Here is a 57671-nt window from a genome sequence, read left to right as displayed (position 1 = left end):
GGGCGGGCGCGCAGAGGCGCGGTGTCGAACGGAGTGTCTTTCGAAACGACCTTGTCTGTCTGACGTTCGAGCAACCGCTCGCGCAGGGCTTCTACGTTCTGCGTCTCGAGCGCGAGAAACGCTTCTAGCCGAGAACGCGCTTGGAAGGGAATGTCTTTCGCCGTCGCGATATCGAGAATGCCGAAATCCTGCATGGCGTGTCGCGGATCTGGCGCGAGATCTCCCGTCGTGAGCCGCTCGGCCAGCATGACGCAGCCGAGCCACTCGTCCAGCGACATGCCAACCAGCGATTCGAAGCGAGAAAGCCAGAGTGGATTGCGCGAAAAAAACGCGTCGCAAAGCAGCATCGCGGAACGGCCGAGGACTTGTGCATCCTTGCGGAGAAAGCCTTCTTGCATTTGAAACATTTGAGCGAATATCGGAAGGCTGTAGCTCGCCTCTGTCTCGGTCGTCCTCTCCTTATCGAGCGCCGGCCCGCTTTGCGCTTTGGCGATGCGTTCGAACGCCGCCATCCTCGCGCAGTATGACGCCCTCATCAACACCATTGGGTCCGAAAGCATCAATTCTGATTGCTCCGTATCGCGATCGTCGCCGAGCATTGCCGCCAATCTGAACAATTCGAGCAGGTCCGGCCTCTGAAAGCACGAAAGGAAGACTCCGCGTGGTCGGCCCGCGCGTTTCAGCACCGCGCGCATTCGGCGGATTTGCTCGCCAGAGAAAAAGTAAGGAGAGAGCAGGGAGTCGAACTCGTCGCGCAGGTCGCCGCAGATCGAACGCAGAAGATTCAATCGCGCGCACCAGACAAGCAAAGCCGACTGATCGACAGTGGATATGCTTTCGATGATTTCCTGGTGAGGATCGCTGCCTGGTTCGGGGAAAAACAAGAGGAATGGCGCTTTCGCCAATTGAGCCAGAGGGATATCTTTTTTTGCTTCCATATCGGCCGTCTCTGCCTTGGAGCCATTTCGAATGCAGGCTGAAATTCGATGATTTATTATGAGCGCGTGCACATAGCTCGCCTACTGTGTCGTCGGGGCGAGACGAGGTCGATCGAGACGTACGCCTGACGATAATATATTTTTGGTCTCGATACTATTTCTTCTTTCTATCGTCTCGAAGACGAGGTTCGCGTCATACAATGGGCGGCAGGGTAGGCCGACGAGCGACATGCCGCTCATCTGAGCTTGAGGCCGGGCGTTCGCTGGGGTACTCAGTGGCCGCGATCCGCCAATCCGATCGTCTTCGCGCGTCGAGGCTCGTCATGGCTCGTCCTATCGCATCGGCTCTCGTCCTGCTTCTGCAGATTTCCGTCGCTCATGCGCTGGATCGGCCGAGCGCGCCCGCGCGTGCGGCGGCTCCGGCGAAGGCGCCCGCGGCGGCTCCGGCGGGAGAGGCGCCGCGCGTGTTCGGCGATTGGCAGCTGCGTTGTCTCGCGGCCGGCGGCGCGCAGGCGGCGCATCGCAGCTGCGAGATTTTGCAATCCGTGCTGGTCAAGGACAAGAGCGCGACCATCGCGGAGATCGCCTTCGGCAAGCCGGATGCGGCGCAGGCCCTCGCTATGACGATCGTCGTGCCGGTCGACGTCGCCTTTCACGCGGCGCCTCGCGTGACGGTGAGCGACGCCGATCCGCAGCCGCTCGATCTCGTCTGGCGGCGCTGCGCCGCGGCGGGATGCTTCGCCAGCGTTCCGCTCGGAGAGCCGATCCTCGCCCGCTGGCGGGCCTATGACGGAATGGGGCGCATCGCCTTCAAGAGCGCCGCCGGGCAGGATGCGGCGTTGCCAATATCGTTTCGCGGGCTCGCGCAGGCGCTGGATGCGCTGGCGCGGGAGCATTGACGATCTGTGGCATAATTGCCACAGCCATCGAAATTCGCCGAGCGCCAGACAAAAAACAGAAATTCATAGAAACACTTAAGTAATTCACTTAGTGGGCGTTTCCGCCCGCTGCGCAGCCGCGCCGCGCGCTAGACGCGCAGCTGTGGCCTTGCCGCTCTCGCCGATCGAAAATAGAAATCGCAGAACTGGAAATGCGCGAGTCGGCCCATGTCGGCCTCGCTCGACGTGATTTTGTCGTTTGAATTTCGACGAGTTTTGGAGACTAGCGAATGACCCGTTCGTCCGGCCGTCGCGGCGATGCCGTGCGCTCCTCTTTTTCGAGCCTTTCGATCGGCAATTCTCACAGGGGTGGGCTTCTGCTCGGCGTGTCGGCGCTCAGCATCGCGCTTTCCATGGGCCTGTCACCAGCGCAAGCGCAGCAGGCCGGTGGCGCGGGCGGCAATCCAGGCGGCGGAACGGCGGGAACGACCAACGCCGCGGGCGTCGGGACGGCGGGCGGCAATGCGACCAACGCCGCGGGCGGCGGCGGTGGCGGTGGCGTCAACGCCAAAGGCGGCGCGGGCGGCGGCGGCGCGGCGGGCGGCGTGGCCCCGGGCGGCGCCGGAGCGAATGGCGCGGCCAATCAAGGCGGCGGCGGCGGCGCGGGCGCCGCGACGCTCTTGACGACCGGCGCCAGCGGGACCGTCGTCGGCAACGCGGCGGGCAACCCAGGCGGCGCTGGCGGGGCCAGCGGCGCTGGAACGGGCTCCGGCGGCGGCGGCGGCGCGGGCGGCAATCTTCTCAATTTGACGGGCGGTCCCGGCGTGGCCGACGGTATCGCCATCGGCGCGACGGCGACCGGCGGGGCCGGCGGGGCGGGTGGCTCCGCGACCGGGACCTCCGGCAATGGCGGCGCGGGCGGCGGCGGCGGCTCGGCCTTTCTGTTCACTGGCTCCGGAGCCAGTGGAAACGTCATTGGCGCGGCTGTCGGCGGCGCGGGCGGCGCGGGCGGCAACAGCGGCTCTCTCTTCGGCAATGGCGGGGCCGGCGGCGCTGGCGGAACGGCGATTTCCGCTACGGGCGCGCTGACGAGTCTGATCAACGCCGGCTCGATCACCGGCGGCGCCGGCGGCGGCGGCGGAACCACGGTGAGCGGCGTCGGCGGAGCGGGCGGCGCCGGGGGCGCCGGCGTCTCGGCCATCGCCGGTGGGGCCATCATCAATTCGGGAACCATCACGGGCGGCGCGGGCGGGACCGGAGCCAATGGCGCGAGCGCGGGCGATGGCGGCGCCGGTCTCGCCGGCTCTGGCCTGACGATCGCCAATTCCGGCTCGATCGCCGGTGGCGCGGGGAAATCGGTCGGCCCCGCGCTCGATCTGTCGAAAACCAATCGCCTCACCACTCTGGGCGCGGGCAGCCTCACCGGCGATATTCGCGCCAATGGCGGAACGTTGACGCTCGACCAGACGGTCGCCGGCGCCGGCAACGCCGCTTATGCGAATAAGATCGTCGATACGGGCGGCAGCCTCAATGTCGTCGTCGACGCCGGCGCCCATGCGGTCACGCTGAGCAACGCCGGCAATAATCAGTTCCAGACGCAGGTGAAGAGCGGAACGCTCTCGGTCGCCAATGTGGGGGCGCTCGGCGGCGGCAATCTCTCGCTGGTCATCGGTGGCCAGACCTCGCCGGCTTTCGAGCTCGCGGCGGGCGCGGGCGCGCAGACGCTCACTCAGACCGTCTCGATCAACGCCGGTGTCGCCGGAACCTTCGGAGCCGGCGCAGGCTCGACTTTGACCATCGCGCCCGGCGCGGGCAAGCAGCTGAATTTGACAGGCGGCGCCGGGACGGCGCTGCATTTCGGATCGGCGGTCGACACGGGAACCGTGGTTCTCGCGCCTGCGGCGGCGTCGATCGACGTCAACAGCGCCGCCTCGGTGGACGGTGGGACGCTACGGCTCGGCAGCGCGTCCGGCGGCGGCGCGGCGATCTCGCTCCTCAAAGGCGGTCTCAACGTCGGCAAGGATGCGGCCACCACGGCGACGCTGGACGCCAATGGCGTCGATTTCACCGCGAATAATCTGACCGGCTCGTCCAAGGGCGTCATCACCAGCAATGGCGCCGGCCTCGCCACGGTCACGACCCGCAACACCGCGGCCACCACCTATTCCGGCGTGATCCAGGACGGCGCAGGCCAAGTTGCGCTCAATGTGCAGGGTTCGGGCGGCACGACATTGACGCTCGTCGGAAACAACACTTACACCGGCGCGACCAATGTCGCGGCCGGTCAGACGCTGAAGGCCGGGGTCGCTAACGCCTTCAGCCAAGGGAGCGCGACGACTGTCGCGGGAACGCTGGACCTCGGCGGGGCCGGCGTCACGCAGAATATCGACACCGTCAATCTAAATGGCGGCCGCATTCGCAATGGGGGCTTGACGAGCGCCAATGGCATTTCTTCTGCGGGCGGCTTCGTCGAGAGTGTCTCCGGCTCCACCGGTCTGACGACGATTGCGGGCGTCACCAATCTCGAAGGCGCCAACGCTTATTCCGGCGCCACCTCGGTCAACGCCGGAACGTTGCGGCTGAACAGCGCTACTGGCCTCAGCGCCAATAGCGCGCTCACCGTCAATGCGGCTGGGACCTTCGATCTCAACGGATTCAACGCCACTGTTTCCGGCGTCGGCGGGCAGGGAACCGTCACCACCAATGGCGGCGCCTCGAAGCTGACCTTCGGCCTCGGCGCGGATTCGACCTTCGCGGGCCAGTTGCGCGACGGCTCCGGTCAATTGTCGACACAGGTCTCCGGCGGCAAGACGCTGACGGTCACGGGGCAGAATATCTATTCGGGAACGACTCAGATCGACGGCGGCTCCGGCCTCACGGTCGCGGCGGGCGGCGCCCTCGGCACGGCCGCCAATCATGCGGGCGGGATCAATGTCGATGGAACGTTGCTGATCAAGACCGGCGGCGCGGTCGATACGGGAGCCAATAATCTCACCAATCAGGGGACCGTCACCATAGAGGCGGGCGGCCGCCTCACCGATGATCTCGTCAATAGCGGCGTCGTCAATAATTCGGGCCTGACGACGGCCAATCTCCAGAACAATGCGACCGGCGTCGTGACCAACAAGGCTCCGACCGGCGTTTGGCAGGGCAATGTCGTCGCCAATAGCGGCGCGATCGTCAATGAGGCGGGCGCCAATTGGATCGGCAATGTCAACGCCGGCGCCAATACGGGCTCCATCGATAATCGTGGCGTCTGGACCGGCAATGTCGCCAATAATCTCGGCCAGCTGACGAATAGCGGAACGATCAGCGGGACGGTCGCGAATTCCGGGACCTTCTCCAATCTCGTCGGCGGCGTCGTCGCGGGCCAGCTGACCCAGTCGGCGGGAACGGCGACCAACGCCGCCGGCGCGACGATCAGCGGCGGCGTCAATGTGACGGGCGGAACATTCGCGACGCAAGGCGTCGTCAATGGCGGGCTGACCAATTCGGGAACGACCAATGCGCAGGGGACGATCAATGGAATCGTCAACAATCTCGCTGGAGCGTTCAATGTCACCGGCGATCTGAAGACCGACTCGGTGCAGAATTCGGCCGGCGCGACGGTCGATATAAAGGCGGGAACGACGAGCGGCGCCGCGGGCGTCTTGTCGGTCAATAACGCCGGCAATCTCTTCGTGCGCAATGGCGCGACGCTCACGGCGCTCGGCGGTGTGACCAATTCCGGCGCGCTCACCGTCGATCAGGGCGGCAAGGTCAATGACGCGCTCACCAATACGGGCGTCGTCAACAATTCCGGCGCCTATAATGGCGATCTCATCAACTCCGGCGCCGCGGCGGTCGTGACCAACAAGTCCACGGGCGTTTGGACCGGCAATGTCCTGTCCAACACGACCGGCGCGCAGATCGTCAATCAAGGCTCCTGGGTCGGCGACGCCGCCAACGCCAGCGGGACGATCGACAATCAGGCGACATGGACCGGCGCCGTCACCAATGGCGCCGGCGGAACCTTCAAAAATTCCACCGCGGCTTCCAAGCTCAGCGGCCCGCTGACCACATCGGGGACGGCGACCAACGCCGGCGCGCTCAATGGCGGCGCGCTGGTTCTCGCCGGAACGCTGAATTCGACGGGAACGATCAATAATGGCGCGACCGTCACGGGCGGAACGCTGACGACGAGCGGAACCGTCAATGGCGGCCTCGTCAATGGCGTCGCCGGCACGGTGTTCGCCGCGGGCGCGATCAATGGACAGATCGACAATAGCGGCAAATTCACGCTGACGGGCGCGCTCGCCAATAATGGCTCGACCGTCAACAACAACGCCGGCGCGACGCTCGACGTCAATTCGAACAGCTTCACCAACATAGGCGCGCTGAACAATAATGGCGCGATCACCATCGCCGGCGGCAGCCTCGCGGTGAATGGAACGCTCACGCAGGTTGCGGGCACGATTCAGAACGCCGGCGGCGCGATCGCCGCCAATGCGATCGCCGAGACCGGCGGCCTCATCGCCAATAGCGGGACCATCGGCGCGACGACGAATTTCGCGGTCAATGGCGGCGTTCTGACGAATAACGCCGGCGGCGTGGTGACGGCCGCTGCGCTCACCGTGGGCGCCGGTGGAACGATCAATAATAATGCGACGATCACCTCGGCCGCCGCGATTCAGAACGCCGGCCTCGTCAACAACAACAATGGCGGAACGCTGAATGGCGGCCTCGTCAATACGGGGACGCTCAACAATAACGCCGGCGCCATCCTCAATGGCGGGCTGACCAATAGCGTGACGGCGACCAATGGCGGAACCGTCAATGGCGGCGTCGCCAATAGCGGCTCCTTCACCACGACGGGCGCCGTCAATGGCGGGCTGACCAACGCCGCGGCGGGCGTCACGAAAGCGGCCGGCTCCATCGCCGGCGGCGTGACCAATACAGGTTCCTTTACCGTCACCGGCGCGCTCGCCAATGGCGCGGGCAATTTCGCCAATAATGGCGCGGGAACGCTCGTCGTCTCCGGCGGCGATTACACGGGCGTCGGCGCGCTGACCAACAGCTCGACCGCCGCGACCGGCGTTTCTGTGTCGGCGGGCCGCACGCTTTCGGCGGCGAGCGTGACCAACGCCGCTGGCGCGACCATCGCCAATCTCGGAACTCTCGGCTCCGGCGCGACGATTCAGAACGCTGGAACCTTCAACAATTCCGGCGCCGTCACCGGCGGCTTGAACAATGCGGGCGCCTTCAATCAGCTCGCCGGCTCGCTCACCGGCGGACTGACGAATAGCGGAACGGCCAATGTCGCCGGCTCGCTCGCCGGCGGCGTGGCCAATACGGGCTCCTTCACCGTGACGGGCGCGCTCGTCAATGGCGCAGGGAGCTTCGCCAATAATGGCGCCGGGACGCTGTTCGTCACCAGCGGCGACTACACGAATATCGGCGCCTTCGTGAACAGCTCCACGGCGGCCACGGGCGTTTCCATCGCGGTCGGCCGCACGCTGAGCGCGACTGGCGTGACCAACAATGCCGGCGCGACGATCGTCAACGCCGGAACGCTGGCGTCCACTGGGGCGGCGATCCAGAACGCGGGAACGCTGACCTCGACGGGCGCGCTCACCGGCGGGTTGAGCAATACGAACATCGCCAATGCGGCCGGCTCGATCGCCGGCGGCGTCGCCAATACGGGAACATTCACCGTGACCGGCGCGCTCGCCAATGGCGGCGGCGATTTCGCCAATAGCGGCGCGGGGACGCTCGCCGTCTCCGGCGGCGATTACACGGGCGTCGGCGCGCTGACCAACAGCTCCGCCGCCGCGACCGGCGTGACGATCGCCTCCGGCCGCACGCTCTCGGCGACCAGCGCGACGAACAGCGCCGGCTCGACCATCGCCATCAACGGCGGCGCGCTGCTGACGACCAATGGCTTCGTCAATCAGGGCAAGGTCAACGCCGCGGGAGCCATCGGCGGCGGCGTGACCAATACGGGAACATTCAATGTCACCGCCGCGCTCGCCAATAATGGCGGCAAATTCGACAATAACGGCAATGGCGCGCTGATCGTCGGAGCGGGCGACTACACGAATATCGGAACGCTGACCAACAGCTCCGCCGGCGACGCCACGGCCGGCGCGCAATTCCAGGGCATTGGCGTGTCGCTCGGCCATGGCCGCACACTCGGCGCGACCAGCGTCGTCAATAATGCGACCATCGCGCTCGGCGACCGCACGACCAATACGACGGTCAATTCCGTCATCGCCGGCAATCTCACCAATAATGGAACGCTCGATCTCGCGGCCGCCAATCAGGTGGTCGCCAATGGCGCGACGGCGGCCGCGCTCGCCAACAGCCTCACCGTCAACGGCGGTTATGTCGGCGGCGGCGTGCTGAATGTGGCGGCGCGCTTCAACGATCTCGGCGGACAGCGGGCCGGCGAGCTGCTCGTCAATGGCGCGGGCTCCGGCAATGTGACGACGGTGATCGTCAATCCGTTCCTGAACAGCACCGGCTTCTTCGCCAGCCCGATTTTGATCGCCAAGACCAATCCGGGCTCGACATCGACCTTCCAGCTCGGCAACGCCACCACGCCGATCGGCGCTGCGCAGGCGCTCAACACGGGTCTGGTGAGCTTCAACCTGCAGCAGCTCAGCCCCGGCCAATGGTATCTCGTCCCCAATCTCGACACTGGAGCGCTGTCGGCGATCGGCGGCAGCGTCGCCTCCGCGATCAGCTCGGCGACGACGGGCTTTTTCCAGAGCGCCTCGGCCTTCGTGCAGTCGCGGCCGGACGCCAAGCCCAACGCCGTCGATTTCGGAATTTGGACGCGCGCCGCGGTCGGCCGGTCCGATCTCGCGAGCTCCTCGAGCGCGCCGACGGCCGCGGGCGGGACGGCCATCACCAATGAGAAGACGCGCACGCTCTACAGCGGCTATCAGGTCGGCCTCGACGCCTCGCTCTCCAATATCGAGAACACGCAGATCAACCTCCACACCGGCGTGATGGCGGGCCAATATCTCTCCAATTCCTACGATCTCCTCGGCTCCGGCACGAGGACGCGGTTCGACGTGCCTTTCGTGGGCGTCTATGCGGTGGCGACCGGCTTCGGCTTCTTCGCCGATGTGCAGTTCCGTCACGACTTCTGGAACGCGGACATCACCAATTATCGCGCCGGCCTCAACGAGACGCCGCTGCAGGGCCGCGGCTGGGCGGGCTCCGCCTCGCTCGGCTATCATTGGGATCTGCCCAATGATTGGTTCATCGAGCCCTCGGCCGCGATCAATGTCACCAGCGTCGATTTCGATCGGCTGCAGGTGGCGGCGGGCACGACGCCGGCCTATCTCGCGCTCGACACGGTGCGCTCGACCCTCGGCCGCGTCGGCCTGCGGGCGGGAACCTCCTTCGTCATCGACAATAAATACGCCTTCCAGCCCTTCGCCTCGGTCAGCGGCTGGAACGAGTTCGAGACCAGCCTGAAGGAGACGTTCCAGCAGAACGTCACTTATGTGCCGATCACCGTGTCGCGCTCCGGCGCTTTCGCGCAATTCGGCCTCGGCGTCTCGGCGCAGATCATCGACACGGGCTGGGTCGGCTTCCTGCGTGGCGATTATCGCACCGGCGAGAAGCTGACCGGCGCGGCGCTCAATGGCGGCGTGTCCTATCGCTTCTGAGCGGCCGCGCCGTTTCTCGCGCGCGGCGGAAGGACGGCCTTCTGCCGCGGGACGCTTTCTCGCGACAGCTCGGCTGTGACAGGGCTGTTTGCTTTCCGTCCCCGCTTACGCCACTCTTTGCCCATGGATCGCAAAAGCAGCGGCAAGCGGCGGACGCTTCTCACCGGTCTCCTGATTTTCGCGCTCTGCGCGCCCGCGCGCGCGGAGGATGACGGTCCGCATGTGTCGATCATCCGCGACGCGGAGATCGAGCAATTATTGCGGGACTACACCGCCCCCGTGCTGAAGGCGGCGGGGATTCACAGCGAGGCGGCCAAGATCATTCTGGTCGGCGACCGCTCCTTCAACGCCTTCGTCGCCGACGGACAAAAGATCTTCATCAACACCGGCGCGCTGATGGAGGCGAAGACGCCCAATGAGATCATCGGCGTCCTCGCGCATGAGACCGGCCATATCGCCGGCGGCCATTTGGCGCGCGGGCGGCAGGAGCTCGCCAAGGCAACCATCCTCTCCGTCGCCGGAATGCTGGCCAGCGCCGGCGCCATGGTCGCCGCGCGCGGCGCGTTCAATCGTCGCGACGGGCAGGTGGGCATGGATTCGGCCGGCGCCGCCGGAGTTTTGCTCGGCCCGCAGGAGGCGGTGAAGCGCTCGCTGCTCGCCTATCAGCGCGGCGAGGAGCAGGCCGCCGATCGCATGGCGGTGCGCTTCCTCACGGCGACGCATCAATCCGCCAAGGGCATGCTGGAAGTGTTCAACCGTTTCGCCAGCGAATCCTTGTTCAAGACGACGGCGATCGACCCATATCTGCAATCGCATCCGCTGCCCAATGAGCGCATCTCCAATCTCGATTGGGCGGCCAAGCAGTCGCCCTATTTCGATGTCCCGGATTCGCCGGCGCTGCAGGCGCGTCACGATCTGATGCGCGCCAAGCTCGTCGGCTTCATGGGCAATTCCGGCGAGGCGGCGCGGCGCTATCCGATCTCCGATCTTTCGCTGCCGGCGCGCTACGCCCGCGTCATCGCCGACAATCGCTTCGGCCGGCTGGAGGATGCTTTGCGCGGCGCCGACGCGCTCGTCGCGGCCGATCCGAAGAACCCGTACTTCTGGGAGCTGAAAGGGCAGATTTTGCTGGAGGCCGGCCGCGCCAATCAGGCCATCGCGCCTTTGCGCAAGGCGGCGGCCATCGCCGGGCCGGCGGCGACGCCGATCCGCGTGCTGCTCGGCCATGCGCTGGTCTCGGCCGACGATCCCAAGCTGCTGAACGAGGCGGTGAGCGTGCTCGCCAACGCCACGCAGCGCGACGAGGACAGCGCCGACGCCTGGGAGTTTCTGTCCATGGCCTATTTCCGCAAGGGCGAGAACGCCAAGGCGCAGCTCGCGGCGGCCGAGGGCCTCTTCGTCGCCGGCAAATATGTCGAGGCGCGCACGCAAGCGACGCGCGCCCAGGCGCAGTTCAAGGAAGGCACGCAGGGCTGGCTGAAGGCGGACGATATATTGACCTATCGCCCGCCGGGGAGCGAGTGAGGCGATCGACGCAGGATTTTTTCGACCGGGACATCGGCATGCCGAGGGCGGATAGCGGGTCGATTTGAATTTCGCCAATGCGTCAGAAGCAGCCCTTTCAACAGCGCCACTCGATAGCTATCTTGCCAAGCGCCGACGGCGCTGGCTGGTACGAAACTCGAGAACTCTAAACTTGGCACAGCGCGCGCCGACGTGTGTCAGTTCCGGGTAGATGATGGACGGCGATCCAGCAGGACAGAAGGCCAGACGCTTCTTAGAGTTTCTAACGCACGACGATCATGTGCGCGGCGTTGTCAGATTCGTGTTCGGCGCCGTGGGCTTGGTCGTCTTCAACGCGCTTATCGGTCTGTTCGATCCATATCGAACCATTGACGCTCGCATCACGAAAGCGGAACAGCTGTGCGACTACTACCGCCCAAAAATTAAGAATGGCTGGCCAGAAGAGCGGTATCACAAACCCGTGCCGCCGGGCTCGATCCCCTGCGACTCGGCCAGTGAGCGCGAACTTGATCGAACATCCGAATTTCCGGTCAAGAGACATTTTGTAATGTTCGTCGAGTACGTGTCGCCCGCCGACGGAAAAAACTATTCGCAGCGCATTCAGATTCCAGCGGAACGACTGTCGCCGAATTTTAAACCTGGCATGACGATTCGGGTGTCTGCCTCGACGACCGATCCGTATTCGGTGCGTGGCCAGTAACAGGTCCTTTTCCGAGTCAATTTTGAATGTGAGATGGTCGTTCTGCCTTCGTTGATCTCGTTGTCGCTCGTCTGGCTTGGGCGAAACTTCTCGTCGATGTGGCGGTGGAGGAGGCCGCGGCCGGCGGAGCAACGACGCTGGACGAGCATCTCTCGCAACTCGACGCTTTGGTCCGCGCCGAGGCGTGCTGAAGGCGCGTCTCTTTGTCGCGTGAAAGGCCCGAGGTCGCGCGAAAGAGCCATGTCGATCTGGCGAGAGTTCTCGCTTATCTCGACGGCGTCGCCGAACCTCCGACTGTCGGCAAACACCGCAGCGTCTTTGAACCCTCTACCGGCGGCTCGCCGATCATCCCGCGACGCGGAACCGCATTGAGCGGATAGGGGTGGTTTCGCCTTTCGTCGTGATCTATCGGTATCTCGAAGGCCAGGACTTCGTGACCGCGGGAAGGTTTCGCCCGCGCAAGACTCGGGACGACGATAAAGTGACCACGCTTCCCCTCGCGCTCACCCAGGGCGACCCTTCCGGCATCGGCCCGGAGCTGACGTTGAAGGCTTATGCCGCGCGCGCGGCGCGGGCTCTGCCGCCCTTCTTCGTGCTCGCCGATCCGGCGCAGCTCGCGCGGACGGCGGCGGCGCTCGGGCTCGAGATCGCGCTGCGCGAGGTCGCGCCGGAGGGGGCGGCGGCGGTTTTCGACTCGGCGCTGCCAGTCGTCCCGCTCGGGCTCTCGGTTCGTGGCGCTCCGGGCGCGCCCGAGCCTGCCGACGCCGCGGCGACGATCCTCTCCATAGAGCGAGCCGTCGAGCCGGTCGCGGAGGGGAAAGCGCGCGCGCTCGTCACCAATCCGATCGCCAAAAATGTGCTCTACGCCGCCGGCTTCGCGCATCCGGGCCATACGGAGTTTCTGGCCGCGCTGGCGGAGCGGCGCTACGGTCGCCGCTTCCGCCCGGTGATGATGCTCTATTCGGAAGAGCTCGCCGTCGTTCCGGCGACGATCCATGTGGCGCTCGCCGAGGTTCCGCGCCTGCTGACCCGCGAGCTGCTGGTGGAGACGGGCGTGATCGTCGCCGCCGATCTTTCCTCCCGCTTCGGCCTCGCTTCGCCGCGCCTGGCTTTCGCCGGCCTCAACCCGCACGCCGGCGAGAGCGGCGCCATGGGCCGCGAGGAGATAGACGTGATCGCCCCCGCCATCGCGGAGCTGCGGGCGCGGGGGATAGACGCCACCGGCCCGCACCCGGCCGATACGATGTTCCACGCCGCCGCCCGCGCGCGCTATGACGTCGCCATCTGCCCGACGCATGACCAGGCGCTGATCCCCATAAAGACGCTGGCCTTCGATCGCGGCGTCAATGTCACGCTCGGCCTACCCTTCGTGCGCACATCGCCGGACCATGGCACGGCTTTCGACATCGCCGGCAAGGGCGTCGCCGAGGCGACGAGCCTCATCGAGGCGATCCGCCTCGCCGACCGAATGACGGCGCGATGATCGACGATCTGCCGCCATTGCGCGAGGTGGTCGCGCGCCATGGGCTCATGGCCAGCAAGGCGCTCGGCCAGAATTTCCTCTTCGATCTCAATCTCACCGCCCGCATCGCCCGGGCCGCCGGGCCGCTCGAAGGCGCCACGATCATCGAGATCGGACCGGGGCCCGGCGGCCTCACCCGCGCGCTGCTCGCCGAAGGGGCGGGGCGCGTCATTGCGGTGGAGCGCGACGCGCGCTGCATTCCGGCGCTGCGCGAGATAGAGGCGCGCTATCCAGGCCGCCTCGTCATCATAGAGGGCGATGCGCTGGCGCTCGATCCGGCGGAGCTGGCGCGGCTGCATGGGCTCGGCGGGCCGGCGCGCATCTGCGCGAATCTTCCTTACAATATCGCCACCGAGCTGCTGGCGCGCTGGGTCGAGGCGGAGCCTTGGCCTTCGGTGTTCGACCGCTATGTGCTGATGTTCCAGCGCGAGGTCGCCGAGCGCATTGTCGCGACGCCGGCGCAGCGCGCCGATTATGGCCGTCTCGCCGTGCTCTGCGGATGGCGGACGCGCGCGCGCATTTTGTTCGACCTCTCGCCCTCGGCCTTCACGCCGCCGCCCAAGGTGACGTCCTCCGTCGTGGAGCTCGTTCCCAACGCCTCGCCGCTCTCCTGCGATCCGAGGCTCTTGTCGCAGGTGACGCGCGCGGCCTTCGGCCAGAGGCGCAAAATGCTGCGTCAGAGCCTGAAGTCGCTGCCGAAGCCGGGCCTCGACGTCGCCGCTCTGCTGGCGCGGGCGGGCATAGAGGAGACGCGCCGCGCCGAGGAGATCGACATCGGCGGATTCGTCGCATTGGCGGAGGCTCTGGCTGTCCTATCTTGACTCTGCGGCGCCTGTTTTCGAGGAGCGGCAGCAATGGCGAAATTCTATTTTGCGGCGGTGGAGACCGAGGAAGGCCTGCGCGCCGAGCTCAAGATCGCAACCCCTTATTCGTTGGCGGCGGATGTCTTCGATCCGAGCGAGAGCTTCGCCGACTACGAGGCGAAGCTGAACGGCGCCTTGCGCGAGCTGGAGCGCACGCGCGACGAGGCGCGCGCCTGGTTCGCCAAGCACAATGGCGCGTCGGCGGCCGGGTGAATCTCTATTTCGTGCGATTGACGGCTGCGAGCCGCTGCGCTTTCGCGCAGGCCAGCAGCTTTGCCTTGATCTCGTTGAAAATCGAAGGCGGCAGAACGCCATAATCGAACTGTCCGGGCTCATTCCGCGAGACGGGGCGGAGATCGACGCCCGGCCAGACGAAGCGATTGACCTCGTTCACGATGACCCAGGATCTGCTGGGATCGAGTCCGAGACGGCGCTTCGTCGCGAGCGGAATCTCGACCGCCTCGTCGAGGTTGTCCGGTTCCCGATGCGTGACGGGAACGACCGTCACCAGCGTTCTATCGGCCTGAATCTGCTTGGCGAGCACAATGGCGCAAGGACGGTTCTTGACACCTTCGTCCAGGCCTCTTCGATGCTCGGCGCGCCAGAGATAGGCGTAGCAGATGACGAGGCCGGCCTCGGGAATGGGTAGGGACACGCGCCTACTTCAGCTCACGATCGAGATGGCTGTGGCGCTCCGCCATTTCCGTTCTGGCGATCGCGTCGAGATCGTCCTCGCCGAGCTCGCCGACCATCAGCGCCTCGCGCTGCGCTCTTCCGCTGGCCGAAAGCTCTGCTATACGATCGTCGATGAGGCGCCGCGCAGCCTCCTCCACAGAGCCGAAGTCGCCGCTGGCGACATGGGCTCGGAGCCAAGCCTCTTGTTCTGGCGTCAGGTCGATGCGCATGCCATTCCTATTAGCATGAAACTCGGCCCGCCCCAATCCGTCGCGGAGGGGGCCTGAATTTCCGCTTGGCGGCCCCGCCTTACTCGATTATAAGCACCAGATACGTGGCGCGCGGCCTGAGGCCTCGCGCCGCGACTGTTTTGTGGCGGTCCCGATGAGTCCCGTGGCCGCGGTCCTCGGCTCGGTGAAACTCTCGGCTCGGTGAAGCATGGCCAATCCGTTTCAGTTCCTGCAAGAAGTGCGCTCGGAAGCGAGCAAGGTGGTGTGGCCGACCCGCCGCGAGACCTTGATCACCTCTGGCCTGGTGGTCCTCATGGTGCTGGCCGCGAGCATTTTCTTCGTCGTCGTCGATCAGGGGCTTCGCGTCGCCGTCGGCTTGCTGCTGCGGATCGGCCAGTAAGGCCGGGAACCCGCCGGCGCGCCGATCGTCGAGAGCGAAAATTTTGGAGCTTGTCGCGCCGTGAGCATGCGCTGGTATATCGTCCACGCCTATTCGAACTTCGAGAAGAAGGTCGCCGACTCCATTCGCGAGGGCGCCGCGCAGCGCAATCTCACCGATCAGTTCGAGGAGATTCTCGTGCCGACCGAGCAGGTCGTCGAGGTGCGCCGCGGCCGTAAGGTCAGCTCGGAGCGCAAATTCTTCCCCGGCTATGTGCTGGTGAAATGCGACCTCTCCGACCAGGTCTTCTCGCTCATCAAGAACACGCCGAAAGTCACCGGCTTCCTCGGCGCCGACAATAAGCCCATGCCGATCAGCGAGGCGGAGGCGATGCGCATCAAAGGCCAGGTGGCCGATGGCGTCGAGCGCCCCAAGCCCTCCATCTCTTTCGAGATCGGCGAGACGGTCCGCGTCGCCGACGGTCCCTTCGCCTCCTTCAACGGCGTGGTGGAAGAGGTCGACGACGCCCGCTCGCGGCTCAAGGTTGCGGTGTCCATCTTCGGACGGCCGACGCCTGTGGAGCTGGAATTCGCGCAGGTGGAGAAGGTTTGACGGATCGCTGAGGAGCCGGAAGGCTCGCGATCCGATTCGGAGAATCCTTCTCCCACGAGCGGGGGAAGGAAAAAGCCGTGGCGGGCGCGCCCCTGTCGCCAGGGGGATCACGCGTCGGACCACGAACTGCAACCGGCGGCCTAGGGCGCGGAAGCGTTCCCGGGGCCGCTCAATGTTGGAGATGAGACATGGCGAAGAAAATCGCCGGCTACATCAAGCTGCAAGTGCCGGCGGGCGCGGCCAATCCGTCGCCGCCGATCGGTCCCGCGCTCGGTCAGCGCGGCCTCAACATCATGGAATTCTGCAAGGCGTTCAACGCCAAGACGGGCCAGATGGAGAAGGGGACGCCCATCCCCGTCATCATCACCGCCTTTCAGGACCGCTCCTTCACCTTCGAGCTGAAGCAGCCGCCGGTCTCCTACTTCCTCAAGAAGGCCGCCGGCATTCAGTCCGGCTCCAAGACGACGGGCCGCGGCTTCGTCGGCAAGGTCACGCGCGCGCAGATCCGCGAGATCGCCGAGAAGAAGATGCAGGACCTCAACACGACGTCGGTCGACTCGGCCGCGTCGATGATCGAGGGCTCCGCCCGTTCCATCGGCCTCGAAGTGGTGGGGTGAGATCATGGCCCATATCGGAAAACGCATCGCCAACGCGCGTCAGGCCGTCGAGCGCACCAAGCTCTACCCGGTCGAGGAAGCGATCAAGCTGGTTCGCGCCAACGCCACCGCCAAATTCGACGAGTCGATCGAGATCGCGATGAATCTCGGCGTCGACCCCAAGCATGCGGACCAGATGGTGCGCGGCGTCGTCAATCTGCCGAATGGCACCGGCCGCACGCTGCGCGTCGCCGTCTTCGCCCGCGGTCCCAAGGCCGATGAGGCCAAGGCCGCCGGCGCGGATATCGTCGGCGCCGAGGATCTCGTCACCATCGTCCAGGGCGGCACGATCGAGTTCGATCGCTGCATCGCCACGCCCGAGCTGATGCCGCTGGTCGGCCGCCTCGGCAAGGTGCTCGGCCCGCGCGGCCTGATGCCGAACCCCAAGGTCGGCACGGTGACGATGGACGTCGCCGGCGCGGTGAAGGCCTCCAAGGGCGGCGCCGTCGAGTTCCGCGTCGAGAAGGCCGGCATTGTGCAGGGCACGGTGGGCAAGACCTCCTTCGAGGAGGGCAAGCTCGCCGAGAATATCCGCGCCTTCGTGGATGCGGTCGCCAAGGCCAAGCCCGCCGGCTCCAAGGGCACCTATATCCAGCGGGTGGCGCTCAGCTCCACCCAGGGGCCCGGCGTCAAGGTGGATGTGGCGACGCTCGGCGCGACGCAGGCGTGATGCGCGGCGGCTCGCGATCGAGCCGTCGACGCCGTGAGATTATCGACGCGAGGGATCGTCCTCTCGCGTCGAGCCTTCCGCGCCCCCTTCATAGACGGTGAAGCGCGGCCGCCTCTGCAGATCGCGCGTCGGCGTTCCGGGCGCGAGAGGCAAAACCAGCGCCGTTTCCTCGCCGAGCACGCGCAGCGACACGATATTCAGCGCCTCGACCGGCGTGCGCCCGAGCCATAGCGGCCGCTCGCCGGGCGCCAGGGAGCCGAGAACGCGCGCATGTGTTTTTCCGAAATAGCGGATCGGCAGGAGCAAGAGCTCGAAATCGACGATTTCGATCCCTCCCACCAGAAAACCCTTGGCTCCGGCGATGACAGGGGTCGTGTCGTCCGTGACGATGCGCAGGATCGTTTTCACATCCTCGCGCCCGGACTCGCTCCATATTCCGAGAAAAGAACGGCTCCGCCGCTCGGGCGGCCAAAAGGCGCCGACGCGTGCGCCGCAGAGTCCGGCCGGAACGAAATAGCTCAGCTCCGTCTCTATGACGAAGGCGTCCGAAAGCGTGACGAAGGCTTTCGCCAAATCCATCGTGTGGCAGTCGGGGGCGGCGCGCTCGCCTTTGAGCCCCCTCCAATATTCGTATAAAATTCTGTTGGCTGGATATCTCATGCCGCCTCCCGCCCATCGAACGAATCCCCCCGCCCCTCGGGTGTCCGTGCGCGGCTATGTCTTCGGGTCGACGGGCCTGGCGGTCTGCGGCGAAACCGCGGCGCGACGCCTGAAATGATCGAAACCGCCGCGCGCTCTCGAGCGCGCCGCGCGAAGCCGCGCGCCGCGCCGGAGCGCGAGTTTCGACAATTCATGTGTTCGAACAAGCATTTTCGCCAAATGATCCGCGGGAAAGATTCGAGGTGAACAGAACGTCTTTTTTTCGCTATGATGCGAAAGCATCGCTATTGTCTGAATTGCGAGACTCAAAATGTTCGAAAAGCCCTGCGCGCGAGGCGGCATTGTCGATCGAAGACTCCTCGCGGCCCGTAGCAGCGGTCTAGAGAACCTCAACGAGGCGCTGCGCCGGGCTCTCGGTCACTCGATCATCGGTTTCGTCATCGCTTTCGGCTTTGCGAAGATCGCCTATGTCGAAGCTCGAGCGATCCTCCTGGAGAGTCGCGGCTTTTTCAGGGCTGGACCTTAGCTTTGACGCAGGGCGGACGGGCGGGCCGGGGCAAAATTTTTGCTTGGCAAACGTCGTGGCCGCCTTTAATAAGGCCTTTCCGGGGTCGGCCAGCGTTCGCGACCCCGTTTTCAGATATCAGCTTCCGTCGAACCGAGTCCCCAGATGCGGGAGAAGGCGAGACGGTGGATAGGCCGGCGGACCCGGGGGAGATTCCTCGCGTCCCGTCCGGCCATGTCCTGTCCGAGACTGCCGGCGCCTGTCCGAGGCTCACCCCGAGGACGGCTCAATCGGCTCGCTGGACGGCGGAGCCTTCCGCCCCCGACGAGCGGCCTGCATAGACGGGGAAGACCGGAATTGTAGGGCCGGCGCGGCGCTTTTCAAAGCTCGCGCGCGGTCTTTCGAATTTGGTTGGCGCCCCTCTGATCCGAGGCGAGGCCGTTTCGGCCTCAGCCGAGGGGACAGGATCTACGGCGCCGTCGTTTCCGCCGCTCCCGCGGCGATGCGACGGCTCATCGCAACGGCGGGGCTCGTCCCCGCTCGAGGAGAGAGCAACCGTGGACAGAGCGGAGAAAAAGCAAGCCGTCGCGGCGCTGAACGAGGTCTTTGCGAAGACCCCGGTCGTCGTCGTGGCGCATTACTCCGGCCTGACCGTCGCCCAGATGCAGAAGCTGCGCAAGCAGGCTCGTGAATCTGGCGCTTCCGTGCAGGTCGCCAAGAACCGCCTCGCCAAAATCGCTCTCGACGGCACGAGCGTCGCCTCCATCGGCCCCCTTCTCAAGGGGCCGACCCTGATCGCCTATTCGGACGATCCGGTGGCGGCGCCCAAGGTGGCCGCAGCCTTCGCCAAGGATCACGACAAATTCGTCATCCTCGGCGGCGCGCTCGGCGCCCAAGCCCTCGACCCCGACGGTGTGAAGTCGCTCGCGACTCTCCCGTCGCTCGACGAGCTGCGCGCAAAGCTCGTGGGCCTCATCCAGGCTCCCGCGACCAAGCTGGCGCAGCTCACGACCGCTCCGGCCTCGAAGCTGGCGCGCGTGGTCCAGGCCTATGCCGACAAAGACGCGACCGCGGCCTGACAGGCGGCGCAAATCCAACCAAGCAGAACCGAATTCGAAGGACTGAAGCAACATGGCTAATCTCGAAAAGATCGTCGAAGACCTGTCGAGCCTGACCGTGCTCGAGGCCGCCGAGCTGGCGAAGCTCCTCGAGGAGAAGTGGGGCGTCTCGGCCGCCGCCGCCGTCGCGGTGGCCGCCGCTCCGGGCGCCGCCGCCGCCGCGGCCCCGGTCGAGGAGAAGACCGAGTTCAACGTCATTCTGGCCGCCGCCGGCGACAAGAAGATCGAGGTCATCAAGGAGGTCCGCGCGATCACCGGCCTCGGCCTCAAGGAGGCCAAGGATCTGGTCGAGGGCGCTCCCAAGCCGGTCAAGGAAGGCGCTTCCAAGGACGAGGCCGAGAAGATCAAGGCCGCCCTCGAGAAGGTCGGCGCCAAGGTCGAGCTCAAGTAAGACGAAAATTCCCCTCTCCCGCTCCATGGCGGGGGAGGGTTTTCGGCACGTGTGACCAGGAGCGAATGGCGAATAGCGAATAGCGAAAGACACCGGTCCTTTCGCTATTCGCAACTCGCTATTCGCTTTCAATAAGAGGATCGAGAGGCGACATGGCTCAGACTTCGGCGCAGACTTTCTCCGGTCGCAAGCGTGTCCGCAAATTCTTCGGCCATATCCGCGAAGCCGCGGAAATGCCCAATCTGATCGAAGTTCAGAAAGCTTCCTACGACCAGTTCCTGCTCGTCGACGAGCCTGCGGGCGGGCGTCCCGACGAGGGTCTGCAGTCGGTCTTCAAATCCGTTTTCCCGATTTCCGATTTCTCGCAGGTCGCTCTGCTCGAATTCGTGCGCTACGAGTTCGAGCCGCCGAAATACGACGTCGACGAGTGCCGCCAGCGCGGCATGACCTTCGCCGCGCCGCTGAAGGTGACGCTGCGCCTCATCGTGTTCGATGTCGATCCCGACACGCAGGCGAAATCCGTCAAGGACATCAAGGAGCAGGACGTCTATATGGGCGACATGCCCTTCATGACGGCGAACGGCACCTTCATCGTCAATGGCACGGAGCGCGTCATCGTCTCGCAGATGCACCGTTCGCCGGGCGTCTTCTTCGACCATGACAAGGGCAAGAGCCATTCCTCCGGCAAGCTGCTGTTCGCGGCGCGCATCATTCCCTATCGCGGCTCCTGGCTCGACATAGAGTTCGACGCCAAGGACATCGTCTATGCGCGCATCGACCGTCGGCGAAAAATTCCGGCGTCGTCGCTGCTGTTCGCGCTCGGCATGGACGGCGAGGAGATTCTCTCCACCTTCTACAACACCATCACCTTCAAGGCCTCCGGCGACAGCTGGCGCCAGCCCTTCGACCCGGAGCGGCTGAAGGGACTGAAGGCCGTCAACGACATCGTCGACGCCGACACCGGCGAAGTGATCGTCGAGGCGGGCAAGAAGCTCACCGCGCGCGCCGCTCGTCAGCTCGCCGAGAAGGGCGTGAAGGCGATCAAGATCCAGTCCGAGGATCTCTACGGCCAGTTCCTCGCGCAGGATCTCTATGATCCCTCGACGGGCGAGATTTTCGCCGAGGCCGGCGACGAGATCACGGTGAAGTCGCTGCCGCTGCTGGTCGAGAAGGGCTTCGACGAGCTGCCGGTGCTCGACATCGACCATATCAACATCGGTCCCTACATCCGCAACACGCTGGCGGTCGACAAGAACTCCTCGCGCGAGGAAGCGCTGTTCGACATCTACCGCGTCATGCGTCCCGGCGAGCCGCCGACGATGGATACGGCGGAGGCGATGTTCTACTCGCTGTTCTTCGATCCCGAGCGCTATGATCTCTCGGCCGTCGGCCGCGTGAAGATGAACATGCGCCTCGACCTCGACGCGCCGGACACGATGCGCGTCCTCCGCAAGGAGGACATCGTCGCCGTCGTGCGCGCGCTCGTCGATCTGCGCGATGGACGCGGCGAGATCGACGACATCGACCATCTCGGCAATCGCCGCGTGCGCAGCGTCGGCGAGCTGATGGAGAACCAGTATCGTCTCGGCCTCCTGCGAATGGAGCGCGCGATCAAGGAGCGCATGTCCTCGGTCGACATCGACACGGTGATGCCGCAGGACCTCATCAACGCCAAGCCGGCGGCGGCGGCGGTGCGCGAGTTCTTCGGCTCGTCGCAGCTCTCGCAATTCATGGACCAGACCAATCCGCTGTCGGAGATCACCCATAAGCGCCGCCTCTCGGCGCTGGGTCCGGGCGGTCTGACGCGTGAGCGCGCCGGCTTCGAGGTGCGCGACGTGCATCCGACTCATTACGGCCGCATCTGCCCGATCGAGACGCCGGAAGGTCCGAACATCGGCCTCATCAACTCGCTCGCCACCTTCGCGCGGGTGAACAAATACGGCTTCATCGAAGGTCCTTATCGCCGCGTGCGCGACGGCAAGGTGACGGATGAGGTCGCCTATCTCTCCGCCATGGAAGAGCAGAAATATCACGTCGCCCAGGCCAACGCCCCGGTCGACGCGGAGGGCAATCTGCTCGAGGATCTGGTGCTGTGCCGTCACGCCGGCGATGTCGTGCTCGTCCCGCGCGAGCGCGTCGACGCCATGGACGTGTCGCCCAAGCAGCTCGTCTCGGTCGCCGCGGCGCTCATTCCCTTCTTGGAGAATGACGACGCCAACCGCGCGCTGATGGGCTCCAACATGCAGCGCCAGGCGGTGCCGCTGGTGAAGGCCGACGCGCCGCTGGTCGGCACCGGCATGGAGCCGGTGGTCGCCGCCGACTCGGGCGCCGCCATCGCCGCGCGCCGCGCCGGCGTCGTCGATCAGATCGACGCGACCCGCATCGTCATTCGCGCGACGGAAGAGCAGGACCCGACCAAGCCGGGCGTCGACATCTATCGTCTGATGAAGTTCCAGCGCTCGAACCAGTCGACCTGCATCAATCAGAAGCCGCTGGTGAAGGTCGGCGACTATGTGAAGAAGGGCGACATCATCGCCGACGGTCCCTCGACCGATCTCGGCGATCTGGCGCTCGGCCGCAATGTGCTCGTCGCCTTCATGCCGTGGAACGGCTACAACTTCGAGGACTCGATCCTTCTCAACGAGCGCATCGTCAAGGACGACGTCTTCACCTCGATCCATATCGACGAATTCGAGGTGATGGCGCGCGACACCAAGCTCGGCCCGGAGGAGATCACCCGCGACATTCCCAACGTCTCGGAAGAGACGCTGAAGAATCTCGACGAGGCCGGCATCGTCTATATCGGCGCGGAAGTGCAGGCGGGCGATATTCTCGTCGGCAAGATCACGCCCAAGGGCGAGAGCCCGATGACGCCGGAGGAGAAGCTGCTCCGCGCCATCTTCGGCGAGAAGGCCTCCGACGTTCGCGACACGTCTCTGCGCGTGCCGCCGGGCGTGCAGGGCACGATCGTCGAGGTGCGCGTGTTCAATCGCCACGGCGTCGAGAAGGACGAGCGCGCCCAGGCGATCGAGCGCGAGGAGATCGAGCGTCTCGCCAAGGATCGCGACGACGAGCTCGCCATTCTCGACCGCAACACCTACGCCCGTCTCTTCGAGATGCTGGTCGGCAAGATGGCGATCGCCGGGCCGAAGACCTTCAAGAAGGACCAGCCGCTCAGCCAGGCGATCCTCGACGAATATCCCCGCTCGCAGTGGTGGACCTTCGTCGTCGAGGACGACCATCTGATGGCCGGCATAGAGGCCGTGCGCAAGCAATATGACGAGTCGAAGAAGGGTCTCGAGAACCGCTTCCTCGACAAGGTCGAGAAGCTGCAGCGCGGCGACGAGCTGCCGCCCGGCGTGATGAAGATGGTCAAGGTCTTCGTCGCGGTGAAGCGCAAGATCCAGCCCGGCGACAAGATGGCCGGACGCCACGGCAATAAGGGCGTCGTCTCGCGCATCGTGCCGCAGGAGGACATGCCCTTCCTCGAGGACGGCCAGCCGGTCGATATCGTGCTGAATCCGCTCGGCGTGCCGAGCCGCATGAATGTCGGGCAGATTCTCGAGACGCATCTGGGCTGGGCCTGCGCCGGTCTCGGCAAGCAGGTGGGCGCCGCCGTCGACGCCTATTTGCGCAGCAAGGATGTGGCGCCGCTCAAGGAGAAGCTCGTCGACATCTACGGCCCCAACGAGTCGCTGAAGAGCCTCGATGAGCCGACCTTGGTGGAAGTCGCCAAGAATCTGCGCCGCGGCGTGCCGATCGCGACGCCGGTCTTCGACGGCGCGCGCGAGAAGGACATTGTCGAGATGCTGACGCGGGCGGGGCTCTCCTCCTCGGGTCAGGTCACGCTCTTCGACGGGCGAACGGGCGAGCCCTTCGATCGTAAGGTGACGGTCGGCTACATCTATATGCTGAAGCTGCATCATCTCGTCGACGACAAGATCCATGCGCGCTCGATCGGCCCCTATTCGCTGGTCACGCAGCAGCCGCTGGGCGGCAAGGCCCAGTTCGGCGGACAGCGTTTCGGCGAGATGGAGGTGTGGGCGCTCGAGGCCTATGGCGCGGCCTACACGCTGCAGGAGATGCTGACGGTGAAATCCGACGACGTCGCCGGCCGCACCAAGGTCTATGAGTCCATCGTGCGCGGCGACGACACTTTCGAGTCGGGCATTCCCGAGAGCTTCAACGTGCTCATCAAGGAAATGCGCTCGCTGGCGCTCAATGTCGAGCTCACCTCGGCCGAGCCCGAGGAGGGCGACGAGCCGCCGCCCGAGACGACGGCCGAGGCGGCGGAATAACGCCGCCACTCTTCCTTCTCCCGCAGGGCGGGAGGAAGGTGGCCCTCGCGTCAGCGAGGGTCGGATGAGGGCCGGCGCCGCATGCGCGCCCAAAGGATCCTCAGCCGACCCGACTGACGTCGGGCCGACCTCTCCCACAAGTGGGAGAGGGGACGCGCACGAAAAGATTTACGGACGTAGCGGAGAGACATCGCGAGGCGAGCGAGCTTCTTCCGTCCTGCGTCTCTAGGAGAAGACCATGAATCAGCAAGAGGTCATGAATCTCTTCAATCCGGTCGTCCAGCCGCAGGCGTTCGATCAGATTCAGATTTCGATCGCGAGCCCGGAGAAAATCCTCTCCTGGTCGTTCGGCGAGATCAAGAAGCCGGAAACGATCAACTACCGGACCTTCAAGCCGGAGCGCGACGGCCTGTTCTGCGCCCGCATCTTCGGCCCGATCAAGGATTACGAGTGCTTGTGCGGCAAGTACAAGCGCATGAAATACAAGGGCGTCATCTGCGAGAAGTGCGGCGTCGAGGTCACGCTGGCGCGCGTGCGCCGCGACCGCATGGGCCATATCTCGCTCGCGGCGCCGGTCGCGCATATCTGGTTCCTGAAGTCGCTGCCCTCGCGCATCGGCCTTCTGCTCGACATGACGCTGAAGGACCTCGAGCGCATCCTCTACTTCGAGTCCTACATCGTCATCGATCCGGGCCTCACGCCCTTGAAGGAGCGTCAGCTCCTCACCGAGGACGAATATCTGCGCGCCCAGGACGAATATGGGCAGGACCATTTCACGGCGATGATCGGCGCCGAGGCGATCCGCAAGATTCTCGAGTCGATGGATCTCGAGGGCATCGCCGCGCGCCTGCGCCAGGAGATCGCCGAGGCGACCACCGAGCTCAAGCCCAAGAAGCTCGCCAAGCGCCTGAAGATCATCGAGGCCTTCATTCAGTCCGGCAATAAGCCGGAGTGGATGATCCTGAAGGAGGTCCCGGTCATTCCGCCGGACCTGCGCCCGCTGGTGCCGCTCGACGGCGGCCGCTTCGCGACCTCCGATCTCAATGATCTCTATCGCCGCGTCATCAACCGCAACAATCGTCTGAAGCGGCTGATCGAGCTGCGCGCGCCGGATATCATCATCCGCAACGAGAAGCGCATGCTGCAGGAGGCCGTCGACGCACTGTTCGACAATGGCCGCCGCGGCCGCGTCATCACCGGCGCCAATAAGCGCCCGCTGAAGTCGCTCGCCGACATGCTGAAGGGCAAGCAGGGCCGCTTCCGCCAGAATTTGCTCGGCAAGCGCGTCGATTATTCCGGCCGCTCCGTCATCGTCGTCGGCCCGGAGCTCAAGCTCCATCAATGCGGCCTGCCGAAGAAGATGGCGCTCGAGCTGTTCAAGCCCTTCATCTATTCGCGCCTCGACGCGAAGGGCCATTCGGCCACGGTGAAGCAGGCCAAGAAGCTGGTCGAGAAAGAGAAGCCGGAGGTGTGGGACATCCTCGACGAGGTGATCCGCGAGCATCCGGTGCTGCTCAATCGCGCGCCGACGCTCCATCGCCTCGGCATTCAGGCCTTCGAGCCGGTGCTGATCGAGGGCAAGGCGATCCAGCTGCATCCGCTCGTCTGCGCCGCCTTCAACGCCGATTTCGACGGCGATCAGATGGCCGTGCACGTCCCGCTGTCGCTGGAAGCGCAGCTCGAGGCGCGCGTGCTGATGATGTCGACGAACAATATTCTGCATCCGGCCAATGGTCAGCCGATCATCGTGCCGTCGCAGGATATCGTCCTCGGCCTCTATTATCTGTCGCTGGAGCGTGACGGCGAGCCCGGCCAGGGCATGGCCTTCGCGGATCAGGGCGAGATCGAGCATGCGCTCGCCGCCAAGTCGATCACGCTGCAGACCAAGATCAAGGGCCGCGCCTGGACCTATAACGAGAAGGGCGAGCGCGTGTCGAAAATCTTCGACACGACGCCCGGCCGTCTGATCCTCGGCCAGCTGCTGCCGCGCAACCCCAAGATTCCCTTCGACGCAGCCAACAAGCTGATGACGAAGAAGGAAATCTCCAACATGATCGACACCGTCTACCGCAATTGCGGTCAGAAGGAGACGGTCATCTTCTGCGATCGCATCATGTCTCTCGGCTTCCGCGAGGCGTTCAAGGCGGGCATCTCCTTCGGCAAGGATGACATGGTCATCCCGGAGACGAAGGAGCGCATCATCACCGAGACGCGCAGCGCCACCAAGGAATATGAGCAGCAGTACAACGACGGCCTCATCACCCAGGGCGAGAAATACAATAAGGTCGTCGACGCCTGGATGAAGTGCTCGGAGAAGCTCGCCGAGGAGATGATGATCCGCATCTCCACCGTCCGCAAGGACGAGCATGGCCGCGATCTGCCGATCAACTCCATCTATATGATGTCCCACTCGGGCGCGCGCGGCTCGCCCGCGCAGATGAAGCAGCTCGCGGCGATGCGCGGCCTCATGACCAAGCCCTCGGGCGAGATCATCGAGACCCCCATCATCTCGAACTTCAAAGAGGGCCTCACCGTTCTCGAATACTTCAACTCCACCCACGGCTCCCGCAAGGGCCTGTCGGACACGGCGTTGAAGACCGCGAACTCGGGCTATCTCACGCGTCGTCTCGTCGACGTGGCGCAGGATTCGATCATCACCACGGTCGATTGCGGCACCGAGAAGGGCATTCGCATGCGGGCGATCATCGACGCCGGTCAGGTCGTCGCCTCGCTCACCTCGCGCATTCTCGGCCGCACCGCGGCGGAGGATCTGCGCGATCAGCAGGGCAAGATCATCGTCCCCAATGGCGAGATGATTCAGGAGTGGCATATCGAGCCGATCAACGCCGCCGGCATTCAGGAGGTGAAGATCCGCTCGGTGCTGACCTGCGAGTCGAAGAACGGCGTCTGCGGCAAATGCTACGGGCGCGATCTCGCCCGCGGCACGCCCGTCAATATGGGCGAGGCGGTCGGCGTCATCGCGGCGCAGTCGATCGGCGAGCCGGGCACGCAGCTCACCATGCGCACCTTCCACATCGGCGGCGCGGCGCAGCTGGCGGACCAGTCCTTCATCGAGTCCAACTTCGAAGGCACGGTGCATATCCGCAACCGCCATGTGGCGCGCAACTCGGATGGCGATCTCATCGTCATGGCGCGCAACGTCGCGGCGGTGATCGTCGGGCCGGACGGCGTCGAGCGCGCCGTCAACCGCATCCAATATGGCGCGCGGCTGAAGGTGGACGAAGGCGACAAGATCAAGCGCGGCGACCGCATCGCGGAATGGGACCCCTATACGCGTCCCATCGTCAGCGAGGTGGACGGCGCCATCGGCTTCGAGGATCTGGTCGAAGGCCAGTCGGTGACGGAGACGGCGGACGAATCGACGGGCATCACCAAGCGCGTCGTCATGGATTGGCGTCTCAACACGCGCTCGGCGAGCCTCAAGCCGGCGATCGTCATCAAGGGCGCCGACGGCAAGGTCATCAAGCTGCAGCGCGGCGGCGACGCTCGCTACACGCTGCCGGTCGAGTCGATCATCGCGGTCGAGCCGGGCGGGCAGATCAAGGCCGGCGACATTGTCGCGCGTATCTCGCTCGAGAGCGCCAAGACCCGCGACATCACCGGCGGTCTGCCGCGCGTCGCCGAGCTGTTCGAGGCGCGCCGTCCGAAGGATCATGCGATCATCGCGGAAATCTCCGGCACGGTGCAATTCGGCCGCGACTATAAGAACAAGCAGCGCCTCTCCATCGTCCCGCATGAGGAAGGCGCTGATCCGGTCGAATATCTGATCCCCAAGGGCAAGCACATCCATCTTCAGGACGGCGACGTCGTGGAGAAGGGCGACTATATCGTCGACGGCAATCCGGCGCCGCACGACATTCTGGCGATCAAGGGCGTGGAGGAGCTGGCCGCTTACCTCGTCAATGAGATTCAGGAGGTCTACCGGCTGCAGGGCGTCAACATCAACGACAAGCACATAGAAGTGATCGTGCGTCAGATGTTGCAGAAGGTCGATATCGTCGACGCTGGCGACACCGGCTTCCTCGATGGCGAGCAGGTCGATCTCACCGAGCTCGAGGAGGCCAACGCCAAGGCGCTGGAGGAGGGCGGCAAGCCGGCCCATGGCACGCCGGTTCTGCTCGGCATCACCAAGGCCTCGCTGCAGACGCGCTCCTTCTTCTCGGCGGCCTCCTTCCAGGAGACCACGCGCGTGCTCACCGAGGCGGCGGTCAATGGCAAGGTCGATCCGCTCATCGGCCTCAAGGAGAATGTCATCGTCGGCCGGCTGATCCCGGCGGGCACGGGTGCGGCCATGGCGAAGTTCCGTGGCATTGCGACGGGCCGCGACGATCTCATCATCACGCAGCGCGCCGCGGAAGCCGAGACGCGCCCGACCACGCCGCGCCTGCCGCCCGCCGCGGCGGAGTGAGGCGAGAGCTGCTCCCTCTCCTCACAGCGGAGAGGGAGAGCCAGCGCAGAATGAAAAAGGCCGCCAGCGATTGGCGGCCTTTTTTCATTCCGTATCAGGGGCGTTTCGAGTGGATTCGAAGCTGCGTCATGCTCGGAAAACGGCCGGCGCCCTCATCCGACCCGGCCAAAGCCCGCGGCTCGCGCGGGCGTCCTCGTGGACGCCCTATGGCCGGGCCACCTTCTCCGCGAGTGGGAGAAGGATTCGCGCCGAGTCCTTCGCGCCAGCGCAATCCAGGCCTCAGCGTTTCCTCTTCTTCCCCTCGGCTTCCGCTGTCTTTTTGAAGCCGTTCGCCAGCTCCGTGCCGAGCGTGAGCGCGCGCGCCTCCGTCACGCGCAACGCGCAATAGCCGAAATCCGCCTCCTGGGCGTATGAGCGGCAAATCTCCTCGCGGCGCGCGGAAAAGCCGGCCTGCTCGCGGACGAGCTCCTTGCGCTGGGCCTTCTCGGATTTCATCTTGTCGTAGAGCGCCTTGTAGTCGTTGCGCACCGTCTGCTCGATGCGGGCGCGCATGGTCAGCATCTCTTCGGCGCGCTTGGGGTCGAGCTCGCCGGCGCCCATGCCCCACAGGCCATTGGGGTCGGCGCGACAATCGGCCTGCTTCAGCTCGCACGCCCTGCCGTCGGAGCTGGCCAGAATCGCGCCGTCCAGCGCGTCGAAGCTGAAGGGGCAGGCCGGAAATTCCACCTCGAAGCGATGAAGCCCGCTGCTCGTTTGACGCAGCGTCAGGCGCAAGGGCTCGGACACTTCGATCCGGCAGGTCTCGCCAGAGCGCGTCAGCCGATCGCCCACGAGCGACAGCCGCGCCACCTCGAGCGCGCCGCCACGCCTCTGCAGCTCGATCGAGCCGCGCGCCTCGCCATCCTGATAGAGGACGCGGCCGACAATCGTCTCCTCGCTCGGCGGCTTGGGCGCGACAGGCGTCACGGCGGCGCGCGGCTTGGGCTTGGCGCCCGGCTCGACGGGGGCCGCGACAGAACCCGCCGGCGCCGGCGCGACCGCGCCCGGCAGCGCCATCTGAGCGATGGCGCCGGTCGTGGCGGGGAGCGCCGAAAGAAGCGCCGCGCCGGAGAGAATCGCGCGGAGAGAGACGATGGACATGAAAGACAACAAAGACTGAAAGACGCGGCCTCGGCAAGTGCGGATCGAGGCCCCGCCCGAAGCCGCGTCAGCGCGGCGCCAGCACCATGATCATCTGCCGGCCTTCCATAGAGGGCTCCAGCTCGACCTTGGCGATAGTCGCCGTCTCCGCCTTGACGCGCGTCATCAGACGGTAGCCGATATCCTGATGCGCGATCTCGCGACCACGAAAACGCAATGTGACCTTGACCTTGTCGCCCTCCTCGAAGAAGCGCTGCACGGCTTTCATCTTCACATCATAGTCGTGCTCGTCGATGCCGGGGCGGAGCTTGATCTCCTTGACCTCGACGATCTTCTGCTTCTTGCGGGCCTCGGCGGCCTTTTTCTGCTCGAGAAATCGAAATCTGCCGTAATCGAGAATTTTGCAGACCGGCGGCTCGGAATTGGGCGCGATCTCGACGAGATCGAGCGCTGCCGTTTCCGCCAGAGAGAGGGCGTCGACAAACGGAACCACGCCGTGGTTCTTGCCTTCCGAGTCGATCAGTTGCACCTCGCGCGCGCGAATCTCCCGGTTGATGCGCGGACCCTCCTTCTGTGGGGCCGCGGTGCTCTTCATTGGACGGCGAATGGATGTTCTCCCTTCAGGATGAAATAGATCGTCTTCCGATCCGATCCGTTGCGCGAGAGAAAGCGGCATGAGCCGTCATTTCCCCCGGGGCTACCCGGCGGAGGGCCGACGCGGAAAGAATCTCACTCTCCTCCGCGAAGTCAACCGTCGATATAGAACTATTCGCGGCGAGACGCCTGAAATTCGCGCTCAACCGCAATCGGCGAAGGCGGGGCAGGAGGCGCCGCAGCCGCCCGCTCCGCCCATGGAGGCGCAGGAGGCTTCGGTCTCGCCGCCGCTCGCCGGCTTGGCGATCAGCGAGAGCTGGCGCGTCAATTCGACGCCGCCGCAGGCCGGACAGGCGGGAGTTTCGTCCGAGCGCACCAATGTCTCGAATTCTTTGTCGCAGGAATTGCAGCTATAGGCGTAGAGCGGCATTGAAATCCTCGTCGCCGGAAGCGGATGTCGTGCGTTACATGCGCTCCCGATCAGGCCATTGCAAGCCGGGAGTCCCGCTCACGCGCCGCCTGCTTCGGAGAGGCGCAGCGCATAGGCGCGCACATCCTTCGGCCAATCGGCCATGATCGATTCGAATCGCGCCGCATCGCCGGCGAAGAGCGCGCGCAACGCCTCCTCATAGCCGGGAAGATTTCCTGCTATGGCGGAGAGGAATCGATAGGCGGCCTCGCGCGCCTCGCGCTTTTGGCTCTCCGCTCCGCCCTCGCGTCGCGCGGTCTCGACCAGGCGGCGCAGCGTCGCCGAAGCGCCGCCCGGCTGAACGGCGAGCCAGTCCCAATGGCGCGGCAGCAGCGTGACCTCGCGCGCGACAACGCCGAGCCTGGGCCGTCCGCGACCGCGCGCGGCTTCCTCCGCGCCCTCCGTCGGAGCGGCGTCGCCGCGCTCTCTGCCAGGAGGGGCGGCGGCGAGCCGCGCGATGATCTCCGGCTTGGCGCCGCGTAGATCGAGATCGACCACCTCGCCGGTGGCGTCGTCGAAAGTGAGGACATAGCCATCGGCCGCATCGGCGTTCTTCACCGCCAAGGCGACCTCGACCAGCGGGCCGGCGGCCAGAATGCGGCCGTCGGCGAAAGCGGCGCAGGGCCGCGACAGGCGGGAGAGAGCGTCTTTTTCCATATGCAATTTATACCCAGGTTAAATTATCAGAGTCAATAATACCCGGAATAAATATTTCTCGCGCCGCGGCGGCCCGCGCCCCTATCTCTCCGAGAACCGAGCGGAGACTCCCCGATGATCGCCCGACGCCTCCTTTGCCTTTTCCTATGCGCGACGGCCTCGCTGGGCGCCCATGCGGCGCCTTCGGCGCAGGACGAAGCGAAGCAGATCGAGAAGGACCTGCGCCGCATTCAGCTGCCGGAGGGGTTTTCCATCTCGCTCTATGCGCTGGTTCCGCATGCGCGCACGCTCGCGATCGGCGGGCGCGGCGAGGCGATTTTCGTCGGCACGGATGCGAGCCGCATTCATGTGCTGATTCCGGGCGGCGAGCGCGCCGCCTCTGTCGAGACTTTCGCCGCCGATGCGCCTTTCGTCATTCCGCATGGGCTCTGCTTCGACGCGGAGGGAACATTGTTCGTCGTCGAGCAGAATCGCATTTCGAGCTTTGCTTCAGCCGAGAGGGACTGGCGCCGGCTCGCCTGGAAGGATGCGCGCCGCCTCGCGCCGCAAGGCGGACTCATCCCCGTCGCCGAGCAAAGCGCCAATCACACGACGCGCATCTGTCGCATCGGGCCGGACGGCAAGCTCTATGTCTCGCTGGGCCAGCCCTATAATGTCACGCCGCGCGACAAGCTCGAGCTCTATGAGCGCATCGGCATGGGCGGAATCATCCGCATGAATCGCGACGGCTCCGGCCGCGAGGTTTTCGCGCGCGGCATTCGCAATTCGGTGGGCATGGATTTCGATCCTGCCGATGGGGCGCTCTGGTTCACCGACAATCAGGTGGATCGCATGGGCGACGACACGCCGCCCGGCGAGCTGAATCGCGCGCCGCGGGCGGGGCTGCATTTCGGCTTTCCCTGGTATGGCGGCGGCCATGTGCGAACTTACGAATATTCGGGAGATGCGCCGCCGGAGGGCGTCGTCTTTCCGCAAGTGGAGGAGGCGCCGCACGCCGCCGATCTCGGCATGACCTTCTATCGCGGCTCGGCCTTCCCGCCCTATTATCGCGGCGGGATTTTCTCTGCGCAGCACGGCTCCTGGGACCGCACAATGCCGGTCGGCGCGCGCGTGATGTTCACCCGCGTCGGCCCGGAGGGAAAGCGCGGCGTCAGCGAGCCTTTCGCGGAAGGCTGGAACAATGGCGATCCGCAATATCTCGGCCGGCCCGTGGATGTGGCGGAACTGCCGGACGGCTCGCTGCTGGTGACGGACGACCAGAATGGGGCGGTGTATCGGATTGTTTATAAGGCGCCGTGACGAATGTCGTTTTGTGTTGACACTATCCACACAAAGGCTTTTCAATAGGCTGATCGCGGAGGAGAGTCGAATGCCGACCCAGGCGTCGAAACAGCCGGCGGCGCCGGCCAGAGAACGTCACGACTCCACAGTGAATGTGCGCATGTCGACGACGACGCGCAATCTGATCGACACCGCGGCGTCGCTCCTCGGCAAGACGCGTAGCGAGTTCATCACGGAGAGCGCTCGGCAGCATGCGGTCGACATATTGCTCGACCAACGTCTGTTCGTGCTGAACGAAAAAGACTTTGCGGAATTCGAAGCGGCGCTGGATCGGCCGCCGCCGCCCAATGAAGACCTCAAGGCGCTGCTGAAGAAGAAGCCTCTATGGGAGCAATAGCGCGCGGGGCGATATTTCATGCGCCCGCGCGGCTCGATCCGACCAAGCATGATTTTCGGTCCTCCGATTGCGGCAAGCCGCCGCTGAACGAATGGCTGAAGCAACATGCGGCCGCGAGCGAAGGACGTAGCGCGAGAAGCTATGTCGCCTGTGAGGGCGATATGGTTATCGGCTATTACTGCATTTCCGCGGGCTCGATCGAGCGAGCGGCGATACCTTCGAAGGTCCGAAAGCACGGACTGCCCAATCCGATCCCGGTGAGCGTCATCGGCAGGTTGGCGCGGGATCTACGCTACGCGGGCAAGGGGCTGGGGGACGATCTGCTCGCCGATGCGCTGAAGAGAATTCTCTCCGCGTCGCAGACGATCGGCGTGCGAGGCGTGATTGTCCACGCGCTCGATGAGGAGTCGGTTCCGTTCTATACGAGACGTGGGTTTCTTCCCTGCAAGCTCGGCGAGCGGACGTTTTTTATGCCGATCGAAACAATCGAGCGCGCGATCTAAACCCCGCTCGACGCCTTCCCGTCATGCCCCGTCACGCGCATATCCAGCATGCGCCCCGCTTCCGCGCCGGGCGTGCGGATGGGAGTGAAATCTTCGGCGCGGGCCATGCCGCCCTTTTCCGTCAGCACGCGCAATGTCTTGCCGATCTGCGCGTCGAGATGGCGGATGAGCGCCGCGTCTCCGGCCGCGCGCAGGCGGGCGGCGCGTTCTTTCACCAATGCGCCATTGACCTGCGGCATCAGCGCCGCCGGCGTGCCGGGACGCGGCGAATAGGGGAAGACATGCAGATGCGTCAGCCCGCATTGCTCGACGAGAGCGAGCGTGCGCGCGAACATGTCTTCCGTCTCGGTGGGAAAGCCCACGATGAAATCGGCGCCGAAGACGATATCCGGCCGCGCCTCGCGCAGCTCGGCGCAAAAGCGGATGGCGTCGTCGCGCGAATGGCGGCGCTTCATGCGTTTCAGAATGAGGTCGTCGCCCGCTTGCAGCGAGAGATGGAGATGCGGCATGAGCCGCGGCTCGCTGCGCATGCAGTCCAACAGCTCGGCGTCCGCCTCTATGCAGTCGATGGAGGAGAGCCGCAGCCGCTCGAGCTGCGGCAATTCCCGCAGCAGCGCGCGCGTGAGACCGCCGAGCGAAACGCCTTCGGCGGCGTAGCTCGTCAGATCGACGCCGGTCAGCACGATCTCGCGCTTGCCGCTCTCGACCAGCCGCCGCGCCTCGGCGACGACCTCGGCCGGCGCGATGGAGCGCGAGGGGCCGCGGCCGAGGGGAATGATGCAGAAAGTGCAGTTATGGTCGCAGCCATTCTGCACGGCGAGAAAGGCGCGCGTCTGCCCCTCGGCGGCGCTGTCGGCGCGCGGCGCGCCCGGCTCGGCGAGCACGCGCGCGACGCCATCCATTGCAGCGAAGCTCGCGGGATCGATGCGCGCCGCGCAGCCGGCGACGACGATCTCGGCCGCGGGACGCTCGCGATGAAGGCGGCGGATCGCTTGCCGCGCCTGGCGCGTCGCCTCCGCCGTCACGGCGCAGGTATTGACGATGACGCGCTCGCTTTGCGCGCCGGCGCGCGCCTCGCGCAGCAGCCGCTCCGAATCGACGTAATTGAGGCGGCAGCCGAAGGTGACGATGTCGACCGCGGCGCTCACGCGTCCAGCTCGGCGAAGAAGCCGGCTTCCAGCTCCGTCTCGAATTCGAGCTCGACGTCGCCGGTCATCATCACATGATCGTCCGGCCCCCAGGCGATGACGAGCTCGCCGCCGGGAAGGCGAATGCGCGCCTCACGCGCGGAGAGGCCGGCGCGCGCGGCCGCCACCAGCGTCGCGCAGGCGGCCGAGCCGCAGGCGCGCGTCTCGCCCGTGCCGCGCTCCCATACGCGCAGCAAAATCTCGTCCGGCGCGACGATCTTCGCGAAGGAGATATTGGCGCGCTCGGGGAAGAGCCGGTGATGCTCGAGCTGCGGCCCGAGCGTGGCGAGATCGAGAGCGAGCGGGTCCTCGACGAAGAAGACCGCATGAGGATTGCCCATATTGACCGCCGAAAAGGCGGCGGGCGCCCCCTGGACTTCAGGCGCGAGCGGCACATTTCTCGTATCGGGGGCTTCGGCGGCGAGCGGTATGTCCCGCCAGCTCAGTCGAGGCGCGCCCATATCGACGGTAAAGCGCGTCTCGCCCGCGCGCCATGTGCGCACCGGGCCGGCGTCGGTTTCCAGCGTCAGCGCCTCGCCTTCGCCGGCGCGGCCGAGCACATAGGCGACGCAGCGCGTGCCATTGCCGCAGGCGGCGGAGAGCGAGCCGTCGGTATTGTAGATGCGCATATAGGCGTTCGCGCCCGCATGGCGCGGCGCATGCAGGACCATCAGCTGGTCGAAGCGCAGGCCGGGGGCGCGGGCGATGGCGCGCGCCTCGGCGGGCGCGACCTCGAGGCCGGCGCGGCGCAAGTCGAGAACGAGAATTTCATTGCCGATCCCGTTCATACGAAAGATCGGGAGTCCGGCGAGCGGGCTGGTCATCATGCCGTTCATTTCCTGTTACAGGCGTATATAGAGAATCGAATCGCGACGCTATGGCCGGCGTCCGCGCTTTCAAAGAGGACGAGACCCATGAGCAATTCGAGCGATGAGGGCTTCACGCAGAGATTGAAGCGCGCTTGGCCCTTTGTCGCGGGTCTGGCCGTTCTCGCCGTCGTCGCGGGAGCCTTTTTCGGCGCGACATCCACTCCGCCGACCTCCACCGCCGTCGTGACGGCTCCGAGCGCGCAGGTCGCGGCGGAGACGCCGCAAAAGTCCGCGCCCGCCACGCCGGACAGCCCCGTCGCGCCGAAGCCGACGCTCGACCTCAACGAGCCCTCTCAGGCCGAGGCGGAGGCGCAGGCCCAAGCCGACGCCATCGCCGGCCAGGCGATCGATATCATTGCCCGGCCCGTCCTCAAATTGCGCGGGCAGGGCACATGGGCGGACGGGCTCAAGACGCTTTCCGAGGCCATCGCCAGCCTGCGCGTCGCCGCCTCCAAGGCCGGCCTCACCGCGGACGGCCGCCCGCTGGTCGCCTTCACCGAGACGGATGACAATGGCTTTCATTTCGAGGCCATGCTGCCGCTGACGCGCCCGCCCGAGGCCAAGGCCAAATTCGAGCATGGCGTCGAGGCCGGCGCCTCGCCCGCCGGCAAGGCGCTGAAATTCCAGCATCGCGGACCTTATGAGGAGATCGACTCGACCTATGAGGCGATCACCGCCTTTCTGGACGAGAAGGGCCTCGACACGAAAAATCTGTTCGTCGAGGAATATCTCACCGATCTGAAGACCAGCGACGACGATGGGCTCCAGGTGGATATTTATGTGTTCTTGAAGTGAGAGCTTCCGGGCGCCGGCTTCCTCCCGGCGAATACAATCCCCTCATCCTGAGGCGCTTTTTGCGGAACGCAAAAAGCCTCGAAGGATGATCCAGGACGCGTTTCGGCGCTTCGAGACGCCCGCTTCGCGGGCTCCTCAGCGTGAGGGCCGTCGTTGTGACCGTGCGCGCATGAGGGATCAAGACAGGTCCGCTTCGTCTCGCCTCTCTCGCGATCGTAGAGATCGTCTCTGATGAAACCAGGGCTTAGGAGCCTGGTCGTATGGAGACGTCCCTCGTCACACAATCTTCAGCGGGCTTCGCAGTGAGGATATTTTCGATCTGCACTCGGAGCGCGGTTGGAGCGCCTCAATAGCGCCTCAGCTTTCTTTTGCCTCCGGCCGATATTCCAGAATGTCGCCCGGCTGGCAGTCCAAGACCTCGCAGATTTTCTCCAGCGTATCGAAGCGAATTCCTTTCACCTTGCCGGATTTCAGCAGGCTCACATTCTGCTCGGCTATGCCGATACGTTGCGCGAGATCGCGCGAGCGCATCTTGCGCCGCGCGAGCATCACGTCGAGATTGACCACGATCGCCATGGCGCTCACACGAATTGCGCGTTTTCGCCGGCGATGTCGGCGGCGGTCTTGAAGATATGCGCGATGGCGATCAGCATCAGCAGGAAGATGACGTTCAGCAGATCCTCGAGCTTTATGTAGCCGTGATGGCTCTGCGCATAGGGAAGATGCGAGGCGATGGCCAGAATGATCGCCGAGCGCATCGCCACGTCCAGAAGCACGGTGAACAGCCCGATGACGCCCGCGCGCCGCAGCCATAGCGCCGTCTCCGCAGAAAAGACGCCGCCCTCGAGATAGAGGCTGAACACGCGCCACAGGCAAAAGCAGATGACGGCGACAAAGACCCAGACGACGAGGCTCAGCGCCGTCGCCGCCGCATATTGGCCTTGCGAGGCGCCCGAAACGTCGATCTGCAACAGCTCGCGAAAGTGGCGCTCGACCTTTCCGGCGTCGGCCCAGAAGGTCAGTATCGCGAGGAGATCGGCCGTCGCGAAAAAAACGACCAGCGCCCGAATTGTTTGGCAGATCCATCCGATGCGCGCCCGCAGCGCGGAAAGACGCGGGTCTTGGAGAGCAATGGCGTCGATCATGGGATTCCATCCTTTCGGCGGCTCGGCAAAATGGCCGGCCGGCGCGATGGAAACAATTTGACGCATATTATTTTTAATGTCAAACATGAAAATATCATTGAACAACAGGAAGTGATCCATGACCCGCGGCCTCCCGTTTCTCGCGCTCGCCTCTGCTCTTTCTCTTTCGGCCTGCAACGGCGTTCCGCTCTCGACGCAGTGGAAGCTGCGCTCCTTCGATCTCTCGACCGCCGATGTCGCGCCGCTCCGCCTCGCCCTGCGCGCGCCCGATTGGCTCGAGCCGACGCCGACGAGCGCGCGGGTCGTCGCCACTTATTGGCGCGAGGGAGAGGAGGCGGCGAAGCGCGTGCTGACGATTCGTCTCGTTCCCGCGGCCCATGCGGAAGACCGGCCCATTCTCGCCGGGCTCGAATCGGCGACGAGCGGCGGGCTCATGGTTTTCGAGGCCGACAGGCGCGATCTCGCCGCTATTCGCGCCGCGCAGGAGGAGGGAAAGCGCTGGCGCGAGAGCGGCGCGAAAGCCCATGGCTCGCTCGATCTCGAGGGCGGGCTCTATTGCCGCCGCGCGGAAATCCCTGCCGGAGCAGTGGTTTTCGATGTTTATGTCCATGCCGACGACGCGCTCGGCTGGCTCCCGCTGCTGATCGGCCATGACGCGCATCCGCCCGGCGCGGACGAGAAGAAGCTCGCCGATTTCATGCCGCCCTGCGCGCCGGCGCCGGCCAATGTCGCGGCCAAGACGCGGCGATAGCGCCAAGTCTGTCCGTTCTCGCTGGCGTTGGTCCCCTTTGCCGCGATATGATCGCGCGCATACTGCCCTCGGGCAGGGTCGGACACCCAAGTCAATGAGCGGCGACGAGCTTTCCGTCGGCTTCCAAGTCTTAGAAATCATCTGGATCGATCTGCTTCTTTCGGGCGACAATGCGATTCTCATCGCGCTCGCCTGTCACAAGCTCCCGAAACAGCAGCGACGATGGGGCATTTTGCTGGGCGCGGGCGGCGGCGTGCTGCTACGCATCGCCTTCGCCTTCGTGGTCATTCAGCTCATGGCGATCCCGGCGCTCAAGGCGCTCGGCGGCCTGATGCTGCTCGGCGTCGCCACCAAGCTGCTCGTCGACGAGACCGAGCATCATATGGAGGCGAAAGAGGACCTCTGGGGCGCGGTGGCGGCCATCATAATGGCCGATGCGGTGATGTCGCTCGACAATGTCATCGCCATCGCCGGCGCGGCGGAGGGCTCCATGCCGCTCATCATCTTCGGCCTCGGCGTCTCGGTGCCGATCGTGGTCTTCGGCGCCGGCCTGCTGATGCAGGCGCTGTCGCGCTTTCCGATTCTCGTCTGGGCCGGCGCGGGCCTGCTCGGCTGGATTTCGGGCGAGCTCATCGCCGGCGATCCGATCTGGGAGAAATTCGGCTGGACGGCGCCGGAGCATTTCGAGCTCGGCGCCTCTATCGCCGGCGCCATTCTGGTGCTGGTCGCCGGCTTCATCGCCTCCAAGCTCGAGGAACGCGCCGAGGCGCGGCGCAAGACGCAGGGCGGAGGCTGATCGCAATGGCGCTCGCGCTGCTGAAATGGGCGCTGCTCGTCGTCGTCGGAGCCTATGTTCTGGCGGCGGCGGGGCTCGGCCTGTTTCAGCGGCGGCTGCAATATTTGCCGGACACGCGCCAAATCTCGCCGCAGCAGGCGGGGCTCGCCGGCGTCGAGGAGCTGAAGCTCGCGACCTCGGACGGAGAGACCATCGTCGCCTGGCACGCGCCGCCGCGCGAGGGGCGGCCGACGCTGCTCTATTTCCACGGCAACGCCGGCGGGCTCGTCGATCGCGTGGCGCGTTTTCGATTTTTCATGGGCGAGGGCTATGGCTTTCTCGCCATCGCCTATCGCGGCTATGCGGGCTCCAGCGGAACGCCGACGCAAGAAGGCCTTATGCGCGACGCCGAGGCCGCCTATGCCGAGGCCCGCGCGCGCGGCTATGGGCCGGAGCGGATCGTCATCGTCGGCGAATCCTTGGGCTCGGGCGTCGCCACGCAGCTCGCGGCGCGGCGGGAGGCGGCGGCGCTGGCGCTCGACTCGCCCTTCTCCTCAGCGGCCGATGTCGCCGAGACGCGCTATGGCTTTCTGCCGGTGCGCTGGCTGATGCTGGATCAGTTCCGCTCCGATCTCGCCATTCGCGACGTGCATGTTCCCGTGCTGATCGCGCATGGCGACAGGGATGGCGTGGTGCCGATCGCGCTCGGCCGCAAGCTCTTCGATCTCGCCAATGAGCCGAAGCGTTTCATGCTCGTGCCCGGCGGGCAGCATCTGGTGCTCGGATTGCCGGATGTTTTCCCGCGCCTCGCCCGCTGGGTGGACGGCGCGCTGGCGACGCCGCGGCGTCTCGAGGCGAGCGATTGATGAAAGGTCGTGTCGAAAACCAGCCCCTTCATCCTGAGGAGCGGCCGAAGGTCGCGTCTCGAAGGATGGGCCGCCGCGCCCCCTGGAGCATCCTTCGAGGCTTTTTGCGTTCCGCAAAAAGCGCCTCAGGATGAGGGGAGCGCAATTGCCAGAGGGGATGCGCGCCGCGCCGCGTCAGCCGCGCGAGGAGCCCTGCTTGGCGATCGGCTGCTGCGGATCGAGCGCCAGAGCGCGCTGATAGGATTCCGCCGCCTTCTGGCGATTGCCCTTGCGCTCATAGGCGAGGCCGAGCCAGGCCCAGGCCGGCGCGCTCTTATTGTCGACATTGAGCGCCGCGTTGAAATCCTCGATCGCCTTGTCGTAATTGCCGAGCGTCACGAGGCTCTCGCCGCGCGCCTGATAGGGCGCCGCCGCGAAAGGATCGCGGTCGATGGCGTTGTCGAAATCGGTGACGGCGCGCTGATTGTCGCCGCGCTTCTGATGGATCAGCCCGCGCGCGTGAAACGCCTGGGCGCTCTCGGGATTGAGCCGGATCGCGGCGTCGAGATCGGCGAGCGCCTGATCCAGATTGCCCTGCGCCCGCAACAGATTGGCGCGGCCGATATAGGCCGGGGCGTGATTGGCGTTCACGTCTATGGCGCGGTCGAAGTCGAGCCGCGCCTGATCGTTGCGGCCGATCTGGCGGAAGGCGAGAGCGCGATTGGTGAAGGCGGCGGCGCTGTTGGGCTCGATCCTGATCGCCTGGGAGAAATCGGCGATCGCCTCCTGGAACTGGCCGATCTTGGCCAGCGCCACGCCGCGCGTGTTATAGGCCTCGGGCGTCGGATTGCGGCGCACGACCTCGGACAGCGACTCTATATTGGCGTTGGCGGCCCTGGGGTCGGCGGCGTCGGTCTCGGCGAAGCCGCGTCCCGGCGGCCGCAGCACGCCGGCGGTCTCGCAGCCGGCGAGGGCGAGCAGAGTCAGCATTGCGACGCCCGCGCGCAGAGGCGCGCAGCGGCAAAATATGGGGGACGTCCGGCGAACCGCCGATCCGAGCGGCAATTCCATTCCGTCCGACCTCCTCAGACAAGTCCTGAAAGCGCTTCGAATGCGCGACGAAGACGAATGATAGCGGGCAATTCGGCGAGATTTCGACGCGCCCGCCTCTTTTCGATCAGCGGCCGCCGACGGCGGGCTTCGCCTTCACGGGCAGCAGGCCTTCGCGCTGCAGCTTCTTGCGGGCGAGCTTGCGGGCGCGGCGCACGGCCTCGGCCTTCTCGCGGGCGCGCTTCTCCGAGGGCTTCTCATAATGGCCGCGGAGCTTCATCTCACGGAAAATGCCTTCGCGCTGCATCTTCTTCTTCAGCGCCTTGAGAGCCTGGTCGACATTATTGTCGCGGACGAGAACTTGCACGAAGCGATCCTGTTTCTAGAGGCGGCGCGCGCCCCGGTTGGAGACGTTGCTGCGGGTGAGAATAGTCGGTCGGGCGCTGACGGAGCGCCTGACCCGTGCGCGGGGGATTAACAGAACTGCCCCGCGTTGTCCACAAGGAGCAGCTCGGACGCCGCCGCTATCCGTACAAGCCGAGGGGTCGGCTCCTGCGCCGTCCGCTTCCCCTTTTCCGACGGCGCAGGGTGGATTTTTGCGGCCGCTTTCGCCACCATGCCGCAAAGCGCGCGTAAGTGCGCGCGTCACGCGGCGTTTTCTGGAGACGATATGAACAAGCCGATCAGCAAAGGGGAATTGAGCGCGGCCGATGGCGCGGAGGCGATCCGCGCCCGCTATCGCCGCGACGATTCGCCGACCCCGCCCGTCTGGAACGAGACGCTCGAGCTTCTGCTCGCGCATCGGTCCATTCGCGCCTATCTGCCGGAAAAAATTCCCGCCGAGACTCTGGCGACCGTCGTCGCCGCGGCGCAATCGGCCTCCACCTCCTCCAATCTCCAGGTCTGGAGCCTCGTCGCCGTGGAGGATGAGGCGCGCAAGAGCCGCCTCGCCGATCTCGCCGGCAATCAGCAGCATATTCGCGACGCGCCTTTGTTTCTTCTGTGGCTCGCCGATCTCTCGCGGCTCGAGAATATCGGCAAGGCGCAGGGCCGCGACGGGGCGGCGCTGCCCTATCTCGAAATGTTCCTCACCGCCGCGATCGACGCCGGCCTCGCCGCGCAAAATGCGCTGGTCGCGCTGGAATCGCTCGGCTTCGGCGGGGTCTATATCGGCGGCATCCGCAACAAGCCGGAGGAAGTGGCCAAGGAGCTGGACCTGCCGCCGGGCGTTTTCGCCGTCTTCGGCATGGCGGTCGGCCGTCCCGATCCGGCCAAGGCCGGCGGCGTGCGCCCGCGCCTCGGCCAAGGCGCCGTTCTGCATCGCGAGCAATATGCCTGGAACGAGGCGCAGCGCGAGGCGGTCGCGACCTATGACGAGAAGTTCCGCGATTTCCAGAAGGAGGCGGGCCTTCCCGAGCAGGGCTGGATTCGCCAAGCGCTCTCCCGCATTCGCGGCCCCGAGAGCCTCAGCGGCCGCGACCGGCTGAAGGAGGCGCTGCGGGCGCTGGGATTCGCGTTGAAATAAGCCGCGCTCGAGAGCGGTTCTACGATGACGGTCGGGTGAATGTTCCTGGAACTCGCCCTCGTGCTTCGAGACGCCCGCTGCGCGGGCTCCTCAGCATGAGGGCGAGGGCGTCGGCTTTCGACCGCCGATTGCCAAGCGCGACATGCTTGCCTTATCAAGTCTCCTGCCCAAATTCGGGCGACACGCGACTTACGCCGACTTGTATCGGCGAGTGGGCGCATGAGGAGAGCATATGATCGCCGTAACCTTCCCCGACGGGGCGTCCCGTCAATTCGAGCCCGGCGTCTCCGGCCTCGATATCGCCAAGAGCATTTCCCCTTCCCTCGCCAAGCGAACCGTCGCCATGGCTCTCGATGGAGAGCTGCGCGACCTCGTCGATACGATCGACCGCGACGCCAAAATCGAGTTCGTCGGCCGCGAGGACCCGCGCGCGCTGGAGCTGATACGTCACGATTGCGCGCATCTGCTGGCGGAAGCGGTGCAGGAGCTGTTTCCCGGCACGCAGGTCACAATCGGCCCGGTGATCGAGAACGGCTTCTATTACGACTTCTATCGCTCCGAGCCGTTCACGCCGGACGATCTTCCCGCGATCGAGAAGAAGATGCGCGAGATCGTCGCGCGCGACGCCGCGATCACCAAGGAAGTCTGGAGCCGCGATCAGGCCAAGACCTACTTTACGGCGAAGGGCGAGGCCTTCAAGCGCGAGCTGATCGAGAGCATACCCGGCGGCGAGGATCTGAAGATCTATCGCCAGGGCCATTGGCTCGATCTCTGCCGTGGCCCGCATCTGCCGTCGATCGGCAAGGTCGGAACCGCCTTCAAGCTGATGAAGGTGGCCGGCGCCTATTGGCGTGGCGATCACAACAACCCGATGCTCTCGCGCATCTATGGAACCGCCTTCGCCAAGCAGGAAGACCTCGACGCCTATCTGCATCGCCTCGAGGAGGCCGAGCGCCGCGATCATCGGCGTTTGGGCCGCGAGATGGACCTCTTCCATTTCCAGGAGGAGGGGCCGGGCACGATCTTCTGGCACGAGAAGGGCTGGGCGCTGTTCCAGAGCCTCGTCTCCTATATGCGCCGGCGCCAGAAGGCCGCGGGCTATCGCGAGGTGAACACGCCGCAGGTGCTCGATCGCGCTTTGTGGGAGACCTCCGGCCATTGGCAGACCTATCGCGAGAACATGTTCCTCACCAAGACAGAGGACGAGCGGATTTTCGCGTTGAAGCCGATGAACTGTCCCGGCCATGTGCAGATCTTCAAGAATGGCTTGAAGTCCTATCGCGACCTGCCGGTGAAGATCGCCGAATTCGGCATTGTGCATCGCTACGAGCCCTCGGGCGCGCTGCATGGCATGATGCGCGTGCGCGCCTTCACGCAGGACGACGCGCATATCTTCTGCAATGAGGATCAGATCATGGAGGAGGCGTTGAAGATCAACGACCTCATCCTGACGATCTACAAGGACTTCGGCTTCGACCATGTGGTGGTGAAGCTCTCCACCCGGCCCGAGAAGCATGTCGGCTCCGATGAAGCCTGGGCCAAGGCGGAGGCGGCGCTCTACAAGGTGCTCGACGAGCTGAAGGCGCGCGGCCTCGAGACCGGCGTCAATCCGGGCGAGGGCGCCTTCTATGGGCCGAAGCTCGAATATACGCTGCGCGACGCCATCGGCCGCGAATGGCAATGCGGCACGACGCAGGTGGATTTCAATCTGCCGGGGCGTTTCGGCGCCTTCTACATCGGCGCCGACAGCGAGAAGAAGACGCCGGTGATGATCCACCGCGCCATGTTCGGTTCGCTGGAGCGCTTCACCGGCATATTGATCGAGCATTACGCCGGTCATCTGCCGCTGTGGCTCTCGCCGCTGCAGATCGTCGTGTGCACCATCACGCAGGACGCCGACGACTATGCGCTCGAGGTCGCGGCGGAGGCGCGCAAGCTCGGCCTTTCGGTCGATCTCGATCTTCGCAATGAGAAGATCACCTATAAGGTGCGCGAGCATTCGCTGGCCAAGGTTCCCGCGCTGCTCGTCGTCGGCAAGAAGGAGGCGGCCGAGCGCACCGTCTCCATCCGCCGTCTCGGCTCGCAAGCGCAGAGCTCTGCGAGCCTTTCCGACGCGCTGGCCGCGCTCGCCGCCGAGGCGACGCCGCCGGATGTGAAGCAAGCCTGAGTCGCGAGACGAAGGGCGGGGCCGGCGGCGGAACATGCCCCCGCGCCCCGCTTCCTCTTCGCGCCGAGAGAACGCCCGCATGCGGGCGTCGCGGTCGCCGTCAGGATCGCGCGTGATCGCCCGTCTCGTCTCGCGCCTCGCGCCGGCGCGCAGGGAAGGACAGCGCGAATGTCGCCCCGCCTCCCGGCGTGGTCTCGACGCCGATGCGGCCGCCGAGCTTTTCCATCAGCTCCGCGACAATGGCGAGGCCGAGGCCATTTCCCGGCGCTTCGTCGCTGCGCCGCCAGAAGGGCTCGAAGACGAGCTCCCTATCCTTTTCGTCGACGCCCTCTCCATGATCGATCACGCGAATCGTGCGATCGGCGCCGACCCGCACGACCACGGTCCCGCCCTCCGGCTCGGCGCGCAACGCATTGTCGATGAGATTGGCGAGCGCGCATTCGATCGCGACGCGATTGCTGCGCAGAACGACGGACGCCGCGGGCGCCTCGAAGGCGATGCGGCGGCGGGCCTTGAAGATCAGCGGCGAATAATCGGCGACGATGCCGCGCGCGACGGCGCCGAGATCGAGATCTCGATCCGGCGGCGCTTGCCCCTCGGTCAGGCGCGCGGCGACGAGCATCTGCTCGACGATCAATTGAATGCGGCGCGTGTCGCGCTGGAGATCGACGCGAAAGCTGCGCTCCTCTGGATTCTCGAGACGCGCGCGCAGAATCGCGACCGGCGTGCGCAATTCATGCGCGGCGTTGGCGGTGTAGCGCCGCATGCGCGCGACGCTGGCGTCGAGGCGCTTCAGCGTGCGATTCACCGCTTCGACGAGCGGGCGAATCTCACTCGGCGCATCTTCGACGCATAGGCCCTGGCCGAGCGATTCGAGATCGATGCGCTCCGCGGCTTCCGCCGCGCGCCGCAAGGGCGCGAGGCCGCGTCGCACGGCGAGCCGGGCGACCGCAGCGGAAACGGAGAAGACAGCCGTCAGATAGAGGCTCTGAGAGACGAGCTCGTTTCGAAAAGCGTAGAAGATGTCCTTCCAGCCGAAGGTCATGCCGCCGGAGGCGATGAACACATTCCCTGTCGGACTCTTCCAGCGCCAGACGGACGCCGCTGTGCGCCGGCCCGCGTCGGATGTGAAGAAGAAGTCGAGCCCGCGCGTTTCCACTGTCGTGATTCCGATCAGCGCCGCGGAAATATCTTCGGAGGAGCCGGGAAGAGCCGGTCCGCGGATCGACTCCAGAGCGGCGTAGCGCAAAGTCGGGGTTCGTCGCATCTCGTCGCGGAGCGCCGCATTGGGCTCGATGTGGCGCGTTCCGTCCGCGTCCCGCACGATCGATTGCAGGACCAGGTCGCGAATATAGTAATAGCTGTAGAATTCATCGATCCAATAATCATTGGCGCCGACGATGCCGAGCCCGCCGAGCGCCGTGGTTCCGAGCCATGCGACGATGATGGCGATGAGCTGCATATAGGACAGATCGACGATCAATCGGCGCGTGAGCGAGGGCGGCGGCCTCATTCCTCCGTCTCGCAGAGAAAATAGCCGACGCCGCGCACCATATGAATGTCGACGCGCGCCTCGAGCTTCTGCAGGCGCGCGCGCACGCGCGAGACGATGATCGTCAGCGCATGCGACTGCACAGGCTCGTCGAAGCCCCAAATCTCCGAGGCCAAAGCCTCGCGCTCCGCGACACGGCCGGCGCGGCGCACGAGCCCCTCGAGCAGCGCCAGCTCGCGATGATGGAACACGGCGGGCCGGCCGTCGATGGCGACGGCGCGCGTTCCGGGGTCGAATTCCAGCGCGCCGACGCGGATCGGCGGCGCGGCGTCGGCGCCCGGGCGGTGCAAGGCCGCGCGAATGCGCGCCATCATCTCGTCGAGGTCGAAGGGCTTGGTGAGATAGTCGTCGGCGCCGGCGTCGAGGCCGTTGATGCGCTCGTCCACCGCATCCAGCGCGGAGAGGACCAGCACGCGGCTGCCGGGCTGGCGCCGTCTGATCTCCGGGACGATGGCGAGACCATCCCCGTCCGGCAATCGCCGGTCCAGCATGGCGACGGCGTAAGAATGCGCCCGCAGCGCCTCCAGCGCATCGCCCACCGAGCCGACATGATCCACCGCGAAACCATCGCGCCGCATTCGTCGCCGGATTTCTCCCGCGAGCTCGCTCTGATCTTCCACCAAGAGAATTCGCATGGGCGCCGCTCCCTGCGTTTCGACCGGATATTCTCCCGCAAGGCGAGAGAGGGCCGAGTCTTCCTCGGTACCGGGCCGCAAGGCAAGCGCTCGGGCCGACCATGGCGTCCTCGGGCGGCGAGAATGGGCGCGACGCCGCGCCGGACCCGATCACGGGTTTCGGCGAGACGCATCTATTTCATTGAAATAGCTTGTTTCGTATGCGTTCCGTCGACGTCTCGGGGCAATTCGTTCGGATCGCCCCGGAAAGGCGGCCGATGCTCGCTCGGTCGTGTTTTCTTCACGCGAGCCGGTTTCCGCCTCGCTCGAAGCTCTAACGGTCGCGCCGAATATCGAAACGGATCGTCGTCTTGCCCTGGAAACGGCCTGCCGGCGGCGGCGGCGCGACGGTCGCCTCGACCATGGCGAGAGCGGCGTGGTCGAGCGCCTCGTCGCCGGCGGATTTGACGATTTTGCGCTCGATCATATGGCCGTCGGCGCCGACGGTGAAAGTGACGACGGCGTCGCCCTTGACGCCGCTGCGACGCGCCTGCGGCGGATAGAACATGTGCTTTTGAATTTCCGCGAGGACGCGCGCGCCATAGCGGGCGCGCGTCGCGCCGCTCGGCGTCTTGCGCCCGTCCAGCGCGCCGACGCGATCGGCCGAGGAGGAGGAGGCGTCCGACGCTTGCGCGGCCGCGGTCGCCTCGCGCAGCACCTTGCCGTCCGCCGTCGGAACGGGCGTCTGCTCGCTGGAATGCTCGCGACGCCGCTCGAGCGTCGGCTTGCGCTCTTCCTCGCGCGGCTCGTCCTCGGGCAGATCCAGCGCGTCGGGCGCGCGAATTTTCGGCGCGGCCATGGCGAGCGCGGTCGGCGCGTCGGGCGCCGAAGCCTTCGGCGCTTCCGCCATTTGCGCTTCGGCCGCCTCCTGCGCGATGGTGCTGTCCATGTTGTGGGCCAGCTCGTCGGGCGCGGTGTCGGCGCTGGCCTGCTGCGCGGCGTCGCCGTCCTGCACATAGGCGAGATCGAAGCTGTCCGACGCCGCGCTCGGCGGCTCCACCGTCGTCATGGCGAGCAGGCCGAAGATGGCGAGATAGACGAGCGGCGGCGCGACGCCCGCGACCGGCCGCAGCCAGCGCGGACGCAATTGCGGAAATTGCTCGGGCTCGGCGACATAGGTCATTTCGCGGCGCCTTTCGCTTCGGCTTTCGCGTGCTTCGCCTGCATCGACAGAATGGCGATATGCGTCATGCCATTGGACGAGAGAGCGTCCATCAGCGTCACCAGATCGCCGAGCGAGGACTCCTTGTCGCCGCGCAGATGGATGACATGGGAGAGATCGCCATTGATCTTGGCGCGCACCGCTTCGACGATGCGGTCGAGCGGAATCTCGTCCGGCCCCAGCATCAGCCGTCCGTCCTTGGCGACGGTGATGACCACCGGCTCCTTGGGATTGACGGGCTTGGCGGCGCGCGCCTGGGGAAGGTCGACCTTCATGCCCTGCGCCATCATCGGCGCGGTGATCATGAAGATGACGAGCAGCACCAGCATCACATCGACGAGCGGCGTCACATTGATGTCGGCGAGGGGCTGGAAGCCGCCGGAGCCGCGCTTGGCGGAAAAAGCCATTTAAGCGGCCTCCGCGATGCGGCGCGCGCCATCGCTCTCGACGCCGCCGACGAGCGTGATGGCGTGCTCCTCCACATGATCGCTGAGCGCCTCGCCCGTATGGGCCAGCGTGCCGCCGAGGCGGTTGAAGCCGATGGCCGCAGGAATGGCGGCGGCGAGGCCATAGGCGGTGGCGGCGAGCGCCTCGGCTATGCCCGGCGCGACGACGGCGAGGCTCGTGTCCTGCGAGTCGGCGATGCCGACGAAGCTCGTCATAATGCCCCAAACCGTGCCGAACAGGCCGACGAAGGGCGCGACGGAAGAGATGACCGCGAGATTGGGCAGGCCCGCTTCCGTGGCGACGAGCAGCTTGCGCGCCGCGCGGCCCGTGGTCTCGACGATGCGCGCGCGGCGCTCGCCGACGCTTTCTCCCGGCACCATGACGCGGGCGGCGCGCGCCGCCTCCGCCATCACCGGCGCCAGCAGCGGCGGATTGCCGCCGTTTTGCGCCTCGCGGATCGCCTTGCGCAGACGCGCCGTCAGCACGGCGACCTCGATGATGACCGCCCAGCCCCAGAGCGAGGCGACGCCGAGCGCGATCATGACGATCTTGCCGACAACTCCCGCCTGCATGAACAGCGAGAGCGGCGAAATCGATATGGCTTCCATCTGAATTCATCTCCAGTGGGCGCCCGAGGCTCCCCTTCTGGAAGAACCCGCATGGCGCCTCTACGCGACATTTCGATTACGAAACGCCCGGCCGCTGGCGCAGCCGGGCGGAAATCTGTGCATGACGATCAGAAATCGACCTTCACGCCGCCGTAGAACAGCCGGCCTGCCATGAAGGAGTAGGTCAGCTTGGTGTTGGCGACCGAGAGCAGGCCGGCGGGCTCGCCGGAAATGCCGGTGACCGAGCGGTTGTCCGCGATATTGTTGACGCCGAACTTCACCTCGATCTTATTGTTGTGGCCCCATTCCTTCAGCCACTCGCCGCGCGCGCCGATGACGAAATCGGTCGAAGCGTAGGAGGGGATGTAGTTGAGCGTCGGATTGGTGAGGCCCGCGACATAGATAGAGGCGAAGGAGCGCTGGCCGGCGCTGCCCCATTGGTCGCCGACCTGCTTGTGCAGCAGCGAGCCGAAGAATTGGCCGTCGTCATAGACGATGCCGCCCATAGCCGTGTAGCGCGGCGCGGCGCCGACATAGAGGCCTGCGTATTGGCCCTCGAGGAAGCGCGCGTCGGAGATCGAGCCATTGGCCGTGAGCGCGAGGCCGGGCGTCAGCTGATAGGTGAGCTCCATCTCGACGCCGCGATAGCGCGCGGTTCCGCCGTTCTGATAATTCACCGTCTTGTCTGGATTTGTCGTGGTGATCGGGAAGTTGTTCGCGGTGATCTGATAGAGCGCGACGTCCGCGGCGAGCTTCTCGGTCTTGTAGACGGCGCCGATCTGGAAATTGGTCGTCGTCTGCGGCTGGATATTGTTGAAGTCGGGATTGGCGACGTAATAGGCCGACACGGTCGGCACCAGATAGCCGCGCGACGCCTGTCCATAGACAGCGAGCTCCGGCAGCACCTTGTAGCGCGCCGAGAGGAAGGGCAGGCCGGAGCGGTAGGTGTGCTCGTAATAGAGCGGGGTGAGCGTCGTCTGATTGAGGCGCGCGTTCTGGTCGCGGGTGAAGGCGATGAACTTGTAGCCGGGCGTGATCGACAGGCCTTCTATCGGCTTCCACTCATATTCGACGAAGGGCTGCACATTCTGATAATGCGAGCCGAGATCGAGCTTATAGGCCGCCTGATATGAGGCGACGTTGGTGGCCTTCAGCGTGAAGTCGACGCCATTCGTATAGTCCGTGTAGAACTGGCGGCGCCAATTGTCGCCGCGCTCCCACCAGACGCCCGTGCGCAGCTCGCCGCTCGCATAGCCCGCGGAGAGATCATATTTCGCGTCGAAGAGATTGCCCCAGGCGCGATAATTGTTGATCTGGAGGAAGCCCACGACATGCTGCGAGGGGACGCTGAGGCCGGCGGCCTTGGGCTGCACGTTCGCGAGAGCCGAGCCTTCGACGGTCTGATCGGCGGAGTTGCGCTGATACCAGGGATACCAATAGGAATAGGTATAGACCTTATCGTTGAAGCGGATGCCGGAATAATCCCACTTCAGATTGATATACTCCATGTCCGTCTGCTTCTCGGACACGTTGTTGCCGACATATTGCTGCGTCGTCGGGTCAGAGCCGACAGCGCCGTAATGGGAGCCGGCGGAGTAATATTGCGGATAGGTGATGTTCGAAGTGTTATTGTAATGCTCGCGGCTGTAATTGCCGAACACTGTCACGTTGAAGAGGCCGAAATCGCGGTCGGCCTTCATCAGCCAGCCGTTCTGCTCGACCAGTCCATATTGCTGCGCGCCCGCCGTGTCGGAGTGCGAATATTGCACGAGCGCGCGCACGCCGGTCGTTTTGTCGAGGCCGGACTGCAACGTCTCCGTGGTGACGAAGGTGCTGTAGCTGCCGTAGGAATTCTCGATGCTGCCGCCGAATTTGTCGGAGAGCTCCAGCGAGCGTAGCGCCAGTGTGCCGCCGAAGGTCGCATAGCCGGCCTGCGAGGCGGGGCCGGGGCCACGATCGATCGTCGCGCCGCCGATGAATCCGCTGGGGAAATAAGAGGCGGAATGGTGCGACGGATTATTCTCGTCGCCGAAGGGAATGCCGTCGAAAGTGACGTTGTACTGACCGTCGGAGAAGCCGCGCCAGCCGCCCTTGTTGCTGTCGCCGATGAGGCCGTTGCTCGCCGTGGAGACCGCGCCGGGCGTATATTTGATGATCTGATTGAAGTCCGCGCTCGGCTGAACCATGTCGCGGATGACTTTGTCGCTGACGATCGAGGTCGGCTCGATGGAGTCGAGCGGCGCCTGCGAGGGCGCGAGCGCGGGAGCCGAGCCGGGAGGCGCCTTGGAGCCGACGGCGCTGGACGCGAATACGGGAAGCTTCGAAGCGCCAGCGGCGGCCACCGGCTCCGCGGCGGCCACCTGCGCCGCGCCGCGAGCGGCGCCCGCGCTTCCGCCCGTCCGCGCGACGGCCGGAACATGGCGCGCATGCGCCTTAGCGGCGGCTTTCGCCTTTTTCGGCTTCGCCTGTCGCGACACCACCGTCAAAGCGCCGATATCGGTCTGCGCCACGGCCTCGAGCGGCGGAACCGCCGCCAAGACGAATCCGAGCGCGAAGGCGGAAGCCTGCGCATTCAGCGTATATTTGGACATCCCACAACCCCAGCTCTCGACTCTTGGACTCGTCCCGCCGCCCACGGCGATGCGGAAAGTCCAAGTCGTTGTTTCGACGCGTTTCCAACGCCGAGCCGGCCTCCACATTCGGCTGGAAACGCTTTCGCCTGCGCTTTCGCTTCTGGCTGGGAAGGAGCCGTTAAGGAGCCGACGTGACAGTCTTGCAACAATTCTTTGAATTCGGTCGAAATCACTTCGGGTGCGACAAATTTGCCATAGTTGCCCGAGACTTCTTCGATCGCGCCGCGACAGCGGCGGCGCGCCGTCGCGTGCGATATGCGGGCGCGCCGATGCTATCGCAACATTCTGTTATCGCTATATCGTCTGGAGGCGTTCCATCGAGCGCGGCCTCGCGGCGGGCGGCGAGACGTCCTCGAGTCCCACAAGGATTGGAAATAAAATGGCTCAAGTAGAAATATATTAGAAACAATAGAAACAAATGAGCGGCGCGGATCACTATTCCGCCGCGGGAGAGCCGGCCTCTGCGCCGACTTGGCGGAAACGAAAGAAATCACGGCGAGGCTCGCCAGATCGCCGCGCCGCTGGAATGAGCGATCGGGCGCTATGCCGGCAGGATCACCACTTTCGTCTTGATCGGCGTTCGTGAATAGAGATCGATCATATCCTGGCTGAGGAGGCCGGTGCAGCCGCTGGTGACGCCGGTCCCGATCGTTTCCGGGTCGCTGGTGCTGTAGATGGTGTAGACCGTATAGACGCCGTTCTTGTAGAGATAGAGCGCGCGGGCGCCGAGCGGATTGCCCAGGCCTCCAGGCATGCCGCGGGCGTATTTGCCCGCCTCCGGCTGGCGCTGGATCATCTCCTTGGGCGGCGTCCAGACAGGCCATTCGGCCTTGCGCCCGACATAGGTTTCGCCGCTCCACAGAAAGCCGGAGCGTCCGACATTGGCGCCATAGCGGGTGGCGAGCCCTTCGCCTTCGATGCGATAGACGAAGTAATTGCCGGGATCGACAATGATCGTGCCGGGCGCTTCCTTGCTGTCGTAGCGAACCGTCTGGCGATAATATTTGGGATCGACCTTGCCGAGATCGACCGCCGGAATCGGGAACTTCTCATTGGGCAGCGGCCCGTACATTCTCGCCACCTCGGCCGGGATCACGCGGTCGGAGGTCGCGCAGCCGGCGAGCCCCAGCGCGCCGAGACCGATGGCGGAGCCGAATAGAAACGATCGGCGGTCGAGGCGCGCCGCCCCGAGCCCGAGCAGAGAATCCTCATATCTTTTGCCGGCGTCGGCGATCCCATCGTCCATCATCATGATCTCGGATTTTCCCGTGTCCTGTCGCCCGGCCAGAGACTGCTCCGGCGTCCCCTCGTCGAGGAGCCGAAATTGCCGTCACATGGCCCGATTGGCAAGCGCGGCCACCGCCGCTGGCGTCTGCGTCCTCTCTCGGCGTTTCATAGGCTGTCGTGAGGCCAGAACCTTTAGAATGAAATGTGCCTAGGACGCCCGCACATACGTCGAGGTCGTCTCAATACGGCGTTCCATCCCTTGCGAACGTGCGCGACTCCAGAGAAGCGAACCTTCGTGAGCGCAGGTCGAATGTCCCCTTATGGCGCCCGTTGGCCATTCCCGAGGGCGACTTGCGAGCGAAGCTGACGAAAAGCGACTCCTGAGCATTTCTCCTGACAGTCCCTCCCGACACGCATTCCCGCCTTGCGGAGGATCGCGTCGCCGATGATGATGCCATTTCCGCGGACATCTGGCGCCGGCTGCGAGACGTCGCCCTCATCTATCGATGCTCAAAATTTCGTCAGGCTGCATTTATTATGTATTTGAAATACATAAATACCGGACTTCTTATGCGCTGTAGACCGAATCGAAGGTCTCGCAGACAATACGGAGCGTATGCGGATGGAAGCTTCAGCCGCCATGTCTATCGAGGGCCTCCCGCAGGGCGCTCGACAAAGGACGAAGGCGCTCCTTTTGAGGAACGACGTACTGCGCGGCGCGATCCGAGTTTTGGTCGCCCATGTCAGCCTTGCCGCGCTTTCGATCTCGGTGGTCCGCGCGCAGGATGCGCCGACCGAGCTTCCGGCCGTCGACATCGCCGCTGGCGTCGGCGCGGCGACGGATGCCGTGACTGTGGAGGGCGGCTATCGCGTCAAGGCGGCCTATGTAGGGCCGTTCGGCGACCGGGCGCTCGTCGATACGCCGTTTTCGATCGACGTCGTGCCCGCCGATCTCATGAAGAATCAGCAATTGCTCAGTCTGCGCGAGGCCTTTCGGCTCATTCCTTCGGTGCAAGGCGAAAACATTCGTCCGCAGACGCGTGGCATGCAAGCGGGCGTGGTGCAGAACACGCGCATCGACGGGTTGAATATCGCGGCGACGACGGATTATCCGCTGGAGCAGTTCGAGCGAATCGAGGTGCTCAACGGCTTGTCGAGCGCGATCTATGGTCCATCCAATCCAGCGGGCACATTCAACTATGTGCTCAAGCGGCCGACCGAAAATCCGTTGCGTGAAGTCACTTTTTCCTATCTGTCGCAGAGCGCCTGGCTCGGTCATGCCGATCTCGGAGGCTTTCTCGACGACGAGCGCCGTTTCGGCTACCGGGTGAATCTGCTCGAGCAGAATGGCGAGACCTATGTCGATGGTAGCCAGTCGAAGCGGCAGCTGGCGAGCGTTGCTTTCGACATTCATGCCTCGCCCAGCACTGTTCTCGAAACCAACGCCAGCTTCTACAATTTTGTGACGAAGAATCTGCCCGGCACATTCGCGCTCGGCCGCAACGCCACGATTTTTCCCACAGCGCCCGATCCGACTCGTCCAGGCTATGGCCAGCCTTTCGGCGGTGACGACAATCAGACGGCGATCTTCAGCGGCAAGCTGCGTCACGACTTCGATCAGAACTGGCGCCTGACATTGGGGCTGCTGCGTCAATCCAACGATCGCGCTTCGACTGTTCCAACCAACACTTTGACGGACAATCTCGGAAGCTACACGACAACAGCCGCGACAACCACATTTTCCTTGGACACTTTGCTCAGCAATCAGGCCGCCATCAACGGCCGCTTCCTCACGGGCCCTCTCTCGCATGATTTCGTCATCGCCGAGAATGGCTTCTTTTGGGACCGCTATCGCCCCTATGTTCTCGGCCCGATCACGCTCGGCAGCGCAAGTCTCGTCAATCCCGCCCTATTCGCCGCGCGCTCCTTTCCCGACTTCAAGAACCGCTTTTTGTCGGTCGAGACCTCTCAGCATTCGATCACCATCGGCGACGTCATCGGCCTCAACGAGCTATGGTCGGCGCAATTCGCTCTGTCGCAGAGCTGGATTCACGCGCGAAACCTGAATGCCGCCGGGGTGACGACCAGCACCTACGACACGAGCGGCGTGAGCCCGACGGCGAGCTTGATGTTCAAGCCGACGCGCAATCAGACCGCCTATGTCACCTATTCAGAAAGTCTCCAGCAGGGTGACACCGCGCCCAATGGCGTCGCCAACGCCGGCGCCATCCTCGCGCCTTACCGCGCCAGACAATGGGAGCTCGGCTATAAGATCGATCTCGACCGCATCGATCTGCGAGCGGCCCTGTTCCAGATCGAACGGCCCTACGCCTATACGGTCAACAATGTTTATGGCGTCAACGGAAAGCAGATCAATCGCGGAGTCGAGCTGACGGCGTCTGGAAAGGCGACCGACGATCTCACCATCTTCGCGGGCTTGTCGCTGCTGAATCCGAGGCTGTATGACACCGGCTCGGCGCTGACGAACGACAAGCAGATTCTCGGCCTGTCTCATGTCGCGTTCAACATTTTGATGGATTATCAGATCCCGTTCGTTCCGGGCCTCGCCGCCAACGCCAATATCAATTTCGCCAGCAGCCGTCCCGGCAATTACGCGACCACGACCTATGTCGATGGATATGCCGTCGCCGATCTCGGTTTGCGCTACAGCACGCGCGTGCTCGACCGAGCGGTGACATGGCGGCTCAATGTCTACAATATCGCCAACGCGCATTATTGGGCGAATGTCGCACCGACCGGCCAAAACGGCTACAACAGCACGGACTTCGGCACAGGCACGCTCGGCGCGCCGCGAAGCTTGCGTCTTTCCATGCAGATGGAGCTCTGACCATGCCGGTGTCACCCATCCGGCGTTTCGTCATTCGGTCACTGCTCGTTCTGCCGCTCGCGCCATGCTCGGCAGAGGAGGCGCCCGGCGGGACGCCGATTCACATTCATGCGGCGGGCAGCCTCAGCGGCGCATTGCGCGCCATCGCCGCCCGCTACCAGCAGGAGACGGGCGAGACGATCGCAATGGTCTTCGGCCCTTCGGGCCTGCTGCGCGAAGGCATAGAAAAAGGCAACGAAGCCGATCTTTTCCTCTCCGCCGATCGGCAGCACCCACAGCGTCTCGCCACAGAGGGCAAGGCGGCGCCGCCTGTCGTCTTCATCCGCAACTCGCTCTGCGCCACGGCGCGCGCCGATCATCCGCTGATCAAGGCCCAGCTTCTGGACTATATGCTCGATCCCGCGACGAAAATCGGCACATCGACTCCGAAGGCCGATCCGGGCGGCGATTACGCAATGGCTCTATTCGCCAAAGCCGAGACCGTGCGTCGGGGAGCCGAGCAGATACTCCGCGAAAAAGCGCGCGCACTCGTGGGCGGGGCCCCTCCCGAGCCAGCGCTGGCGCAGACCAACGCGAACGTCCCACAGAGCGGACCCGCGCCGACAAAGAAATTCCTTCTCGATGGAACGGTCGATCTTTTCATCGGCTATTGCAGCCGGCGGGAGACTCGTCCCGACCCTGAAGTCGTCAGCGTTCCCGTCCCGGAGGCGTTGGCCGTGCGCGCCGATTACGCCTTGGCGTTGCTGCGCGACAAATCTCCTGAGCGGCAGGCCGCGGCCGCGCGCTTCGCATTGTATCTGATGACGCCGAGCGCGCAGGCGATCTTCGCCGATTACAATTTCGTGCCGGTCGTGGCGCTGTCGGAGTTTCCGCCACTGTGAGGTTCTTGCGACGACGCCCGCGCGATCTTCGGAGCGCCCATCGTCGAGCTCACCTTCGACCAAGGGCGTCCGAGCAGTGTAGCCGTTCTCGACATCAACTCCGGCGCTCGATTTGATCGGCGCGGCGTTCCTCGGTGCGGCGAACATTCATCGGTCCGAGCAAACCGGCCGCGAGCACGCAATTGTAGGCCAAATGAAGCGTCATCGCCGCGCTCGAGCGGCCGGGCTTCTTGAACAGAAGAGCGTCAGCGATCCCAACGGGCCCGACCGACAGCCGGCGCACGGGACTCGAATTCGATCTTCGAAACCTGCTCACGAACCATCGTAAGCTCGCAGTGTCGCCTCGCCGGGAACGCGCCGTCCAGACATGACATCGCCATTCACAATCAAGCGTTCCACCATCGCATTCATTTGATCGGGCCAAAAGGGTGCAACGCTCGCTATCGCCTTCCCGACCAAGTCGTCGCCGCCATTGTCGTTGAACGCTTCGGCGGTTTCCCTGAGCGTCTCGACCAATTCGTCAACAGTTCGCCAAGTGCAGCCGACACCAACTTTCTCGACGATTTCCTTGGGCCCCGCCGAGTCGAAGACTACAGGGATGCAACCACAGCTCAACGCCTGAATTACCGCAATTCCAAAGTGCTCGCAGAGCTCTGGTTCTGTTTGTCCGTCACGCCCGAAGCCCGATGCGTGCACATATATCCTAGTGCGCTGACACCGACATAGGATTCACAATTGCGGCTCGGCGTGCGAGTCTGGGCTCATGGCCCAGACTGTCAG

At 64.9% G+C, this 57671-nt stretch carries 49 protein-coding genes (1 of these 49 running past the window's edge); 26 read left to right on the top strand and 23 right to left on the bottom strand.

Going from position 1 to position 57671, the window contains the following annotated elements:
- Nucleotides 1-938: the 5' portion of a hypothetical protein gene (locus ACT53T_RS00460; protein ID WP_476159430.1), read on the bottom strand. 877 nt of this gene lie to the left of the window's left edge; 938 of the gene's 1815 nt are visible here — the first part of the coding sequence; the start codon lies at nucleotides 936-938; its stop codon lies beyond the left edge, outside the window.
- Nucleotides 939-1261: 323 nt separating this feature from the next.
- Between ACT53T_RS00460 and ACT53T_RS00455 the strand changes: the two genes are divergently transcribed.
- From ACT53T_RS00455 to ACT53T_RS00425, 7 genes are all read left to right on the top strand, one after another.
- Nucleotides 1262-1837 (top strand): invasion associated locus B family protein, encoded by a 576-nt coding sequence (locus ACT53T_RS00455; RefSeq protein ID WP_400765364.1) that lies wholly within the window; start codon nucleotides 1262-1264, stop codon nucleotides 1835-1837.
- A 269-nt stretch (nucleotides 1838-2106) separates the two neighbouring features.
- A complete protein-coding gene (locus ACT53T_RS00450) occupies nucleotides 2107-9477 on the top strand; it encodes a hypothetical protein (protein ID WP_476159429.1) in 7371 nt (2456 codons plus the stop codon).
- A gap of 123 nt (nucleotides 9478-9600) precedes the next feature.
- On the top strand, nucleotides 9601-11001 hold the full coding sequence (locus tag ACT53T_RS00445; protein ID WP_476159428.1) for a M48 family metalloprotease: 1401 nt from the start codon (nucleotides 9601-9603) through the stop codon (nucleotides 10999-11001).
- A gap of 211 nt (nucleotides 11002-11212) precedes the next feature.
- Complete coding sequence (locus ACT53T_RS00440; protein WP_476159426.1) at nucleotides 11213-11701, top strand: hypothetical protein; 489 nt, start codon at nucleotides 11213-11215, stop codon at nucleotides 11699-11701.
- Nucleotides 11702-12182: 481 nt separating this feature from the next.
- Nucleotides 12183-13184 carry a 4-hydroxythreonine-4-phosphate dehydrogenase PdxA gene (pdxA, locus tag ACT53T_RS00435; RefSeq protein ID WP_476159424.1) on the top strand — a complete coding sequence of 334 codons (1002 nt, stop codon included), beginning with the start codon at nucleotides 12183-12185 and terminating at the stop codon, nucleotides 13182-13184.
- The gene (rsmA, locus tag ACT53T_RS00430) at nucleotides 13181-14044 is read left to right on the top strand and encodes a 16S rRNA (adenine(1518)-N(6)/adenine(1519)-N(6))-dimethyltransferase RsmA (protein WP_476159423.1); all 864 of its coding nucleotides are present in this window, start codon (nucleotides 13181-13183) and stop codon (nucleotides 14042-14044) included. Before pdxA ends, rsmA begins: the two co-directional genes overlap by 4 nt.
- 33 nt (nucleotides 14045-14077) lie before the next feature.
- On the top strand, nucleotides 14078-14299 hold the full coding sequence (locus ACT53T_RS00425; protein ID WP_400765370.1) for a hypothetical protein: 222 nt from the start codon (nucleotides 14078-14080) through the stop codon (nucleotides 14297-14299).
- A 4-nt stretch (nucleotides 14300-14303) separates the two neighbouring features.
- On the opposite strand, the gene ACT53T_RS00420 is transcribed toward ACT53T_RS00425, so the two are convergent.
- Both ACT53T_RS00420 and ACT53T_RS00415 read right to left on the bottom strand, forming a co-directional pair.
- Nucleotides 14304-14741 (bottom strand): hypothetical protein, encoded by a 438-nt coding sequence (locus ACT53T_RS00420; protein ID WP_476159421.1) that lies wholly within the window; start codon nucleotides 14739-14741, stop codon nucleotides 14304-14306.
- Nucleotides 14742-14745: 4 nt separating this feature from the next.
- Nucleotides 14746-14991, bottom strand: a complete 246-nt coding sequence (locus ACT53T_RS00415) for a hypothetical protein (RefSeq protein ID WP_400765372.1) — start codon at nucleotides 14989-14991, stop codon at nucleotides 14746-14748.
- Between the two features lie 208 nt (nucleotides 14992-15199).
- On the opposite strand from ACT53T_RS00415, the gene secE reads away from it, so the two are divergent.
- The 4 genes from secE to rplA all read left to right on the top strand — a co-directional run bounded on the left by secE (nucleotide 15200) and on the right by rplA (nucleotide 17308).
- Complete coding sequence (gene secE / locus ACT53T_RS00410; RefSeq protein WP_018267518.1) at nucleotides 15200-15391, top strand: preprotein translocase subunit SecE; 192 nt, start codon at nucleotides 15200-15202, stop codon at nucleotides 15389-15391.
- Nucleotides 15392-15451: 60 nt separating this feature from the next.
- Nucleotides 15452-15982, top strand: coding sequence for a transcription termination/antitermination protein NusG (nusG, locus tag ACT53T_RS00405; RefSeq protein WP_026191590.1), 531 nt, complete (start codon nucleotides 15452-15454; stop codon nucleotides 15980-15982).
- Nucleotides 15983-16170: 188 nt separating this feature from the next.
- Nucleotides 16171-16599, top strand: coding sequence for a 50S ribosomal protein L11 (rplK, locus tag ACT53T_RS00400; RefSeq protein ID WP_108915968.1), 429 nt, complete (start codon nucleotides 16171-16173; stop codon nucleotides 16597-16599).
- 4 nt (nucleotides 16600-16603) lie between these two features.
- A complete protein-coding gene (rplA, locus tag ACT53T_RS00395) occupies nucleotides 16604-17308 on the top strand; it encodes a 50S ribosomal protein L1 (RefSeq protein ID WP_476159418.1) in 705 nt (234 codons plus the stop codon).
- 39 nt (nucleotides 17309-17347) lie between these two features.
- Here the strand turns inward: rplA and ACT53T_RS00390 are convergent, their stop codons facing one another.
- Complete coding sequence (locus ACT53T_RS00390) at nucleotides 17348-17968, bottom strand: PAS domain-containing protein (RefSeq protein ID WP_400765377.1); 621 nt, start codon at nucleotides 17966-17968, stop codon at nucleotides 17348-17350.
- Nucleotides 17969-19030: 1062 nt separating this feature from the next.
- Between ACT53T_RS00390 and rplJ the strand changes: the two genes are divergently transcribed.
- The 4 genes from rplJ (at nucleotide 19031) to rpoC (ending at nucleotide 28709) form a co-directional block, all read left to right on the top strand.
- On the top strand, nucleotides 19031-19552 hold the full coding sequence (gene rplJ, locus ACT53T_RS00385) for a 50S ribosomal protein L10 (RefSeq protein WP_476159416.1): 522 nt from the start codon (nucleotides 19031-19033) through the stop codon (nucleotides 19550-19552).
- A gap of 52 nt (nucleotides 19553-19604) precedes the next feature.
- Nucleotides 19605-19982, top strand: coding sequence for a 50S ribosomal protein L7/L12 (gene rplL / locus ACT53T_RS00380; protein ID WP_018267526.1), 378 nt, complete (start codon nucleotides 19605-19607; stop codon nucleotides 19980-19982).
- Between the two features lie 152 nt (nucleotides 19983-20134).
- Entirely contained in the window at nucleotides 20135-24280 is a 4146-nt protein-coding gene (gene rpoB, locus ACT53T_RS00375) for a DNA-directed RNA polymerase subunit beta (protein ID WP_036293267.1), read from the top strand.
- A 238-nt stretch (nucleotides 24281-24518) separates the two neighbouring features.
- Nucleotides 24519-28709, top strand: coding sequence for a DNA-directed RNA polymerase subunit beta' (gene rpoC, locus ACT53T_RS00370; RefSeq protein ID WP_476159415.1), 4191 nt, complete (start codon nucleotides 24519-24521; stop codon nucleotides 28707-28709).
- A 279-nt stretch (nucleotides 28710-28988) separates the two neighbouring features.
- Here the strand turns inward: rpoC and ACT53T_RS00365 are convergent, their stop codons facing one another.
- The 4 genes from ACT53T_RS00365 to ACT53T_RS00350 all read right to left on the bottom strand — a co-directional run bounded on the left by ACT53T_RS00365 (nucleotide 28989) and on the right by ACT53T_RS00350 (nucleotide 31569).
- Entirely contained in the window at nucleotides 28989-29849 is an 861-nt protein-coding gene (locus ACT53T_RS00365) for a hypothetical protein (RefSeq protein ID WP_476159414.1), read from the bottom strand.
- A gap of 67 nt (nucleotides 29850-29916) precedes the next feature.
- Nucleotides 29917-30444, bottom strand: a complete 528-nt coding sequence (gene infC / locus ACT53T_RS00360; protein ID WP_024881579.1) for a translation initiation factor IF-3 — start codon at nucleotides 30442-30444, stop codon at nucleotides 29917-29919.
- A gap of 201 nt (nucleotides 30445-30645) precedes the next feature.
- Nucleotides 30646-30873 (bottom strand): FmdB family zinc ribbon protein, encoded by a 228-nt coding sequence (locus tag ACT53T_RS00355; RefSeq protein WP_400765384.1) that lies wholly within the window; start codon nucleotides 30871-30873, stop codon nucleotides 30646-30648.
- Nucleotides 30874-30951: 78 nt separating this feature from the next.
- Nucleotides 30952-31569, bottom strand: coding sequence for a DUF2239 family protein (locus ACT53T_RS00350; RefSeq protein ID WP_476159413.1), 618 nt, complete (start codon nucleotides 31567-31569; stop codon nucleotides 30952-30954).
- A 114-nt stretch (nucleotides 31570-31683) separates the two neighbouring features.
- Between ACT53T_RS00350 and ACT53T_RS00345 the strand changes: the two genes are divergently transcribed.
- The 3 genes from ACT53T_RS00345 (at nucleotide 31684) to ACT53T_RS00335 (ending at nucleotide 33750) form a co-directional block, all read left to right on the top strand.
- Entirely contained in the window at nucleotides 31684-32868 is a 1185-nt protein-coding gene (locus tag ACT53T_RS00345; protein WP_476159412.1) for a PQQ-dependent sugar dehydrogenase, read from the top strand.
- Between the two features lie 70 nt (nucleotides 32869-32938).
- A complete protein-coding gene (locus tag ACT53T_RS00340; RefSeq protein WP_476159411.1) occupies nucleotides 32939-33247 on the top strand; it encodes a type II toxin-antitoxin system TacA family antitoxin in 309 nt (102 codons plus the stop codon).
- Nucleotides 33235-33750, top strand: a complete 516-nt coding sequence (locus tag ACT53T_RS00335) for a GNAT family N-acetyltransferase (protein ID WP_476159409.1) — start codon at nucleotides 33235-33237, stop codon at nucleotides 33748-33750. Before ACT53T_RS00340 ends, ACT53T_RS00335 begins: the two co-directional genes overlap by 13 nt.
- On the opposite strand, the gene ACT53T_RS00330 is transcribed toward ACT53T_RS00335, so the two are convergent.
- Both ACT53T_RS00330 and dapF read right to left on the bottom strand, forming a co-directional pair.
- Nucleotides 33747-34898 carry a MiaB/RimO family radical SAM methylthiotransferase gene (locus ACT53T_RS00330; protein ID WP_476159407.1) on the bottom strand — a complete coding sequence of 384 codons (1152 nt, stop codon included), beginning with the start codon at nucleotides 34896-34898 and terminating at the stop codon, nucleotides 33747-33749. The genes ACT53T_RS00335 and ACT53T_RS00330 overlap by 4 nt on opposite strands.
- On the bottom strand, nucleotides 34895-35761 hold the full coding sequence (dapF, locus tag ACT53T_RS00325; protein ID WP_476159715.1) for a diaminopimelate epimerase: 867 nt from the start codon (nucleotides 35759-35761) through the stop codon (nucleotides 34895-34897). The genes ACT53T_RS00330 and dapF overlap by 4 nt, the downstream gene beginning before the upstream one ends.
- A gap of 90 nt (nucleotides 35762-35851) precedes the next feature.
- On the opposite strand from dapF, the gene ACT53T_RS00320 reads away from it, so the two are divergent.
- The gene (locus ACT53T_RS00320) at nucleotides 35852-36601 is read left to right on the top strand and encodes a GyrI-like domain-containing protein (protein WP_476159406.1); all 750 of its coding nucleotides are present in this window, start codon (nucleotides 35852-35854) and stop codon (nucleotides 36599-36601) included.
- 357 nt (nucleotides 36602-36958) lie between these two features.
- Here the strand turns inward: ACT53T_RS00320 and ACT53T_RS00315 are convergent, their stop codons facing one another.
- Nucleotides 36959-37177 carry a helix-turn-helix domain-containing protein gene (locus tag ACT53T_RS00315; protein WP_476159714.1) on the bottom strand — a complete coding sequence of 73 codons (219 nt, stop codon included), beginning with the start codon at nucleotides 37175-37177 and terminating at the stop codon, nucleotides 36959-36961.
- 5 nt (nucleotides 37178-37182) lie between these two features.
- Nucleotides 37183-37746: a DUF2975 domain-containing protein gene (locus ACT53T_RS00310; protein WP_476159405.1), complete on the bottom strand. Its 564-nt coding sequence runs from the start codon at nucleotides 37744-37746 to the stop codon at nucleotides 37183-37185.
- A 118-nt stretch (nucleotides 37747-37864) separates the two neighbouring features.
- Here ACT53T_RS00310 and ACT53T_RS00305 point away from each other — a divergent pair, with 118 nt between their 5' ends.
- The 3 genes from ACT53T_RS00305 to ACT53T_RS00295 all read left to right on the top strand — a co-directional run bounded on the left by ACT53T_RS00305 (nucleotide 37865) and on the right by ACT53T_RS00295 (nucleotide 40138).
- Nucleotides 37865-38497 (top strand): hypothetical protein, encoded by a 633-nt coding sequence (locus ACT53T_RS00305; RefSeq protein ID WP_476159403.1) that lies wholly within the window; start codon nucleotides 37865-37867, stop codon nucleotides 38495-38497.
- Nucleotides 38498-38591: 94 nt separating this feature from the next.
- Nucleotides 38592-39293, top strand: a complete 702-nt coding sequence (locus ACT53T_RS00300; RefSeq protein ID WP_018267540.1) for a TerC family protein — start codon at nucleotides 38592-38594, stop codon at nucleotides 39291-39293.
- Between the two features lie 5 nt (nucleotides 39294-39298).
- Nucleotides 39299-40138 (top strand): alpha/beta hydrolase, encoded by an 840-nt coding sequence (locus ACT53T_RS00295; protein ID WP_476159402.1) that lies wholly within the window; start codon nucleotides 39299-39301, stop codon nucleotides 40136-40138.
- Between the two features lie 174 nt (nucleotides 40139-40312).
- Here ACT53T_RS00295 and ACT53T_RS00290 read toward each other — a convergent pair whose 3' ends face one another.
- Nucleotides 40313-41188, bottom strand: a complete 876-nt coding sequence (locus ACT53T_RS00290) for a tetratricopeptide repeat protein (RefSeq protein WP_018267542.1) — start codon at nucleotides 41186-41188, stop codon at nucleotides 40313-40315.
- A 106-nt stretch (nucleotides 41189-41294) separates the two neighbouring features.
- Nucleotides 41295-41534, bottom strand: coding sequence for a 30S ribosomal protein S21 (gene rpsU, locus ACT53T_RS00285; protein WP_018267543.1), 240 nt, complete (start codon nucleotides 41532-41534; stop codon nucleotides 41295-41297).
- A gap of 303 nt (nucleotides 41535-41837) precedes the next feature.
- Here rpsU and ACT53T_RS00280 point away from each other — a divergent pair, with 303 nt between their 5' ends.
- Nucleotides 41838-42692 (top strand): NADPH-dependent oxidoreductase, encoded by an 855-nt coding sequence (locus tag ACT53T_RS00280; RefSeq protein WP_400765404.1) that lies wholly within the window; start codon nucleotides 41838-41840, stop codon nucleotides 42690-42692.
- A 232-nt stretch (nucleotides 42693-42924) separates the two neighbouring features.
- On the top strand, nucleotides 42925-44859 hold the full coding sequence (gene thrS / locus ACT53T_RS00275; RefSeq protein ID WP_018267546.1) for a threonine--tRNA ligase: 1935 nt from the start codon (nucleotides 42925-42927) through the stop codon (nucleotides 44857-44859).
- Between the two features lie 100 nt (nucleotides 44860-44959).
- Here thrS and ACT53T_RS00270 read toward each other — a convergent pair whose 3' ends face one another.
- The 7 genes from ACT53T_RS00270 to ACT53T_RS00240 all read right to left on the bottom strand — a co-directional run bounded on the left by ACT53T_RS00270 (nucleotide 44960) and on the right by ACT53T_RS00240 (nucleotide 53187).
- Nucleotides 44960-46372, bottom strand: coding sequence for a sensor histidine kinase (locus ACT53T_RS00270; RefSeq protein ID WP_476159400.1), 1413 nt, complete (start codon nucleotides 46370-46372; stop codon nucleotides 44960-44962).
- Entirely contained in the window at nucleotides 46369-47046 is a 678-nt protein-coding gene (locus ACT53T_RS00265) for a response regulator transcription factor (protein ID WP_476159398.1), read from the bottom strand. Before ACT53T_RS00265 ends, ACT53T_RS00270 begins: the two co-directional genes overlap by 4 nt.
- Before the next feature lie 313 nt (nucleotides 47047-47359).
- A complete protein-coding gene (locus ACT53T_RS00260; protein WP_476159397.1) occupies nucleotides 47360-48208 on the bottom strand; it encodes an energy transducer TonB in 849 nt (282 codons plus the stop codon).
- Nucleotides 48205-48654, bottom strand: coding sequence for an ExbD/TolR family protein (locus tag ACT53T_RS00255; protein ID WP_018267550.1), 450 nt, complete (start codon nucleotides 48652-48654; stop codon nucleotides 48205-48207). Before ACT53T_RS00255 ends, ACT53T_RS00260 begins: the two co-directional genes overlap by 4 nt.
- Nucleotides 48655-49302, bottom strand: a complete 648-nt coding sequence (locus ACT53T_RS00250) for a MotA/TolQ/ExbB proton channel family protein (RefSeq protein WP_476159395.1) — start codon at nucleotides 49300-49302, stop codon at nucleotides 48655-48657.
- 128 nt (nucleotides 49303-49430) lie between these two features.
- Complete coding sequence (locus ACT53T_RS00245; RefSeq protein WP_476159393.1) at nucleotides 49431-51893, bottom strand: TonB-dependent receptor; 2463 nt, start codon at nucleotides 51891-51893, stop codon at nucleotides 49431-49433.
- 583 nt (nucleotides 51894-52476) lie between these two features.
- Entirely contained in the window at nucleotides 52477-53187 is a 711-nt protein-coding gene (locus tag ACT53T_RS00240; protein ID WP_400765416.1) for a L,D-transpeptidase, read from the bottom strand.
- A 669-nt stretch (nucleotides 53188-53856) separates the two neighbouring features.
- On the opposite strand from ACT53T_RS00240, the gene ACT53T_RS00235 reads away from it, so the two are divergent.
- Nucleotides 53857-56010 carry a TonB-dependent receptor gene (locus ACT53T_RS00235; protein ID WP_476159391.1) on the top strand — a complete coding sequence of 718 codons (2154 nt, stop codon included), beginning with the start codon at nucleotides 53857-53859 and terminating at the stop codon, nucleotides 56008-56010.
- 2 nt (nucleotides 56011-56012) lie between these two features.
- The gene (locus ACT53T_RS00230) at nucleotides 56013-56891 is read left to right on the top strand and encodes a substrate-binding domain-containing protein (RefSeq protein WP_476159390.1); all 879 of its coding nucleotides are present in this window, start codon (nucleotides 56013-56015) and stop codon (nucleotides 56889-56891) included.
- A 94-nt stretch (nucleotides 56892-56985) separates the two neighbouring features.
- Here the strand turns inward: ACT53T_RS00230 and ACT53T_RS00225 are convergent, their stop codons facing one another.
- Nucleotides 56986-57174: a hypothetical protein gene (locus tag ACT53T_RS00225; RefSeq protein WP_476159389.1), complete on the bottom strand. Its 189-nt coding sequence runs from the start codon at nucleotides 57172-57174 to the stop codon at nucleotides 56986-56988.
- A 29-nt stretch (nucleotides 57175-57203) separates the two neighbouring features.
- Nucleotides 57204-57593, bottom strand: coding sequence for a glycosyltransferase (locus tag ACT53T_RS00220; RefSeq protein WP_476159712.1), 390 nt, complete (start codon nucleotides 57591-57593; stop codon nucleotides 57204-57206).
- Between the last annotated feature and the right edge of the window lie 78 nt (nucleotides 57594-57671).

This window comes from Methylosinus sp. DMC45 (genome assembly GCF_056313885.1).
The sequence above is the reverse complement of the archived record's forward strand: the minus strand, read 5'-3'. Positions and strand labels throughout refer to the sequence as shown.

Coding starts and splice junctions, on each gene's coding strand:
- ACT53T_RS00245 (WP_476159393.1), bottom strand. CDS start 51,893: ATGTCCAAATATACGCTGAATGCGCAGGCTTCCGCCTTCGCGCTCGGA.
- dapF (WP_476159715.1), bottom strand. CDS start 35,761: ATGACCAGCCCGCTCGCCGGACTCCCGATCTTTCGTATGAACGGGATC.
- ACT53T_RS00355 (WP_400765384.1), bottom strand. CDS start 30,873: ATGCCGCTCTACGCCTATAGCTGCAATTCCTGCGACAAAGAATTCGAG.
- ACT53T_RS00390 (WP_400765377.1), bottom strand. CDS start 17,968: ATGAGATATCCAGCCAACAGAATTTTATACGAATATTGGAGGGGGCTC.
- ACT53T_RS00455 (WP_400765364.1), top strand. CDS start 1,262: ATGGCTCGTCCTATCGCATCGGCTCTCGTCCTGCTTCTGCAGATTTCC.
- ACT53T_RS00295 (WP_476159402.1), top strand. CDS start 39,299: ATGGCGCTCGCGCTGCTGAAATGGGCGCTGCTCGTCGTCGTCGGAGCC.
- ACT53T_RS00310 (WP_476159405.1), bottom strand. CDS start 37,746: ATGATCGACGCCATTGCTCTCCAAGACCCGCGTCTTTCCGCGCTGCGG.
- ACT53T_RS00255 (WP_018267550.1), bottom strand. CDS start 48,654: ATGGCTTTTTCCGCCAAGCGCGGCTCCGGCGGCTTCCAGCCCCTCGCC.
- ACT53T_RS00240 (WP_400765416.1), bottom strand. CDS start 53,187: ATGATGATGGACGATGGGATCGCCGACGCCGGCAAAAGATATGAGGAT.
- secE (WP_018267518.1), top strand. CDS start 15,200: ATGGCCAATCCGTTTCAGTTCCTGCAAGAAGTGCGCTCGGAAGCGAGC.
- ACT53T_RS00270 (WP_476159400.1), bottom strand. CDS start 46,372: ATGAGGCCGCCGCCCTCGCTCACGCGCCGATTGATCGTCGATCTGTCC.
- rpoB (WP_036293267.1), top strand. CDS start 20,135: ATGGCTCAGACTTCGGCGCAGACTTTCTCCGGTCGCAAGCGTGTCCGC.
- ACT53T_RS00425 (WP_400765370.1), top strand. CDS start 14,078: ATGGCGAAATTCTATTTTGCGGCGGTGGAGACCGAGGAAGGCCTGCGC.
- ACT53T_RS00260 (WP_476159397.1), bottom strand. CDS start 48,208: ATGACCTATGTCGCCGAGCCCGAGCAATTTCCGCAATTGCGTCCGCGC.
- ACT53T_RS00340 (WP_476159411.1), top strand. CDS start 32,939: ATGCCGACCCAGGCGTCGAAACAGCCGGCGGCGCCGGCCAGAGAACGT.
- ACT53T_RS00315 (WP_476159714.1), bottom strand. CDS start 37,177: ATGGCGATCGTGGTCAATCTCGACGTGATGCTCGCGCGGCGCAAGATG.
- ACT53T_RS00450 (WP_476159429.1), top strand. CDS start 2,107: ATGACCCGTTCGTCCGGCCGTCGCGGCGATGCCGTGCGCTCCTCTTTT.
- ACT53T_RS00280 (WP_400765404.1), top strand. CDS start 41,838: ATGAACAAGCCGATCAGCAAAGGGGAATTGAGCGCGGCCGATGGCGCG.
- ACT53T_RS00345 (WP_476159412.1), top strand. CDS start 31,684: ATGATCGCCCGACGCCTCCTTTGCCTTTTCCTATGCGCGACGGCCTCG.
- ACT53T_RS00265 (WP_476159398.1), bottom strand. CDS start 47,046: ATGCGAATTCTCTTGGTGGAAGATCAGAGCGAGCTCGCGGGAGAAATC.
- ACT53T_RS00300 (WP_018267540.1), top strand. CDS start 38,592: ATGAGCGGCGACGAGCTTTCCGTCGGCTTCCAAGTCTTAGAAATCATC.
- rpoC (WP_476159415.1), top strand. CDS start 24,519: ATGAATCAGCAAGAGGTCATGAATCTCTTCAATCCGGTCGTCCAGCCG.
- ACT53T_RS00415 (WP_400765372.1), bottom strand. CDS start 14,991: ATGCGCATCGACCTGACGCCAGAACAAGAGGCTTGGCTCCGAGCCCAT.
- ACT53T_RS00305 (WP_476159403.1), top strand. CDS start 37,865: ATGACCCGCGGCCTCCCGTTTCTCGCGCTCGCCTCTGCTCTTTCTCTT.
- infC (WP_024881579.1), bottom strand. CDS start 30,444: ATGAAGAGCACCGCGGCCCCACAGAAGGAGGGTCCGCGCATCAACCGG.
- thrS (WP_018267546.1), top strand. CDS start 42,925: ATGATCGCCGTAACCTTCCCCGACGGGGCGTCCCGTCAATTCGAGCCC.
- ACT53T_RS00335 (WP_476159409.1), top strand. CDS start 33,235: ATGGGAGCAATAGCGCGCGGGGCGATATTTCATGCGCCCGCGCGGCTC.
- ACT53T_RS00365 (WP_476159414.1), bottom strand. CDS start 29,849: ATGTCCATCGTCTCTCTCCGCGCGATTCTCTCCGGCGCGGCGCTTCTT.
- ACT53T_RS00350 (WP_476159413.1), bottom strand. CDS start 31,569: ATGGAAAAAGACGCTCTCTCCCGCCTGTCGCGGCCCTGCGCCGCTTTC.
- ACT53T_RS00250 (WP_476159395.1), bottom strand. CDS start 49,302: ATGGAAGCCATATCGATTTCGCCGCTCTCGCTGTTCATGCAGGCGGGA.
- rsmA (WP_476159423.1), top strand. CDS start 13,181: ATGATCGACGATCTGCCGCCATTGCGCGAGGTGGTCGCGCGCCATGGG.
- ACT53T_RS00445 (WP_476159428.1), top strand. CDS start 9,601: ATGGATCGCAAAAGCAGCGGCAAGCGGCGGACGCTTCTCACCGGTCTC.
- ACT53T_RS00230 (WP_476159390.1), top strand. CDS start 56,013: ATGCCGGTGTCACCCATCCGGCGTTTCGTCATTCGGTCACTGCTCGTT.
- ACT53T_RS00320 (WP_476159406.1), top strand. CDS start 35,852: ATGAGCAATTCGAGCGATGAGGGCTTCACGCAGAGATTGAAGCGCGCT.
- rplL (WP_018267526.1), top strand. CDS start 19,605: ATGGCTAATCTCGAAAAGATCGTCGAAGACCTGTCGAGCCTGACCGTG.
- ACT53T_RS00440 (WP_476159426.1), top strand. CDS start 11,213: ATGATGGACGGCGATCCAGCAGGACAGAAGGCCAGACGCTTCTTAGAG.
- rplK (WP_108915968.1), top strand. CDS start 16,171: ATGGCGAAGAAAATCGCCGGCTACATCAAGCTGCAAGTGCCGGCGGGC.
- rplA (WP_476159418.1), top strand. CDS start 16,604: ATGGCCCATATCGGAAAACGCATCGCCAACGCGCGTCAGGCCGTCGAG.
- ACT53T_RS00290 (WP_018267542.1), bottom strand. CDS start 41,188: ATGGAATTGCCGCTCGGATCGGCGGTTCGCCGGACGTCCCCCATATTT.